Here is a 57,671-nt window from a genome sequence, read left to right on the forward strand (position 1 = left end):
TGGCGCTTGCCGGTGATCATGAAGTCGTCGTCGCGGTCGGCGCGTAGTTTGACCGGACGTTGCAGCAACTTTGCGGCGAGCGCCGCGACGCAGGCGAATAATGCCGATTGCGACTCCTTCCCGCCGAAGCCACCACCCATACGCCGGCATTCGCAGACGACGCTATGCGCCGGCCAGTCGAGCATATGCGCGACCACCTGTTGCATTTCGCTCGGATGCTGTGTCGAACTGTAGACCAGCATGCTGTCCATCTCTTTGGGGACGGCATACGCGACCTGGCCTTCGAGATAAAACTGCTCCTGCCCACCAACTTCGAAACTGCCCAGGATCTGGTGCGGTGCGGCGGCGATTTTCGCCGCGGGCTCGCCGCGCGTCAGATGCAAGGGCGGCAGGACGAACTGCTTTTTCGCTTTGGCTTCGGCAGGGGTGAGCACGACGTCCAACGCTTCATAGCGGACCACGTCATCGCTTTTCGCCAGCGTCGCGGCGCGTCGGGCGAGTTCGTGGCTTTCGGCAATGACTGCGAATACCGGTTGACCGAGATACAGCGCCTCGCCGTCGGCTAGGATCGGATCGTCGTGCAGCACCGGGCCGCAGTTGTTCTCACCGGGAATGTCGGCGGCGCTCAACACCGCGATTACGCCCGGGGCGCTGCGCACGGCGCTCAGATCGAGCGAGGCGATCCGCGCGTGCGCATGGCGTGACAGTCCGAGCGCTGCGTGCAACGTGCCTTGGAGTTCGGGGATGTCGTCCGTATAGGTGGCTTCGCCGCTGACATGCAACGCGGCGGACTCGTGCGGCAAGGATGTGCCGATCGAAGCCGTCTCGGTTTCGGCCCGGTCCGCGGCATGGTGGATGAATGCGTCGGTCTGCTTGTTCATCACAGCGGCTCCTGCGCGGGCGCCACTTCCGCAGCGCCCGTTTCGAATGCGAAGGCATTGACGTCGAACAGGGCGAGCGGTGCGTGATCGCGCGTTTCCAGTTGGAAGCGCAGCAGCAGGTTGCGCGCCACCTTCAACCGATAGGCGCTCGACGCACGCATGTCGGAGAGCGGCTCATAGTCGGCGGCGAGCGCATCCATGGCGCGTTGGGTTGCCGTGTCGTCCCAGGCCGCGCCGGTCAGCGCGGCTTCAGCGTGGGCGGCGCGCTTCGGGGTCGCCGCCATGCCGCCGAAGGCGAGGCGCGCCTCGACAATGACGTCGTCCTTGATCTGCAATGCAAACGCGGCGCAGACCGCCGAGATGTCCTGGTCGTAACGCTTCGAGACCTTGTAGGTGCGAAAGCGCAGATTCCGCGCCGGTCGCGGCACGCGGATCGCGGCGACGAATTCGCCGGCGGCCAGCGCCGTCTTCTGATAGCCGAGGTAAAAAGCGTCGAGCGGGAGCGTGCGTGTTTTTGCGCCGTTGCGCAGCACGACTTCGGCGCCAAGTGCGAGAAGTGCCGGCATCGAGTCGCCGATCGGCGAGCCGTTCGCGACATTGCCGCCGAGCGTGCCCGCGTTGCGGATCGGCAGCGACGCGAAGCGGGTCCAGAGTTCTGCGAGTTCTGGGTAATCGACAGCCAGCGCGGCGTACGCGTCTTCCAGTGTTACGGCCGCGCCGATTGTCAGCGTCTGCGCGTCGCGCTCGATGGCCTTCAGTTCCGCCACATTGCCGAGATACAGGATGTCGCCGAGGTCGCGGAACTGCTTGGTGACCCATAGCCCGACATCCGTGCTGCCGGCGAGGAGACGTGCGTCCGGATGCCCGGCGCGCAAGGCAGCGAAGGCATCGAGCGTGACCGGGGCGTAGAAGAGTGGCGTACCGAAAGCGTCGCCGCGTACATCGGCGGCACGATATTCGAAAGTATCGCGGCGTTGCAGCGGCTTTAGCGCCTCGGCAACCGCCGCGCGATCGAACGGGACGCGCGGATATTGCGCATAATCGAACATCTTCTGCGTAGCGTCGACGATCGGCCGGTAGCCGGTACAGCGGCACAGATTGCCCGACAGGGCGGTATTGATCTCGTCGCGCGTCGGCAGGCCGGCGGCTGCCGGCTGGTTTTCGTATAGCGCCCACATCGACATCACGAAGCCGGGCGTGCAAAAACCGCACTGCGAGCCGTGACAATCGACCATTGCCTGCTGAACCGGATGCAGGGCCCCGTCTGCGGCGCGCAGGTCTTCGACGCTGAAGAGTGCCCGGCCATCGAGCGTGGGCAGAAACTGGATGCAGGCGTTGACCGCCTTGAGCGTGAGGTGCCGGTTGGCGTCGAGTTCGCCGACCACGACTGTGCAGGCGCCGCAGTCGCCTTCCGCGCAACCTTCCTTGGTGCCCGTGCAATGCAGGTCTTCGCGCAGGTGCTGAAGCACGGTGCGCGTCGCCGGCACGCCCTGAACCTCACGGACGGCGCCACGGTAAAAGAAGCGGATGGTTTGCGTTGTCATGGCGAATCCGAAAGACATTGCGGACCGGGCGCGCGTTACGCAGGGGGTCGCGCCGTAGCCGGCCTCGCGCACGTAGATCGCCATCCATATCCGAAGATAGCACTACCTCGTCTCGAAAATATTTCCCCACGGTGATGCGGGTTATTCGCGGACGGTCATGAGCGTGGGAGGCGGCGTGGCCCGTAATACAGCGGCCGCCGCGGCGGAATAGCCGCAAAGCCACGCGGAGCTGGGCGCAGCGGGCGGTGCGGTGAGCGCCAAAAAGGGGGAATGGGACCGGACGCGAGCAAAAAGGCGCTTTTCCGGCTTCCAGGTGTTTACGACGAGGTATGCAGTTCTTCGCGGGAGCGGAGCGTTCGGGCCCAGCAGGGGGCCGGGCCACCGCAGGGGCTAACGTCCGTCACGCCCCGTTTTCTCAGGCGATCCGGCGGCGATTTCGGATGAGGCTCAACACCAGCGGCACATACGCGACAAAAAAGGCGAGCAGCGACCACTCCGGCAGCGAAAGGCCGAGGATCGGCGGATACGCCGTCTCGCACAATCCGGCTACCTTGAACACGCCCGGCAGCCAGTGAGCCGGCGGCAGGCTGTCGACCAGCGGTTGCAGCGCGTCGAAGCCGCAGCTAAAACCCGGATTCGCCAGCACATACACATGGCGTGCCGCAGTCGCGATGCCGGCCAGCGCCGACAGCGCAGCCAGCGCTTCGAGTAACCGTACGCCGCGCCAGCTGTCGAAGCGCGCGCCGAGGAACGCAAAGATCGCGATCAGGAGAAAGAAGTAGCGCTGCAGAATGCACAGTGGGCAAGGGTCTTCGTGCAGGCCGTACTGCATGTACAGCGCGCCGCCGACCAGGGCAACGCAGATCAGGCCAAGCAGAACCAGCAGGGAGCGCTCGCGGCGCAGCATTGCATTGTCGTTATTCATGGATCGTGTGGCTGTCGAAAGTCGAAAACTCAAAAGAGCGGGTGCCCGCGATTCTAGCGCGAACACCGCCCTTCGGTTTCCGGCTACCGGATCGTATTGAGCACGGCTTCGGCGGCGCGGCCAATGGCAAGCAGCGCGTCGTCGCCGTGCGGGGCGCCCGCCAGCATGAGGCCGACCGGCGCGTCGCCGCGCGGATGGCAGGGCAGCGAGAGAGCGCAGGTGTCGAGGAAATTAAATGCGCTCGGATTGCGCAGGATCAAGGCGTTGGTGCGGGCAAAGGCATCGTCGTCATGCACGAGGTCGGCCACGCGCGGCGGCACGACTGGCACCGTGGGCGCGACGATCGCGTCGAAGCGTTGCCACAGCGTGCTGCGGGCGGCTTCCAGCAGCGCGCTGCGCTCGGCCACCAGATCGAGATAGTCGGCTGCGCTGGCCGGCTGGCCTTTCATGATACGGGTCAGCACGCGCGGGTCATATTGCTGGCGGTGCTTTTCCAGCAGCGGCCGGTGCCACGCGTACGCTTCGATCGACGGAAAGCCGAAGCGGTTGATCTCCGGCAAACGGTCGAGCGGCGCAAAACGCACTTCGCTGACAATCGCGCCGGCGGCTTCCAGATGTTTGAGCGCTGTGTCGATGGCAGCGGCCACGGCCGGCTCGACGCCGTCCGTCACATAGTTGGTGAGCACGCCGAGTCGCACGCCTTCGAGCGGGCGAGCCGCCGGAATGCGCGGCTCGAGCCCCGCCAGCATGCGATCCACCAGTGCGCAGCAGGCAACCGAGACGCCGATCGGCCCGAATGAATCGAGCGTCGGCGAAAGCGGTACGCCGCCTTGCTTGGGAATGCGGTCGGCGGTGGGCTTGAAGCCGGTCAGCCCGCACAGCGCGGCGGGGATGCGGATCGACCCGCCGGTGTCGGTGCCGAGTGCAATAGCGGCCATGCCGTCCGCCACCGACGCTGCGGCGCCGGAGGACGAGCCTCCCGAAACCCGCTCGTCGCCTTTCACATCACGCTGATACGGGGACAGCGGATGCCCGTAGTGCGGATTCAGCCCGAGCCCGGAGAACGCGAACTCGCTCATGTTCGTGCGTCCGACAATCACAGCGCCCGCCCGCTTCAGGCGAGCAACCGCGACCGCATCGGCGGTCGCGGGCGGCGCATCGGCGAGTGCGCTCGAACCGGCGCGGGTCACCTGGCCTTCGATGTCGAACAGGTCCTTGATCGACACCGGAATCCCCGCGAGCGGCGACATCACCGAGCCTGCGGCGCGCAGACGGTCGTGTCCGTCGGCGGCGGCGCGGGCGCGGTCGGCATCGACATGCATGAAAACGGCCGAACCCTGGCCGGCTGGGTCGGCGATGCGTTCGAGCGCGGTTTCGACGAGTTTGCGGCTGGTGGTGCGGCCCGCGGCGAGATCGGCGGCGAGCTGGGCGAGCGGCGGGAAGGGCGTGAATTCAGTGGGCATGGTCGTTCCGGTCCAGTGAGATGCAATCAGATGCGGTTGACGGTTAAATCCGGTTGAAGAGGGTCGCGCGAAATGCTTCGATGTGGCGCTGCACCGACTGGCGCGCGCCGTCGGCATCACGCTCGCGCAGCAAGCGAAACAGTTCGAGATGTTCCTCGTGGACATCCTCGAGATGGTGCGGTTCGGACAGCGAGATAAACCAGAAACGCAGCGATCGCTCATGCAGCCCACGCAGGATATCGGCGAGCACCGGATTACGCGACGCCGCCGAAATCGCCAGATGGAATTCGCGGTCGATATCCATCATGCCTTCTACGTCATGCGCAGCGACGCACACCTTGGAGCGTTCGAGTAACGCTTCCATCACTTCGTAATCGTGCGCCTGAGCGTGGCGCGCCGCCAGTTCAACACAATGGCCTTCGTTGATCAGGCGCACATCGATGATCGCGAGCACGTCGTCGAGCGAGACCGGACGCACCATGATGCCCTTGCGCGGCATGATCGTCAGCATGCCCTCGTGCACGAGCCGGTGCAGCGCCTGGTGAACGGGTGTGCGGCCAATGCCGGTCAGCGTCATCAGCTCGGCCTCGTTGAGCACTTCGCTTGGGCGCAAACGCATGGTGATGATTTCGCGCTTGACGAATTCATAGGCCTGTTCGGCGAGGCTCGCACCGTTTTGGCGGGCGGTCACGGGAGCGCGGGAAGTCTGCAAAAGCGTCATGAATAAAGGGTGCAGGCGAGGTCAGGTGCAAGGGTGAAGCTCATTCGCCCGCATTGTAGTCGAGCCTTCACGCGAGCTCCGCCACGCCGTGCGGCACCTTGACCCGCGGCATCAGCAACGTGACGAGTCCGCCGACGATCAGCGCTCCCGCGATCAGCACGAGTCCGAAGGTCACGCTATGCGTCGCATCCTTGACGACGCCGAGCACATACGGGCTGACGTAGCCGGCCAGATTGGCGATCGAGTTGATCACGGCGATGCCGGCCACAGCGGCGCTGCCTTGCAGGAACGTGGTCGACATCGACCAGAAAATGCCGAAGCCTGCGAGGATGCCGATATAGGCGATCGACAGGCCGGTCACCGCCAGCGGAATCGAGTTCGTCACCGACGCGCTGCCGAGCAGCCCGGCCGCGCCGATGAAGCAGCACACGGCATAGTGCCAGCGCCGCTCGCCGGTGACGTCCGACGACCGGCCGATCAGGATCATGCCGATCCCTGCCGCCAGATAAGGGATGGCGGTGACGAACCCGTTGCTCACCAGGTTGGTGACGCCGAGATCCTTGACGATCTGCGGCAACCAGAACGAGAAGCCGGCGTTGCCCGTGACCAGACAGAAGTAGATCAGTGTCAGCAGCCAGAAGCGCCCGGAGCACAGCGCGGCGCGCAGGTTGTGTTCGGCGCCGGCGGACGCCGCTGCGCTGTTTTCGCGTGCTAGCCGGGCGAGGACGACGCGTTTTTCCTCGTCATCGAGCCAGGCTGCTTCAGCGGGCGTATTGCGCAGCACGGCCAGCGCCCAGAAGCCGGCGAGGATCGAGGGAATGCCTTCGATCAGGAACATCCACTGCCAGCCGCGTAGCCCGTGGGCTTCGTGCAGCGCCGACATCAGGAAGCCCGAAAGCGGCGCACCGATGATCCCCGCCACCGGAATCGCCGCCATGAACACGGCCACCATCCGGGCGCGCCGGTCCGATGGAAACCAGAACGTCAGGTACAGCACGACGCCCGGGACGAGCCCGGCTTCCGCCACGCCGAGCAGGAAGCGCAACACGTAGAACATTGTCTCCGAGCGTACGAACATCATCACGCACGATAGCGCGCCCCACAGCATCGTGATGCGGGCGATCGTCGCGCGGGCGCCGAATTTCTTCAGCAGGAGGTTGCTCGGCACTTCGAAGACGAAATAGCCGAAGAAGAAGATCCCTGCGCCGAGTCCGTAAGCGGTGTTCGACAAGCCGAGGTCGCCTGTGAACTGCAGTTTCGCGTAGCCGATGTTGACACGATCGAGATACGACAGCACGTAGACCAGAAACAGGAACGGCATGATGCGCCAGGTGATTTTTCGCAGCGCGCTGGCTTCGATGGCAGCGTCCTGGGAAGACCCGGTGTGGGCGGTCACACGCAACTCGGCTGACGGCGGGGCGGGGTTCATGGGCGCCTCATTCGACGATAGGTAACGCATGCACGCGGTAAGCGTGGCGCAGCGTGCGGTTCAGCACTGGGTCGTGTAGTTCGAGTTCGAGCGCGTCGCCGTTGACCATGCCGACGATGCCGCCTTCGACCGCAAGCGTGCCGCAGAACATGGCGGCACCCGCTGCGAGCGGGGCACGCTCGAGCAGGTCCGATGCCGCCAGCAACGAGGCGACGCTGCCTTGCTGATAGACCCTGCGCACACCGTTGGCAACCGCAAAGGCGCGCAATTGCAACTGGTCCCAATGGCCGGCGACGTCGTCGAAGCGCCACGCGTCGCGGGCGAGCGGCTTCGGACACACCTGCTTCGACACCGTCACGCCGTAGGCCTCGACCTCACGGTCGGTGTGATCCGAGCCGACGGTGACAAGGAGGCCGGCCGTCGACTGCACCAGCACGCACTCGGCCTCGCCGCTTGAACGGCTGCCAACCACGTCGATCTGTTCGGCTTGCGTCAGCAATTCCGCGCCGAGGCGGTAGAAGCAGGGCGTGGTCGAGGGCCGCTTAACGCCCAGTTCGGCGAGTTCGGCGATGTGATGTTCGATGGCCGCTCGGTCGCGTCCCGCCCACCCGGCGATGGTCAAACGGTTCACCTCGATCATCAGCGGCGCGCTGGTTTCCGCGCGGCCACCTATGTTGAATACGTTGAACGATAACTGCGTCATTACTGCGCTCCGTCGTCTGAATATTCGACAAATATTATTGTGATATTTCACAGGCGTCCAGCGTGTCAAAAACAATCCACAGGGTTTTCGGGCAGCGCACAACACGTGCGCTGTCGCCAAGCTGCGTTACTATCAGATTTTTCGACAGCTATTTGTAAGGAAATCTGTTCATGCACCACGGAATTGGCTTCATTCAGGACCTGGCGGTGATCATGGCGCTCGCGGGCGTCGTCACCGTGCTGTTCCATCGCCTGAAACAGCCGGTGGTGCTTGGGTATATCGCCGCGGGAGTGATCATCGGACCGTACACCCCGCCGTTCCAGTTGATCCACGACGAGCAGACCATCCAGACGCTCGGCGAACTCGGCGTCGTATTCCTGATGTTTTCGCTGGGGCTGGAATTCAGCCTGCGCAAGCTGTTTCAGGTCGGCGCCACGGCGATTGTCGCGGCGCTCTCCGAGATCGTGCTGATGCTGTGGCTCGGTTACGAGATCGGCAGCGCGTTCGGCTGGAGTTCGATGGATTCGCTGTTTCTCGGCGCGATCCTCGCTATCTCGTCGACGACGATCATCGTCAAGGCGCTATCGGAACTCGGCCTCAAGCGTGAGCGCTTTGCGCAACTCGTGTTCGGGATTCTGATCGTCGAGGACATCCTCGCCATCGCGATGCTCGTGTTGCTGTCGGGCATAGCGCAGACGGGCCAGTTGAGCGCGGGTATCGCACTCGTCACGCTAGGCAAACTGCTGCTGTTCATGACGGTATCGCTGGTGGTGGGGGTACTCGTCGTGCCGCGTGCGCTCAATTACGTGGCGCGCTCGGGGAGCGACGAGATGCTGCTTGTGTCCGTGCTCGGCTTCTGCTTTGGCTTTTGCCTTTTGGTCGTCAAGCTCGATTACAGCATCGCGCTCGGCGCGTTTCTGATCGGTGCAATCATGGCCGAGTCGCGCCATCTGCGTCGTATCGAGCATCTGATTGCACCGCTGCGCGATGCGTTTTCGGCCATCTTCTTCGTCACCATCGGGCTGATGCTCAACCCACATGTGCTGGTCGACTACGCGTGGCCGATTGCGGTCATCACGGTCGCGGTGATCGTCGGCAAGATCGTCTCCTGCGGCCTCGGCACGTTCCTCGCCGGCAAGGACGGACGCACCGCGATGCGGGTCGGCATGACGGTGTCGCAGATTGGCGAGTTCTCCTTCATCATTGCCTCGCTCGGTCTCACGCTGAAGGTGACGAGCGCGTTTCTCTATCCGATTGCGGTTGCCGTGTCGGCGCTGACCACCTTGTTCACACCGTACCTGATCCGCGCCGCCGATCCGCTGACGCAGCGCCTCGGACGTGCGATGCCACGTCCCGTCGCCAACGTGTTCGGCATGTACTCGCAATGGCTCGAGAGCCTGCGGCCGGCCGGCGGCGGGCCGACACCGTTCAGCATCACACGTCGGATCGTTCTGCAGATTGCAGTGAACCTCGCGCTGGTGGTGGCGATCTTTCTCGCGGTGACGTACGGCGCGTCCTACGCGAACCCGTTACTCGACCGTTGGCTACCCTCTGAGCCACTGCAACGCGTGGTGCTTTGGAGCGCGGCGTTGCTTCTGTCGCTGCCGTTTCTGGTCGCCGTGTATCGCAAGACCAAATCGCTCGCGTTGCTGCTTGCCGAACTCAGCGTCCAGCCGGCGAAAGCCGGGCGCTTCACGCGTGCGATCCGCTCGGCGATTTCCGATCTTGTGCCGATCGTCTCGATGGTCGGCGTGTTCCTGCTGCTGGTGGCACTTTCAGGCGGCATCCTGCCGCCCACCGGGTTGCTGGTGGTGGTGCTGGTATGTGCAGCGCTTCTGGTTACGCTGCTCTGGCGCTGGTGCGTGAAGATCCACGCGGCCCTGCAGATCGCATTGCGCGAAACTTTCGACGAACAACCTGATCCATAAATAAGTGACGTTATCGGGCGCGACGATCTGTGTTGCGTAACAATGTGAGCAATTGTGTGCAGGTTTGCCGCACATCGCCCGGTAGCGGATAATCAGGTCATACACATTCGTTCGCGTGGAAGGCGCCCGTCCGACAGTCATGAGCGAAAACAAGCCAGAGAATGCCGGCACGCCCGGCACCCCGTCCCCGTCCGGCACGCCGGCTGAGGTTTCGAAGCCCGGCGTTGCAAAGCCCGACGTGTCAACGGCCGAGACCGCGCCCGCATCCCCGAAGGTCAGCTTGCCCCCCTCACACGAGGATGCGATCCAGTCGCCGCTCAAAGATTTGCCTGCTGATTCGACGGCTGGTGTGCCACCGGGACTACCTCCGTCGGGGTCACCGCCGAACATCTCTGCTGCGTCAGCCGAACCCTCCCTTGCGGCCGAAGAGGCCGCGGAGCGTTCTTCGACCGACGATCCGATCAGCGCGTCGTCCGTGACCCCTGCCGACCCTGTCACTGCCCAGCAACAAGATGCCGCCGAAGCTCGCGCATCCGCTGCCGAGTCGACTGCGCAGCAGGAGGCCCAGGTGAAGCAGAAGCGCGATGCTGCCCAGGCCAAACACGGCACGCCGTCCAGTTCGCGTGCCCCGCAGCCTGCGGCGTCCACGGAGACTGCCTCAGCGGATGCTGCGGATAGCGGGTCGTCAACGGCATCCGCTCCTCGCGGCGCAACCAGCTCCGTGCCGCCCGGTTTTGGCGCTGCCCCGGACTTCACCGCAACGAATCCTCCTCCGCCGAATGCATTGCCACCGGCACCGCCGCGCTATCTGAAGCAGACTGATTCGGCGTGGTCGGTTTTTGGCCGCATCATCGCGGCGCGGGCTCGCCAGATCTTCGACAGGGCGGGTCAACGGATCACGCAACGGACGTTGCGCATTGGCGTGTCGGCCCGCATCTTCCATCCGGAGCCGGGCGCCAAAGGCCTGCGCGGGAAGACGCTGCAATACCTCGAAGAATCCATTGCGCACTGGGTGATGTCGCGCGACGTGCTGGTGTTCATGATTCCAACCGTCGGCCATCAGGGCATGCTGCATCCGAGCAATATCCGTCTGCGCGATTACGCCAAGCACCTCGATGGCCTGTTGTTGCAAGGTGGCGCGGATGTCTCGCCGCAGTCCTATGCCGAACAGGCGACGAGCCCCGAGTGGCCCGGCGACCGCGTGCGCGATATGTATGAGCTGGAGCTGTTGCACGAATTCATCGAGTCCGGCAAGCCGGTGCTGGGCGTATGCCGCGGCTGTCAGCTGATCAATGTGGCGTTTGGCGGGACTCTTTATCAAGATATCGCCACAGATGTGCCGACCGCGGGCGTGCACGTCAACGAACACTACGACCAGCATCGCCATGGCATCCATTTTCCGGACGGCTCGACGCTCGCCAACATGTTTCCGGGCCGGCGCGACGCAATCGTCAATTCGATTCACCACCAGGCCGTGAAGACGATTGGGCGCGATCTCAATATCGAGGCGGTATCGGCCTCGGACGGCATCATCGAAGCGATTCGCTATCGACGCGCGCCGTTCGTGATGGGCGTGCAGTGGCATCCGGAGTTTCATCGCGCGGGTGGACCGGAGTTACTGGATTGCACGCCGCTGCTGGATACCTTTCTGCGCGTGGCCCGCGAAACGCGCTTCTAGGCGTGCGTTTTCTGTAAAGAATTGTTGGGCTCCGTGCGTGGGCCGAAGACGTGAAAAGCGGTTCCGTTTTCCAACGGAGCCGCTTTTTTTCGTCCGTCAAACAGGATGCTTTTTCGCGATGCGCGAGACAATTCGATGGAATCTTAAGATTACTATCTATCTCGATTTAAAGTGCCGTCGCGGCACATACGAACGCTTCGCTTGGGCACAAATACGCGCGATAATCCAAAGCTATTTTGAATCCGCATGGAGCATGCACGTATGAAGTACCTCTTGACTGTACGGCGCGCAATGCTGCTCGCGACCACGTGTGCGTTGCTGCAGCATGGTGGTTTCGCGCTGGCAGAAGAGGGCGCCGGTTCAATGGATTCGGTGCCGGTTGTCGGAACGCGTCCGGCGATGAATTCGTTGACGCCTCAACCCGTTTCCGCCGCGTTGCAGGCGGCCGTCGCCACGAGCGCGGACGCACGCGCTGCAGCGGGCGGCGATGCACAAGGCAATGTTGCGGAACTGATGCAGCTGATCCACGACTCCCAACTGACCGAGTTGCGCACCACCTACAACGGCAGCTACGGTGCGAGTCTGTTTTTCTATCCGCAAGAAATGACGTACTACGTAGCGTTATTTCAAGACAAGCATTTCTGGCGGGTCATCAAATCGCAAGACGACACGCGCGCCGAGGCCGTCTACGCCGGCTTTGTGCAGCAGACCGCGCAACTGGCCGACGTGGAAATTCGCCGCACGCAATTGCAGGCGCAGAAGGCATTCATTGAAGATGTGATTGCGCAGTCGGAAGATCGCGCGAAGCGCTTGCAGGCCGATCTGGATGTGGCCCGCACCCAGCAGGCCAGGGTCAACGACTATCAACGCCAGACGCAGACGGAAGCAGCCGCACTGCGCGCCCAGAAGGAACAGGCGCAGGCCGAGTTGCGCCAGGTGCAGAACCAGGTGCTGCAGTTGCAGCGCCAGAGCGAGTCGGGACTGCCAGAGTCCAGATAAGCGGGCGCCGGCAGCAGTGTTCAATCCAGCTGGTACACGTAGCGCAACGCGGTGATGTCCACGCCGCCCATGTGATCGGGCTCCGCGCCCGCGAACTTCCAGCCTTGCCGCTCGTAAAAGCCGATGGCCGGCGTATTGCCCTCGAGCACATAGAGATACAGCCGGCTTTCGCCTTGAGCGCGTGTCCAGTCGACGGCGGCTTGCATCAGCAGTTTGCCGACACCGATTCCCTGATGGCCAGGCAGCGCATGCAGGTTATCGAGCAGCACGCCCCACGCCGAGTCGGGTTGGCGCTCGACGCACGCAAAACCGATCGGCTCGCCCGCGCGTTCTGCAATCACCACGTTGCGCCGTTCGGCGCCCGGCGCGTTCAGGCGCGCCTGCCAGTACGCCGCGCGTTCGCGCGTCACCTCGCCATCGAGAAACGCATCGGGCAGCAGACCCCGGTAGGTGGCTTGCCAGCTGGCGGCATGAATCGACGCGATCAGATCGGCGTCGAGTGTGGTCGCGGGGCGCAAAGAAAGAGCGCTGGCGTTGGACATCAATGGGACGGTCATGTAAGGGCTGGAAAGCTCAAAGTGTACTGCGAGCAAGGCTAAGGGCGCGATCATTGCCCATCTTGACTGCAAGTTCGAGCGAGGAACGGTAACATTCGAATCAGCTTGCAGTGCGCCGGCAACCTAAGGTTTACCCTTATACCGTCGCAATGTATGCGGCATCAAAATGCAGCGCCCCTGGCGCGTTCGTTTATTCCAGAAAAGTCTCCCTCGCCAGTGGCATCTGCTCGCCGACGCGGTGAAGTGTTTGCAACTGCCCAATCATGCCGGATCGGCTCCGGCGCCGGGCTATTTTGAGAGTGTCATGTCAACTGCGTCTCATGCAACTTCCAGTGAATCGAAAGTCCGGACAGTTTTCCGCGTCGTCAGCGGCAACTTCCTGGAGATGTACGATTTCATGGTCTACGGCTATTACGCTTCGGCGATTGCCAAGACCTATTTCCCGGGTGGCAGCGACTTCGCATCGCTGATGCTGTCGCTGTCGGTATTCGGCGCGGGCTTCCTGATGCGGCCGCTCGGCGCCATCGTGCTCGGTGCCTACATCGACCACCACGGCCGCCGCAAGGGTCTGATGTTGACGCTTGGCCTGATGGCGCTCGGCACACTGACGGTTGCGGCCATTCCGGGCTATGCGACGATCGGCATCCTCGCGCCAGTGCTCGTCCTGCTAGGACGCCTGTTGCAAGGCTTCTCCGCCGGCGTGGAACTGGGCGGCGTGTCGGTCTACCTCTCGGAAATCGCTACCAAGGGCAACAAGGGCTTCTACTGTTCGTGGCAGTCGGGTAGCCAGCAGGTCGCTGTCGTGTTTGCGGCGCTGATCGGCGTGGTCCTGCACCAGATCCTGCCGGTCGAGCAGATGAGCGCATGGGGCTGGCGTGTGCCGTTCCTGATCGGCTGTCTGATCGTGCCGTTCCTGTTCCTGATCCGCCGTTCGCTGCAGGAAACCGAGGAATTTGCCGCGCGCAAGCATCGCCCGGGCATGGGCGAGATCATGAAGTCGATGCTCGAAAACTGGGGCGTCGTGCTCGCCGGCATGGGCATGGTGATCATGACGACGGTGTCGTTCTACATGATCACCGCTTATACGCCGACGTTCGGCAAGGAAGTGCTCAAGCTGTCGGCGATCGACGCACTGGTTGTCACGGTCTGTATCGGCCTGTCGAATCTCGTCTGGCTGCCGCTGGCGGGCGCGATATCGGACCGCATCGGGCGTCGTCCGGTGCTGCTGGTGTTCACGATTCTGACCATCCTCACAGCGTATCCGGCGGTGCAATGGCTGGTGGCGGATCCTTCGTTCGCGCGCCTGCTGGCTGTCGAACTGTGGCTCTCGTTCCTGTACGGCAGCTACAACGGCGCGATGGTGGTGGCGTTGACCGAAGTGATGCCGGTCGAAGTGCGTACGGCAGGTTTCTCGCTGGCGTACAGCCTTGCCACGACCATCGGTGGTTTCACGCCGGCGATCTCGACGTTGCTGATTCATTCGACGGGCAACAAGGCTGCGCCTGGCCTGTGGCTCGGTCTCGCTGCAATCTGCGGTTTGATCGCGACGCTGGTTCTGTATCGCACGCCTGAGTCGCGCAATCAGTACCGCGCGGCCTAGAGCGGCAGGGTTCTGAAAAGGAAAAACCCCACGCTTGCAAAAGCGTGGGGTTTTTCTTTGTAGACCCTTTGTCGACCTTGTTGAATCGTTACGCGTCGCGAAGCTCGCGTGCGACCTTCTCGACCACTTCCGCCCACGCGCCCGGTTGCGGCTGACGGACCAGATGGAAGCCCGGGTACCAGGGGCTGCGCGGTTCGTCGACGAACCAGCGCCAGTCGGCGGCAAACGGCAGCATCAGCCACAGCGGTTTGCGCAAGGCGCCGCTCAGGTGGGCGATCGACGTGTCGATCGAGACGACGGCGTCGAGCCGTTCGATGATCGCAGCCGTGTCGGCGAAATCGCCGATGCGCTGGTCGAAGCGATGAATGTTGCCGGCACGCGCATGGCTCTCCAGCGTAGCGCATTCCGCTGCGCTGAGATCGGGCTGCAAGATGATCCAGTCGATTCCTTCGAGCGCGAACAGCGGTTCGAGCGCAGCGAGCGGCATCGTGCGGTTTTCATGTTGCTGGATGCGGCCTGACCACGCGAGGCCGATTTTGCGTTTAGCGTGACCGCCGAGCGAACCGCGCCACTTGCGCCGGTACGAGGGGGGCACGCTGAGGTAGGGCGTGCGCGCTGGAATCGTCTCACGGCTAATGCCGAGCGCGAGGGGCAGACTCAACAGCGGACATTGCAGATCGGCAGGCGGGCGTGGTGTCCCTTGGGCGATCAGTTTCACACGCCATTCGAGCGCGGCCGGCGCGAGGATCGGCACGAGTTGGGGCTGAACTTCGAGCACGACGCGCGCCGCGCGCTGCGCAGCAATCGGCACGAAGCGCGCGAATTGCAGCGTGTCGCCGAAACCTTGTTCGGCGTGCACGAACAGCGTGCGCTCTTCGATCGGCTCGCCTTGCCAGCGGGGCAATGTCTGCGGCTCACGTTGTGCCATGGCCTTGAGGCGCCATTCGTATTCGGGCAGCCCGCGTTCGAAATCGCCGAGCGTGAGCCAGGCGACCGCGCGGTTCATATGAGCCGACGCCAGATCGGGCCGTAGCCGCAACGCCTGGTCGAAGGCGCGTACAGCCGCCGCATGACCCCCAAGCGCGTGATGCGTGGTGCCGAGGCTTAGCCAGGCGAGGGCAAACTTCGGATCGAGGCCCACGACCCGCTCGAAGCGCAACAGTGCCTCCGTGTGACGCCCTAATGCTGCGAGCGTATTGCCCAGGCCAAACAGCGCCGGCGGCAGTTGTGGCTCCAGTGCGAGCACGGCCTCGAACGCAACGAGCGCCTGTTCGTGCTGGCCCGTGGCGTCGAGCGTGTTGGCGAGATTGAAGTGCGCCGCGACGAAGCGTGGTTGCGCCGAGATTGCCTCACGAAATTGAAGCACGGCCTCGTTGGACTTTCCGAGTGCATTGAGCGCCATGCCCAGATTGTTGTGCGCTCCCGCGTGACCTGGGTGTAGTTCGAGCGCCCGCTGGAACGAAGCGATCGCTTCTTCGTGGTGTCCGAGCGCGTGCAGCGCGTTGCCCAGATTGTTGTGCGTCGACGCGTTGTCCGGCTGCAGGCGCAGCGACTTCTGGAACGCATCCGCCGCGTCCGCGTGACGCCCCGCCGCGGCATAGGCGTTGCCGAGGTTGTAGTGCGCCAGTGGAAAAGCGGGTGCGAGCGTGAGCGCGTTGCGAAAGCGCTCGATTGCCCCATCGATTTGCCCCAGTGCCTTCAGCGCGTTGCCGAGATTCAGCTGCAAGGCAGCATCTTGCGGACGCAGATGTGCCGCGCGGCCGACCAGGTCGGCCGCTTCGGCGTGCTGACCAAGCTGATGCCGTAGCACGCCGAGCAGGTGGAGTGCATCGACGTTCGCAGGATCGCTATCCAGCGCGGCGCGATAGCCGCGCTCGGCGTCATCGAGGCGGCCGTCACGATGCGCCGCGTAGGCGCTTTCAAACAGGGGTTCCATGACGGGGGAAGGGCAGATCTTGTAAGGCAAATGTCGCATTTTCCCACACTCGTGACCCCGCACCCACGGTTTGACCTTTAAGAGATAAATCTATAACATATGAATGCTTGTTCATATGTATGCGGACCATGTTGCCCCTATCCACTGACGACCGCGACGACCCTGTAGCGCCGCTTGCCGACCTGTTCCGTTTGCTCGGAGATCCAACGCGTTTGCGTATCGTGCTGGCGTGTGTCGACGAGCAGCGCGCGGTGGGGGCGATTGCGGAATCGCTGGGGCTGTCGCAATCGCTGGTAAGCCATCACCTGCGCCTGTTGCGCGCGGCGCGCATTGTGCGCGCGGAGCGCCAGGGCAAGCAGGTGTTCTACCTCGCGGCGGACCGTCACATTAGCGGCATGCTCGCGGGCATGCTCGAGCACGTGGCCGAACCGCTGAGCGAATTTTCCCTGGATCAGTCATGACGAAACCACCCGTCCCTGACAGGCCCGCAGAGGAGCGCGAGGACGATCACGCGCCTATGTGGCTTTATGGGTTAGATGCAGACGATGCGGACGCCAGGGAGCCGGCGCGTAAAGCCGCGCGTGGAGAACAAGACGGACACGATCACGCAGGGCATGGCGATGTTGGTCACGACCACGCGCATGACCACGGCACAGACGACGATCGTTCGAACGCCAAGGGCCACTCTCACGCCCACAATCACAGCCACGGCGGCCACCACCATCACCACGCGCCGGCCGCGGGCAACGGGCGCGCCTTCGCCATCGCGGTCGCCCTGAACGTCCTGATCGTCCTTGTGCAGGCCATTTACGGCGTGATCGCTCACTCGACTGCGCTGCTCGCCGACGCCGGCCACAACCTGTCGGACGTGCTCGGCCTGCTGCTGGCCTGGGGCGCTATGTGGCTCACCACGCGACGGCCCTCGGCGCGCTACACCTTCGGCTATGGCAGCACGTCGATTCTCGCCTCGCTGGTGAATGCGGGCTTGCTGCTATTCGCGTGCGGCGTGATCGTCGCGGAAGCGGTCAACCGCCTGCTGAACCCGGCGCCGGTCGCGGGGCTGACGGTGTTTGTCGTCGCCACCGTCGGCATGCTCGTCAACGGTTTCTCGGCGTGGCTTTTCATGCGCGGCCAGAAGGAAGACCTCAATATCCGCGGTGCTTTCCTGCACATGGCGAGCGACGCATTGATCTCGGCTGCCGTCGCGGTGAGCGGCCTCATCATTATCGCCACCCGCTGGAGCTGGCTCGATCCGTTGATGAGCCTCGTCGTCGTCGCCGTAGTCGTGTACGGCACGTGGGGACTGCTGCGCGATTCCGTGCGGCTTGCGCTCGATGCCGTTCCGCCCGGCGTCGACCTGCCGGGCATCCGCGAGTACCTGGCAGGTCAACCGGGCGTCACGGATGTGCACGATCTGCACGTATGGGCCCTGTCCACCACCGGCAACGCGCTCAGTGCGCATCTGGTTATTCCAGCTGGCCACCCGGGCGACGCGGTCGTCGATGCCATCGTGATCACGCTGCGCGAAAAATTCGCGATGCAGCACGCCACGTTGCAAGTCGATCTCGGCACCAGCCATCACCATTGCGCCCTCGAACACCCGCACGCGCACTGACACGCGATTGACGCGCTGCACCGTCAGGCCGCGGGGCAGCGGCGTACACTAGGCGGCATGTTGGTCTCCGGAGATCCGCATGGCCGCCGCTTCATACGATGCGTCGCCAGTGCTGGTCGTTGGGGCGGGCCCAACCGGGCTCGCTGCAGCGATGAGCCTCGCGCGCGCACACGTTCCCGTGCGTCTGATCGACAAGGCGTCGCAGCCCAATCCGCACTCGCGCGCGATTGGCATCCAGGCGCGCACGCTCGAACTGCTTGAACAGCATCGTCTCGTCGAGCCGTTTCTCGCGTTGGGTCATCGGGCGCGCGCAGCGAATCTTTATTCCAATGGACAGCGCCTTGCACGCCTCGATTTCGATCCGTTGCAGACGCGTTATCCGTATGTGCTGTTCCTCGATCAGTCCATTACTGAACGCTTGCTGACCGCGCATCTCGTGACGCTCGGCGTGCTCGTCGAACGCGGCGTCGAGCTGACGGAGTTGGCGCAAGGTCCGGATGGGCTCAGCGCGACCTTGCAACGCTCGGATGGTGGCAGCGAAACCATGCATCCTTCGTATCTGATCGCTGCGGATGGCGCGCATAGCGCGATTCGTCGCCGGCTCGGGATGAGCTTCGCCGGCAAGACTTTCGAGCAGACCTTTTTGCTGGCCGATCTGCATGCCGACACGGACTGGTCCGATGACGAGTTTCATATCTTCGCGTCGGGCGAAGGGCTCGCGGGATTGTTCCCGATGGGCGGGCAGCGTTACCGGCTGATTGCCGATCATCCCGCGATGCCTGTCTCGCCGGAGTCTGGCGCGGCGCCGGTGCAGCCGGATTCGTCAGGCGGTCGAGACTCGGCGGGCGCGGCCAATGGCGACGCATCCGCGTCTTCTACCGGCTCTGCGGCAGCATCGGTTGCTTCCCCGGATCAGGCGCAGGGAGCCTTCGCCGCACCCGGATTCGCGTCCTCGCCCTCGCTCGAAGAATGCCGCCTGCTTGCGGCCCGGCGTATTCATCACCCGGTGAGATTCGAAGACCTGAAGTGGTCGGCACGTTTCCATCTGAACCGGCGCATGGTCGAACAATTGCGGGTCGACCGCGTGTTCCTCGCGGGCGACTCGGCGCATGTCCATAGTCCGGCGGGCGCGCAGGGGATGAACACGGGGATCCAGGAAGCATTCAACCTGGGCTGGAAACTGGCCCGCGTGATTCGCGGCGGTGCGCCGGACCGCCTGCTCGACTCTTATCATCTGGAGCGGCATCCGATCGAACGCGATGTGTTGCGGCAGACCAGCTTCGTCACGCAACTGGCAGAGGCTGATCACGGGCCGCTCAAACTGTTGCGCGAACGTGTGATGCCCGCACTTGCCGCGCTGGGTCCGCTGCGCGATGCCGCGCGCCTCACGATCAGCGAACTGGCGATCCAGTACCGGCGCAGCCCCCTCACGCTCGAGCGGGTGCTCGACGGCGGTCCGCGCGCGGGCGAGCGTGCGCCGGACGCGCTCGTGCATGTGGTCGACGGACCGCTTGGGCGGGCGCCTGGTATCGGCTGCATTTTCGATCTGCACGATCCGGCGTTTTTCTCGCTGTTTCTGCTGCTGGAGCCAGAGAGTCCCGATGAAGCGCCGCTCGATCCACCCGCGAGCCGACACGCGACGCGCGATGCGGATCTTGACCGGCTGAGCGCGGACATCGAGCGGTTGTTGCCTGGCGCCGTGCGTATCTGGCGGGTCAGCGATATGGAAGGCGAGGGTGCGCCGTCACTCTCGGAGTCCTACGGACGCACACGGCCGGCGTTCTATCTGGTGCGCCCGGATGGCTACATCTGCGCGCGCGGGCGGCCAGCGTCAGATGTGAACGGCCTGCTGCGCCACTGTGAAGCGTGGTTTGCAAAGAGCACGACGCAACATGACGCAGCAGCAGGCGACTAGCTGAGGCTGCGACAGCGCACGGCGTGGAGATAGAAGCCGGAAAGCGTCTTCTTCCAGCACCTAAGCGGCCGAGGCCGCCGCTGGCGTCAACTGAACGCGATTCGCGAGCAAAGCCTCTTTGACGATCGGCGATATCGCCAATCCACCCGCATCCGGCCGGTCAACCGCCGCCAGCAGCGCGCGCCGCATCCGCGGTTCCCAGAAACGGCGAATGTGATCGGCGATGCCGGCGAGTGCCTCTTCACGGTCCGGCATCGAATCGAAAAAATCGCCGATCCGGTTGGCCATCTCGATCAGGTTCTGTTCATCCATGGCGCGCCCTCATTTGCCCGAGGTGACATTGGCCAGTTCGCGCTGGCGCAGCAAATCGAGCTGCTCCGTGTTGAAACGCGAATAGTCCTGCTGCCATTGCGACGGCTGTTCCACTGGCATGACCTGCACGGCGGTCACCTTGTATTCGGGGCAATTGGTGGCCCAGTCGGAGCTCTCGGTGGTGATTACGTTGGCGCCCGATTCGGGGAAGTGGAACGTCGTATAAACGACGCCAGGCTGCATCCGCTCGGTGACTTTCGCACGCAACACCGTCTGTCCCGCGCGCGATTCGATGCCGACCCAGTCGTCCATCTTGATGCCGCGCTCTTCTGCATCGTGCGGATGGATTTCCAGGCGGTCCTCGTCGTGCCAGCGCGAGTTCTCGGTACGACGTGTCTGCGCACCCACGTTGTATTGCGACAGGATGCGTCCGGTAGTGAGAATCAACGGGAATTTGCGCGTGACCTTTTCCGGCGAGGCAATGAACTTCGTGATGACGAATTTGCCCTTGCCGCGCACGAAGGTGTCGATGTGCATTGTCGGTGTGCCGTCCGGGGCGTTGTCGTTGCATGGCCACTGGATGCTGCCGAGCTGGTCGAGCTTCGCATACGAGACGCCATGGAAGGTCGGCGTGAGACGCGCAATTTCGTCCATGATCTCGGACGGATGCGCGTAATCCATTTCATAGCCGAGCGCGCGGGCCAGCATCACGGTGACTTCCCAGTCCGCGTAGCCGGGAATCGGCGGCATCACCTTGCGCACGCGCGAAATACGGCGCTCGGCGTTCGTGAAGGTGCCGTCCTTTTCGAGGAATGACGAGCCAGGCAGCAACACATGGGCGTATTTCGCGGTTTCGTTCAGGAAGATGTCCTGCACGACGATGCATTCCATCGACGACAGCGCTGCCGACACATGATGCGTGTTCGGATCGGACTGCACGATGTCTTCGCCCTGGCAATAGAGTCCCTTGAAGCTGCCGTCGAGCGCGGCGTCGAACATGTTGGGAATGCGCAGGCCCGGTTCCGGTTGCAGTGTGACGTTCCAGGCCTCTTCGAAGAGGCTGCGCGTGGTGGTGTCGCTAATGTGGCGGTAGCCGGGCAGTTCGTGCGGGAACGAGCCCATGTCGCAGGAACCCTGCACGTTGTTCTGGCCACGCAGCGGATTCACACCAACGCCTTCGCGGCCGATGTTGCCGGTGGCCATCGCGAGGTTGGCGATTCCCATCACCATGGTCGAGCCCTGCGCGTGCTCGGTGACGCCCAGGCCGTAGTAGATTGCGGCGTTGCCGCCGTTTGCGTAGATGCGGGCGGCTTCGCGCACGTTCTCGGCGGGCACGCCGGTAATCTCAGCGGTGGCCTCCGGCGCGTTTTCCGGCAGTGCGACAAACGCACGCCATTGATCGAACGCGCGCGTGTCGCAGCGCTCGGCGATAAACGCTTCGTTGAGCAAACCTTCCGTGACGATCACATGGGCGAGCGCGTTCACGACGGCGACGTTCGTGCCCGGCCGCAATTGCAGATGGTGCGACGCCTTGACGTGCGGCGTATCGACGATATCGATGCGGCGCGGATCGACCACGATCAGCTTCGCGCCTTCACGCACGCGGCGCTTCAGACGCGAGCCGAACACCGGGTGACCGTCGGTCGGATTCGCGCCGATCACCATGATGACGTCGGCCTTGTCGACGGACGCGAAGGTCTGCGTGCCCGCGGATTCGCCAAGCGTGGTCTTCAGGCCGTAACCTGTTGGCGAATGGCAGACGCGCGCGCACGTATCGACATTGTTATTGCCGAACGCAGCACGTACGAGTTTTTGCACCAGGTACGTTTCTTCATTCGTGCAGCGCGACGAGGTGATGCCGCCGATCGAATCACGTCCGTGCTTCGCCTGGATGCGGCGAAACTCCGAGGCCGCATAGCCGAGCGCTTCTTCCCAACTCACTTCGCGCCACGGATCGGTGATCTTTGCGCGGATCATCGGTTTCGTAATGCGGTCCTTGTGGGTGGCATAGCCCCACGCAAAACGGCCCTTCACGCAGGCGTGACCTTCGTTGGCCTGGCCGTTTTTGTTCGGCACCATGCGCACGACCTGGCTGCCCTTCATTTCCGCCTTGAACGAGCAGCCGACACCGCAATACGCACACGTAGTCACGACCGAGTGTTCGGCCTGGCCCAGCATCACGACGCTCTTTTCCTGCAGTGTCGCGGTCGGGCAGGCGGCCACGCAGGCGCCGCACGAGACGCATTCCGATTCCATGAACGGCGTGTTTTCGCTCGCGGCGACGCGCGATTCGAAACCGCGGCCGGCGATCGTCAGCGCGAATGTGCCTTGCGTTTCTTCGCAGGCACGCACGCAGCGATTGCAGACGATGCACTTCGACGGATCGTAGGTGAAGTACGGATTCGATTCGTCCTTCTTGTCTTTCAGATGGTTCGCGCCGTCAAAGCCGTAACGCACTTCGCGCAAGCCCGTCACGCCCGCCATGTCCTGCAGTTCGCAATCGCCGTTGGCGGGACAGGTCAGACAGTCGAGCGGGTGATCGGAGATGTACAGCTCCATCACATTGCGGCGCAGCGACTGCAGGCGGTCCGTCTGCGTGCGAACTTTCATGCCTGCTTCGACAGGTGTCGTGCACGAGGCCGGATAGCCGCGTTTGCCTTCGATCTCGACGAGGCACAGGCGGCACGAGCCAAATGGTTCGAGTGAATCGGTGGCGCATAGCTTTGGCACGTTAACGCCAGCTTCGATCGCGGCCCGCATGACGGAGGTGCCGGCCGGCACGGTGACAGCCTGGCCGTCGATTTCCAGCGTCACGTCTATATCGGCGTGGCGCAGCGGCGTGCCGTAATCGGTGTCGTCGAAGGGCGAGCGGGGTTGCGTGCTTCGTTGCACCTGCGCTTGAGTCTTGCATGCGCAGTTGCCGGAGCCGCAACCGCCGGCAGTGGATTTGAGCGCGTCGGACATGGTGGGCTCCATGATCAGGCCGCCGCCGCGTTGGGCTGGACGGCGTCGAGACCGAAGTCTTCGGGGAAATGGTCGAGTGCGGACAGCACCGGGTAGGGCGTCATACCGCCCATCGCGCAGAGCGAGCCCGACACCATCGTGTCGCAGAGGTCACGCAGCAATTGCACCTGGCGCGTCGACGTATCGCCGTTGCGAATCCGCGCGATTACTTCGACGCCGCGCGTCGAGCCGATCCGGCATGGTGTGCATTTGCCGCACGATTCGAGCGCGCAGAAGTGCATGGCATATTGCGCCAGTTCCGCGAGATTCGAGGTATCGTCGTGCACCACGATGCCGCCGTGACCGACGACCGCGCCGACCGCGGCGTACGCTTCGTAATCGAGCGGAATGCCCCACTGGCTCTCAGGCAGATAAGTGCCGAGCGGGCCGCCTACTTGCACGGCGCGGGCGGGCCGACCGCTTGCGGTACCGCCGCCGTAGTCGTAGATCAATTCGCGCAGCGTCACGCCGAACGCGAGTTCCACGAGGCCGCCCTGTCTGATGTTGCCAGCGAGCTGGAACGGCAGCGTGCCACGCGAGCGGCCCATGCCGAAGTTTTTATAGAACGCCGCGCCGCGGGCGAAGATAATCGGTACGGTGGCGAGCGTGATGACGTTGTTGATGACCGTTGGCTGTCCGAACAGACCCACCAGGGCCGGCACGGGCGGCTTGGCCCTTACGATGCCGCGCTTGCCTTCGAGCGATTCGAGCAGCGCAGTTTCCTCGCCGCAGACGTAAGCGCCGGCGCCTTTGGCGACCTGGAGTTCGAAGCGGTGAGCGGAGCCGAGCACACTGTCGCCGAGCCAGCCGGCGTCGCTTGCGCGTTCGATAGCGGCTTCGAGCGTCGCGATCGCATGCGGATACTCGCTGCGTACGTAGATGTAGCCTAGCGTCGCACCCGTCACGATCCCCGCGATGATCATGCCTTCGATCAATACATACGGATCGCTTTCCATGATGAGGCGGTCGGAGAACGTGCCGGAATCGCCTTCGTCTGCGTTGCAGACGATGTACTTCTGGGCTGCTTTTGCACCGCGCACCGTGCGCCATTTGATGCCGGCGGGAAACGCCGCGCCGCCGCGGCCGCGCAGACCTGATTCGATCAGCGCTTCGCAGGCGGCGTCGCCATCGGCGGCGAGGGCCTGCTTCAAACCTTCGAGGCCGCCATGCGCGAGGTAGTCGTCGGTCGACAATGGATCGGTGATGCCGATGCGCGCGAAGGTCAAACGCTGCTGCTTCTGCAGATACGGAATCTCCTCGACGATGCCCACATGGCGCGGATGAGCGCTGCCGTCGAAGCTCGCGTCAACGAATCCCGCGTCGAACAACGATGCGACCTCAGCTGCGTCGACGTTGGCATAGCCGACCCGTCCGCGCGGTGTGGCGACTTCGACAAGTGGCTCGAGCCACAGCAAGCCGCGCGAGCCGTTGCGGATCAGTTCGATGGCGATACCGCGCTGGGCTGCTTCACGTGCAATCGCATCGGCGAGCGCATCGGCGCCGAGTGCAAGCGCGGCTGAATCGCGAGGAACGTAGATGCGCGTCATGCCGTTTCCTCCACGCGTTTCACCTCAGCGGCAAGCAGTGCGTCGAACTTCGACGATGTGAGCTTTGCGTGCAACGTGCCGTTGATCGTCAACGCCGGCGACAGCGCGCATTGACCGAGGCAATACACCGATTCGAGTTCGACGACCGCAGGCTCGCCATGCCGCGGTTCGACGTCGAAGCGGCACCCGGTGTGCGCTTCGATGTGCTGCGCCAGCGCCTCGGTGCCCATGCTGCGGCAAGCCTCGGCGCGGCACAGTTGTACGGTGACCGGCGCGGCCGCGCGAGTACGGAAGTGGTGGTAGTAGGTGAGCACGCCATGCACTTCCGCCCGCGACAGGTTCATCGCCCGCGCGAGCGGCGCGACGGTAGCGGGAGGCACAAAGCCAAGCTCGTCCTGGATGGCGTGCAGCACGGCCAGCAGAGAGCGGCCGGGGAGTGCGTGACGCTGCACCAGTTGCTCAGGTGCGATTGCGTTGGAATCGTCCAAAGTGGGGGGCTCCTCCGAAGTCTAATATGCACTTGTATTTCATAAAGTGTGCACGTATGCTTCATTCGTTTCGTGTGTATACGTCGAACGATAGGCGGGTGAAGGGCCTTTCGCAATAGGAAGCAGAACGACATATATGATCAGGATTGAATGTCATGCACAGCTGGTCGTCCGCGACCCGGACGGCCGCGAAGCCAGCCTGACGGATGTCGTGCAGTTATTGGCGCTCGTCGACGAAGCAGGCAGCATTGCCCAGGCTGCGACGCTTAAGGGTTTGTCCTACCGTCACGCCTGGGGTTTGCTGCGCAGTATCGAAGAACGCCTGGGCGGTCCGCTGATCGCCAAGGAGCGCGGGCGCGGCTCAGTGCTATCGGAACTCGGCCAGGCCGTGTTGCGGGCGCAGCGTCTCTGTAGCGAACGGCTCGACGGCAATATGCGCGCGCTGGCAAGCGAGGTGGCGAGCGATCTGAACCGTTGGCTCGCACCCCCCGCCGACGATGTGCGGATACATGCTTCGCACGGCTACGCGGTGGCGGCGCTTGTCACTGCGCTTGTCGCCGACGAAGTGCCAGTCGAAATCAAGTATCGCGACAGTGCCGACGCAGTCACCGCGCTGGCGCGAGGCGAGTGCGATCTGGCTGGCTTTCACCTTCCGCGCGGCGAATTCCGTGCGGTGTGCGCGAATACCTACCGGCGCTGGCTTGATCCCGAGCGCCACGTGCTGGTTCATCTGACGCAGCGGAAACAGGGGCTGTTTCTGTCGAAGGGCAACCCGAAACGGATCAGCGGATTACGCGATCTTGCGCGTGACGACATCCGCTTCGTGAACCGGCAGCCGGGCTCCGGCACACGCATGCTGCTCGATCTGGCGTTGCGTCGCGTGGGCGTGGACCCCGATCGGGTCAACGGCTATGCATCGACCGAGCTGACGCATTCCGCGATCGCCGCCTTCGTGGCCAGCGGTATGGCCGATGTGGGCTTCGGCGTCGAGCCGGCGGCCCATCACTTCGGGCTGGAATTCGTGCCGATCGTCGACGAGGACTATTACTTCGCGTGCAACCGGGCGCAACTGGAACGTGCGCCGCTTGCGACCGTGATTGAAATGCTGCGCAGCGTTGCCTTCAAAAGCGGTGTGGCCCGGCTGGAAGGATACGATCCGCAGGACTGTGGTGTGCTGCTGAATCTCGATGACGGACTCGGTTCGGTGCCAGCGTAAGCGGCAGTAACAAGGTGAAACCGGGGCACCGCTGCGCGGCCGTGGCGTATGCGATACTCTTGAGCCTTACGGTTTAGCCTCAACTGCGCGGCCCGCCGCGCTGGATCGATATGAACGTTCTACTCAAAGTTTGTGCTGTGGCGGCTACGGTCGGCGCGCTGTTTGCCACTGTCTCGATCTCTTTTGCACAGAATTCGCCGGGCGTGCCGGGTGGCATTCTGAGCGATGAATTCCATCTGCAGGAGCATCCGCAGATGCCGTTTGCCGCTTCGGCGCCGACCAAGAAATTTCAGTCTGACAAGAAATCGGAGATGCGTAAAAAGGGCGACCTGGGTGATCCGGACGGCTGCAATCTGCAGTGCCCGGACGACTGATAGCTTAGGCTGTCGTGGCCTCGACGCTAGTGTGCGGCGAGCGGATCGAGGCCGGTGCTGGCGACGTCGGGCGCAGCCTCGGGCGAGGCGAGAAAATCGAGAAACTGTCTGGCTTCGCGTGGATGGGTTGCACCCACCGGGATACCGGCTGCGGAACGCGTGACCGACTGCAGCGACTCCGGAATCTTGCCGACGAACTCGGTACCGGGCACCGGCAGTAACTCGCTCACCTGCTGAAAGCCGAGTTGATAGTCGCCCTTGGCGACGACCGAGCCTACCGGGATCTTGGGGATCATCGTGGCCTTCGGTTCCATCTGGGCCTCGATGCCCATCTACTCGAAGAGCTCATTCCTGATATAGACGCCGCTCGCGCTATCCGAATACGCCACTGACTTTGCATCCAGCAAGGTCTCTTTGAACGCTTCCACGCTGCCGATATCCGGCTTGGGTTCTCCGGCGCGAACTACCATGCCGATGCGCGAATCGGCTAGTTCGACCCGCGAACCGGGCATCACTTTGCCCTCGGCGATCAGCTTGTCGAGCGCGTAACCCACCATGATGACGACATCCGCTGGCTCCTTGCGAGCGAGGCGGTTGGGGATCGCTTCGGGCGCATTTGCCATGGATGGGCCGTAAGCCAACGTAGCAACCAGCGGGGAAACGGATCTGGTGTCTGTGTTTGACTTCGCCAGGAATGCATTTCTAATAGCGGGCTTTTTCCCGGCAATTGTCAGAAATGCAGTCCACTTTATAGGATTATTTATTTGGAGGTCGTTGAATTTTCCATTTTTGGAGATGGAAAATTCTGAAACCAACGTCAAATACTTTGATGGGGTCGCCCGGGCTTTCTGTGTGCGTTTCAATCGATTAATTTGTAAGTAATTGATTTTTATAAGTGTATCTAATTTATTAGAAAGTCTTTTTTAAGAAAAGTCACGACTGGTTAATATTGATGCCAGTTTGTTAAAATGTATTTGTATCGATCAATACCCCCGAACTTTTATGCTAGGATTCGCCTCGCTCAAAAAATGAGTAGTAATCGTCTTGGGCAATTTTAATAACTTTATTTATAGAGGTTTTCCATGCAAAAAATCGATCGTTCCGCGCTCGCCAAGTCCGCTGTTGCTGGTGGTTGCTGCAAGTGCTGCTGCCAGTCCTCGTCGTCCAAGCCGGCAGCCCCGGTTAGCAATGGCCGCGGCGTGTAATTGATGGTGTGGCGGGAGGTCGTCCTGATCGGGCGATCTCCCGCCTTTCGCATGAACATCGATTTCGCAAGACTTTCAAGATGGTCGGCGTTGCTGGGAAATTTCGCCTCGCGCCAGTTCTTTCGGGTGAAGGGTGCGTTGATTGCCCAACTCCCCCTGGTTGCTATTGCGCCTGTGACTGCAACGGCCTGGCGTGTCCAGGCACTCTTTGATTCGGGTGCTCGCTGGCGCGGTGCAGAGCGTTGTGAGTTTGCCCGCGGCGTTGCCGGCAGCGCGCCCCTTGATACGGGTAGCGTCGCCACGACAGGTGTGCGCGAGCGGCTGATCGACCAACGGATTTACTTCGGCAGGCTTCTGCGAGGCACCGAAGCCTGGCCGGACCTCCAGGCTGTCGCAAACGAACTGGCGAACCAGATCCGGCGATTACAGGCCGCCAGCCCGGGGAAGCCGATCTTTGTGTCCCCGTTTCATTACGTATCGCAGTACGCCAACATTTACGTGATCGACGAAATGCGGGAGCTTCTCGGGTTAGCGTCGATCGCCGTGGTGTCGGGCGTGCCGCGCAATATCTACGGCGAAGACCACGCGCAGATACCTGGCGTCCAGGTGCTCTACACGTACGGCGAAGACAACCGGAACGGGCTCGGCTTACGCCTCGCGCGGGCACTCAAACGCAGCGGTGTGGCAGTGTTGTTTGCCGATGTGCCGCCATATGCGCTTCATCGCTTTCCGATGGAGACCGTCGGCGTATCGATGTTCGGACGCGCTGCCCGGATTCACAACGGTGTGTTTCGTCTCGGCACGCAATTCGAAGCGCTATTGCTCCCGTTCTATCTTCGGTTTGAACGTGGACGCTTCAGGGGCGAACTACTGCCGCCGGTATCGTTGACTCATCCGGATGCGCCGCAACAGTTGGCCGGATACATCGAAAAAGCGTTGACAGATAACTGCGAGCATTCGCTCGTGGTAGGGCACCCGTCAATGTATGGGTTCGCGGCGAGCAAGTAACACGCATCTTCGGCTGTGCGCACATTCTGCGGCGCGCGGCATGCGGATGACATCGAGACACGTAGAGTTGGCTCGGGTCGACAAGAACAGTTTATGGAACCTATCAATCTACCGCAATTCAGGGACATTTCGTCCCGCTGGATTGGCTATACAACGTCGGCGATTCTCATTGCGGCGATTGCTTTCTCCTTTGTGTACGAAGTGGAACTCAAGCAGGACGCGCGCGCCGAAATCGTCTCGCCTTCTGACGTCAAGGTTCAGGGAATGAGTGGGCTCGTTGCGGACGTTTATGTGCATAACAACGATCGTGTGGTTCCGGGTACGCCGTTGTTCCGGCTCGAGCGCGATCTCACACTGGCGAGCGACGGTCAGCGGCGCCCGCTATTCGATGCCGCCATGCGCGACGAGCAGACTCATGCAGTTGAAGCGCAATATAGCCAACGCAGGGCTGCACTCACGGTGCAACTCGACAATGCACGGCTAACGGAGCAAAGCCGTAGCGCCGAACTGGGTGCAATCGACGAGCAGATCGCGCAGAACCGGGAACTGGTGGAAGAGTCCGGGCGCAAGCTGACGCGACTCGAATCGGTATCGGACTACGTCACCGCAGACCGGATCGAGCAGGCGCGGGCAGACACGCATCAGGCACGCGTGGTGGTTGCACAGGGCGCCGCCCGGCGTCAGCAGTTGCTTGCGGAGCGGGCCACCGCGAAAACCTCGCAAACAGAACTCGAGGCGCAGTTGAACGAACTGGACGCGCGGCAGGCTCGCGACATTCAGGACATCCGCATTCGCTTCGAGGAGAACCGCCAGAACACTACGATTTCTGCGCCCGAAGCGGGTGTCGTCACGTATTCCGATCTCGTGCCCGGTCGTACGCTGACTCCGTCGGACGTCGCGCTCGTGATCACGACACGCAAAGGCGGCGGCCTGCGTGCCGCGCTACGTATTCCATCACGGCGTCGCGGCTTTGTACGCGAGGGCCAGATAGTCCGCCTCAAGCTCGATGCATTTCCGTATGCCCGCTTCGGCAGTTACGAGGCTCGCATCGATTCAATCTCCCGCACGACGGTGCATTCAACCATGTCGCCGACCGGTGCATCTGAAGCGAGTGCGCCGGACGGCGACTACATGGCGTGGGCCACCCTCGCCGGCAACCAGTTCGAATTCGGCCGGCAACGTTTCGACATTCTTCCGGGCATGACTGGCACAGCAAGCATCGTCGTCGAACGCCGGACGATCGCCGAGTGGGTACTCGAGCCGCTTTTCCGCATTCTGCGAGGCTAAGGTGCGCGCAATCTATCAAAACGAAGTGGCCGAATGCGGCTACGCCTGTCTCGCGATGGTGTTATCGCATTTTGGTCGCGCAACCGAAGTTCGCGAGTTGCAAGCGCATAGGCCCATCTCCGCCAACGGGCTGACGTTGATGGACCTATACGATGTGGCGACCGAGTTCGGTCTGGCGGTGCAGCCGTACCAGTTCGACGCCTCCCACCTGACAGAGATCAAGCGGGGGGCAATCCTTCACTTTGGCGGGGCCCACTTTGTCGTCTTCGAAAAGCTGGGACGTGGTTATGTGCAGGTGATCGATCCGGCGAGCGGCCGGCGTCGCGTGTCGATGCAAACCTTCGTCAACAACGTTTCCGGCTACATGCTGGAATGCTCGCCGACGCCGGCCCTGCCGCGGCTGCGCGAACGGTCGCGCGTTCCGGCAGCGCTCGAGCGGGTGCGCTTGCTGAATCCGCAATTGCGGGCGCAGATCCTGAAGGTGATGTTCATCGCGCTCGGCAGCCAGAGCGCGATCCTCGCCATGCCCTATCTGGGCAACCTCGTGCTCGACAACGTCGTCGCCGCGGATAACCTGAATCTGCTGAATGTGCTCATCGTCACGTTCAGCGTGATTTTTATGGTGGGCGCCTTGAGTCAGTACACCCAGGGTTACCTGGTTGAACTGGCGCACGGACTTGTGCAGATGAACATGGCCGAAGGTCTGATGGCGCATCTTTTGCGTAATCCGCTTTCTTACTTTGAAAAGCGGCACGTTGGGGATCTTTTCGCGCGCATCAAGGCACAGGACGAAATCAGCGCTTTCTGTACGCGAACATTCATCTCGCTGGGCATCGATATATCCGTTGGCATGCTCGCGCTTGCATTGATGCTGATACAAAGCCGGCTGCTGACCGCGATCGCCGTCGGGCTTTTCCTGCTTTACGCCGCGATTTCTCTCTTGCTCTTTTCCCGCATGCGCGACACGCATGCGCTCGTGCTCGAAGAAACGGCGCGCTGCGATGACACGATCTTTGAGACCATACGGGCCGCCTCGCTCATCAAGCTATCGCAAGGCGAAGTGCGACGCACGGCCATGTTCATGGCGAAGTACCGCGCGTTTATTGCAGCAACGGTCCACAGCAGCCGGCTCTCCAGCGTACGCGATGCGATCCTGAAGCTCGTCAGCTATGTGGAAACGCTGGCCATTACGTGGTTTGCCGCACGGCTCATGCTGGGTGGTGTCATATCGGTAGGTGTTTTTTATTCTTTCCTGATTTACAAGTCGTTGCTCTCGGAGCGATTTGCACGCTCGATCAATGCGGCGTTTGAATACTTCATGCTCAGCGTGCCAGTGTCGCGGGTTGGCGATATCGTCGACTGCGAACCGGAGCGCTATACGCCCGCGAGCGATACTCTTAAAACGGTAGAGGTTCAGACCTTCCAGCAGATCGACGTGCGAGACGTCACGTTCCGCTATGGCATATCGGATCAGCCGGTGCTGATGCGTGCGAACATCACGATTCGCAAGGGCGACAAGATCGTCATTACCGGGCCGTCGGGCAGCGGCAAGTCCACGCTGTTCAAGTTGCTTGCCGCCGCTGAGCCGATTCAGGAGGGCGAAATCACGCTGAACGGCATTGCGTGGCCAAATCTCACGGTCGACGAGATTCGCCGGCATGCGGTGCACATGCGTCAAGGCGACCTCATCCTGCACGGTTCGATTGCAGACAATATTTCACTCTTCGCTGGCAGCGCGGATGAGGCGCGCATTCACGCGCTGCTCGACGAAGTTGGGCTACTCGCCGACGTCATGCGATTGCCGATGCGCACGCGGACCATCGTCAGCGACACTATTGCAAATATCTCTGCCGGTCAGCGGCAACGTCTCTTGTTGGCACGCGCGCTATATCAACAGCGCGAACTGTTACTGCTTGACGAACCGACCTCAAATCTCGACCCGGCGTCTGTACAGCGGGTTGTCGCGCTTTTGCAGCGGCTCAACCGGACCGTGGTCGTTATCACCCATGACATGTCGTTGGCAGCGGCCTTCGACACGTGCTACCGGCTGGTCGATGGCGAACTGCTGCGCGAAGTGCGCCAGCCGGAGACGTACCGAGGCGTGCTGAACGATCACGTGGTAGACCATGAATAGGCGGACGTTGTTGGCGGCGTCGATTGCCGCCATGGCAGCACTGTTGGGGCATGTTAACCCCGCTTGCGCGGTCGACCTGTTGTCGGTCGTCGAACAGGCTAGCGACCATGACGCGGACCTTGCCGCGATGCGTGCGGCTTCAAGAGCCGCGCAGCAGGCGGTGCCCAAGGCGCGGGCCGGTTTGCTGCCGCAGGTGGGCGGCGGCTGGGGGCGTGCCTATAACAGCACCGCAATCGACGGCTTGCCTCGCACCTCTTACTGGCAGAACGGGTGGACCGTCAGCTTGACGCAGCCAATCTTCGACTGGAGCCGTTGGACCACCTACCGGCAGGCCAGTTTTGTCGAAGCGCGCGGCGTAGTCGAAGTTGCGCGTGCGCAGCAAGTGCTGATTTTGCGAGCCGCGCGCGCGTATTTCGACGAACTGGCAGCAGAAGACGAAGTTGCCAGAGCGGTTGACTATAACGCGGCGCTCGACGCACATATGCATCAGTTGCAGCGCAGGCAGTCAGCGGGGGAGGCGACGGTGATCGACTTGCAGGAGGCAGAGGCCGGGACGGAGCAGGCACAACTGCAACTGGCGGATGCGCGTAACGATTTGCTGTTAAAGCGTATCGCTATTGAGCAACTCACTGGCCAACCGTTTTCGGCACTATCGCGACTGTCGGACGAAGCGAGATTGCCGCGTCTGGAGCCGGACAACGGTGAAGCATGGGCCGCGCAAGCGGAAGCGCACGATTACGCAGTGCAACTCAAGCAGATTGATCGGCGGATTGCCGAACTCGATGTAGAGAAGGCGCGTGCCGCCTATTATCCGACGGTTAATCTCACTGCTACGCATTCTCCAGCCGGGGCCGCGGCCGGCTACAGCGGACCAACCACGACTTCCACGGCGATGCTCTCGATCTCCATTCCGATCTTCGAAGGCGGCGAGACGGAAGCGAAGCTCGATGAATCGGCAGCGCTTGAGGATAAGGCACAAAACGAACTACTGTCGGCGACCCGTCAGGCGGGCGGGACCGCGCGCGAGAACTGCGCGCGATTTCTCGCGGGCGCGGCACGGATCGAATCGCTGTCGCGGCTCTTGCAGACATCTCGCGCCGCTGTTGCTGCTACGCAAATGGGTTATAGGGTTGGGAGCCGGACGAGTTCCGATGTGCTGCGGACCGTTGACGTTTTCTATGCGACCCGCCGCGATCTGATTCATGCGCGCTACGACATCCTGCTGGCGCTGTTGCAGTTGAAGGGCGTGACCGCTTCGCTGACAACAGACGAAGTGGCGCAGGTGAACTCGCTCTTATTGCCGGCTGACGTGCCGCAAGCTTCGCCGAGCGTACGTTGATTGTGCGCAAAACGAAAAAACCCGCGAAAGCCAAGGCTGTTCGCGGGTTGTTCGTACGGCTTGATGCTTGATACAGGTGTTCTGGTGGAGGCGGCGGGAATCGAACCCGCGTCCAGAAGCACTCTACGACCAGTTCTACATACTTAGTTCTGTCATTTGATTTAACCGCAGCGACGCGGACGAACACGCTGCACTACGGCGATTCACTAGATTTTCGACCCGGACGTCGTGACACCGCCAAGGCTTAACTGACGTATATGACCTCTGTCGGTATTGCTACCGGTCTTGCGACTCTAGCCCGTCAGTGAACTAGGCAGAGGACGGCGGCCCTTAGGCTGCCAGTGCGAACGTATCGTCGTTTGCAGTTACGTTTTTCCCATTGATTAACGAGGTGACGGGTCCTCGGTATGCCCTAGCCGCTTCGCAACCCCTGTCGAAACCAGGTCGCCCCCGCGGTTTGTTGCCCCAAAATTGCTGGGCCAAAGTAGATTTTACAATAGAATGACAGCCCTGTCCCGACTGTCTTTGGATCGGACAATGTTCCGGCGCCTTGGTCAGCTGATCTCTCGCAGCAGTTTTTGCAGTTCTGCCGTCGACCGGACCACGTGTTGGGCATGCCATTGGGTCGGAGGAATGTCGTTACCGCAGTAGCCGTATGCAGCCGCCACGGTCACCATACCTGCTGCGAAGCCCGCCTGGACGTCACGCAAGTCGTCGCCCACGTAGACGATCCGCTCCGGCGCGAGATCCAGTTCGCGCGCCGCGTGCAGCAACGGCGCTGGATGCGGTTTCGAGTGCGGCGTCGTATCGCCGCTCACCACGCATCCCGCACGCAGATCGAGTCCCAGCAACGCCACCAGCGGCTCCGTCAGGCGCGCAACCTTATTCGTCACGATGCCCCAGCGCACGCCGCGTGCATCCAGTTCGTCGAGTACGGCGTCGATGCCCTGGAAGAGGGTCGTTTCGATGCAAAGGTCAGCCTCGTAGTTGGCGAGAAATTCGTCGCGCATTGCCGCGTAATCGGGATGCTCCGGCCCTATGCCAAAAGCGCCGCCAATTAGCCCGCGGGCACCGGCCGATGCCAGCGGGCGCAGGTCGTCGAGCGGCACCATCTCGAGGCCGCGTTCGTGGCGCATCTTGTTGACGGCGGCGGCCAGATCGGGCGCTGTGTCGGCGAGTGTGCCGTCGAGGTCGAACAGGACCGCCTGGCAAAGGCCGATGGAGGCGTCTTCGTCTTCGCGTTGCGGCAGAGGAGTGGGGTCGCTCATGGATGCGTTCGTTGGAGTCGTTGCGCGTCAGGCGTCGCGGCGGCAGGCGAGCATATAGTTGATGCTCGTGTCGTCCGACAGCGCGAAATGCTTGCTGAGCGGGTTATATACGATGCCTTTGATGTCCGCGGTGTGCAGGTGCGCGGCGCGGACAAAGCCCGCCAGTTCCGACGGACGGATGAAGCGCGCGTAGTCGTGAGTGCCCTTGGGTAGCATCCGCGCAATGTATTCCGCGCCGATCACCGCAAACAGGTAGGACTTCACGTTCCGGTTGAGCGTCGAGAAGAACACCCAGCCGCCCGGTTTCACGAGCGTCTTGCAGGCAGCGACGATGGCCGCTGGTTCGGGTACGTGCTCGAGCATTTCCATGCAGGTCACGACGTCGTAGGTGCCGGGCTCGCGGGCCGCCAGGGCCTCGGCGGCGATTTCTTCGTAATCGACGGTTACACCGCTTTCAAGGCTGTGAAGATCTGCGACCCCGAGCGCCTGACTCGCGAGGTCGATTCCCTTCACGTGGGCACCCAATCCAGCCATCGATTCCGACAGAATGCCGCCGCCGCAACCGATGTCGAGTACCCGCTTGCCGGCAAGGCTTACATGGGTGTTGATCCAGCTCAGCCGGACCGGATTCAATTCGTGCAGCGGTTTGAATTCGGCGTTCGGGTCCCACCAGCGATGTGCGAGATCGCTGAATTTCTGAAGTTCGTGGGGATCGGCATTGGTCATGGCGGATACGGGCCTTGATGAGAGCGGGTGGGCGGGTGTCGAGGATAAAGCCTGAGTATATAGGCCGAGGCACAGGGCGGCAAAATGCCCGGGCAGGTCGGCCGCTCGACGCTGACCTGAGACCGAATCTGCCGTGGCCTGCGCAGATTCGACGCCTCAGACGCGTTTAGACATAAAAAAAGCCCCGCCGAGGCGGGGCTTTGATACTGCGGTAATTTGGAGCTTACTGCTTCGAAGTACCCACAACTTCGACTTCCACGCGACGATCCGGTGCGAGGCAGGCGATGAGAGCCTTGCGGTTCTTCTGGTTGCAGCCGGTCGTAACCGGGTTGCGCTTGCCCTTGCCTTCCGTATAGATACGGTTGGCTTCGATGCCCTTGCTGACCAGGTATGCCTTGACAGCTTGAGCACGACGCAGCGACAGGCGGTCGTTGTACTTGTCCGAACCGATACGGTCCGTGTAACCCGTTGCAACCACGACTTCGAGGTTCAGGCCACCGATCTTCGATGCGAGATCATCCAGCTTTTCCTTGCCGCCCGGCTTCAGGATAGCCTTGTCAAAGTCGAACAAAGCGTCAGCTTGGTACGTAATCTTCTGGCTCGAGATAACCGGAGCCGGTGCCGGCGGTGCCGGCGGGGTCGGTGCCTGAGCAACCAGCGCGCCATCGCACTTTGCGTTAGCGGTTGCCGGCGTCCAGAATGCATCGCGCCAGCAGAGTTCGTTCGTGCCGTTCATCCACACGTACTCGCCCGTGCCGTTCACCCAGTTGTCGTTCGTAGCTTGTCGCGACGCCGGCACCGACTGTGCCATTGCGGATGCAGCCACAACTGCGGTAGCTGCAATGAACGCGAGCTTTGAAAGTTTATTCATATTTCTCCTCTCGAAATTGAGATTACCGCAGGTTTACTGCGAGCTTGTTGACGATGACAAGTCATACATTGCTCGAAGTATAACATTGGTGCGGAACAAAAAACGCGCTGTGTAGACTTCGAGCAGTGTCTAACTCTTTGTGCGTTGGCATTTTGCCATATCGTTCCCTTCCCACGTAAAAAAATCTGCCCCCTTTCCATACCCCTGTCCGATTGTGGTGCGTCCGCAACAGGAGCTTTGGTGGAGAGCAGTCTGCCCCGCCAGTCATGCCTGCGAGCTGAATAGGGGCCAGCATAAATCGGACCTGCTCCTGCTTCGCGCCAGAAAGTTCCCTGATTTGTTAACGGATTTGCGCCCCGAGTTGTTCCCGCCTCTGCCGGGCTTTTCTTTGGAGCCTCTCTGGCGCCCCTGGCGCACTCCCCACTAATAGGTATACGTGCCCCGGTCGGGGATGGATGCCTCGCGTGTTAGAATCGCGTGATGCGTTGCGTCTGCAGCGCCTACGCGAAGGCATGGTCCCGCCATCGTCTTCGCACGTAAAAGATACGGATAATGGATCAATTCGCCAAAGAGACTCTGCCAATCTCCCTAGAGGAGGAAATGCGCCGTTCGTATCTCGATTACGCGATGAGCGTGATTGTAGGGCGTGCGCTTCCCGATGTTCGCGATGGCCTGAAGCCGGTACACCGGCGAGTGCTGTACGCGATGCACGAGCTGAACAACGACTGGAACCGAGCTTACAAGAAGTCGGCGCGTATTGTCGGCGACGTGATCGGTAAATATCACCCGCACGGCGACACGGCTGTCTACGACACGATTGTCCGGATGGCGCAGGACTTCTCCCTGCGCTATATGCTGGTGGACGGTCAGGGCAATTTCGGTTCGGTCGACGGCGACAACGCCGCGGCTATGCGTTACACCGAAATCCGCATGTCCAAGATCGGCCATGAGCTGCTCGCCGACATCGACAAGGAAACGGTCGATTTCACGCCGAACTACGACGGCAGCGAAAACGAGCCGGCCATCCTCCCGGCGCGCATCCCCAATCTGCTGATCAATGGCTCGTCCGGGATCGCGGTGGGGATGGCAACCAACATCCCGCCGCACAATCTGAACGAGATTGTCGACGCCTGTCAGCATCTGCTGAAGAATCCGGAAGCGAGCATCGACGAACTGATCGAGATCGTCCCGGCGCCCGACTTCCCGACGGCCGGCATTATCTACGGCGTCGCCGGCGTGCGCGACGGCTATCACACCGGTCGTGGCCGCGTCGTGATGCGCGCGCTCACGCATTTCGAGGAAATCGACCGCGGCCAGCGTATGTCGATCATCGTCGACGAGTTGCCGTACCAGGTGAACAAGCGCTCGCTGCTGGAGCGGATCGCCGAACTCGTCAACGAGAAGAAGCTGGAAGGCATCTCGGATATCCGCGACGAGTCGGACAAGAGCGGCATGCGGGTCGTGATCGAGCTGAAGCGCGGCGAAGTGCCTGAGGTCATCCTTAACAATCTGTATAAGGCGACCCAGCTTCAGGATACGTTCGGTATGAACATGGTCGCGCTGGTCGACGGCCAGCCGAAGCTGCTGAACCTGAAGGAAATGTTGAGCTGCTTCCTGTCGCACCGGCGGGAAGTGCTGACGCGCCGCACAGTATACGAACTGCGCAAGGCGCGCGAACGCGGTCACGTGCTGGAAGGCCTGGCGGTGGCGCTCGCCAACATCGACGATTTCATCGCGATCATCAAGGCCGCGCCGACTCCGCCGATCGCGAAGCAGGAATTGATGAACCGTCCGTGGGACTCATCTCTGGTTCGCGAAATGTTGGCGCGCGCCGAGACGGAAAACGCTTCGGCTGGTGGTCGGGAAGCGTATCGTCCTGAAGGACTGAACCCGGCGTTCGGCATGCAAGCAGACGGTCTCTACCGTCTGTCCGACACCCAGGCGCAGGAAATCTTGCAGATGCGTCTGCAACGCCTGACGGGTCTCGAGCAGGACAAGATCATCGGCGAGTACCGCGAAGTGATGGCCCAGATTGCCGACCTGCTCGACATCCTGGCGCGTCCGGAGCGCATTACGGCGATCATCGTCGACGAACTCACCTCGATCAAGGCCGAATTTGGCGATGCCCGCCGTTCGAAGATCGAACTGAACGCCACCGAGCTGAATACCGAAGACCTGATCACGCCGCAGGACATGGTCGTGACCATGTCGCATGCCGGTTATGTGAAATCGCAGCCGTTGTCGGAATATCGCGCCCAGAAGCGCGGAGGTCGCGGCAAACAGGCGACTTCCATGAAGGAAGACGACTGGATCGACACGCTCTTCATTGCCAACACGCACGACCACATCCTGTGCTTCTCGAACCGCGGCCGCGTCTACTGGGTCAAGGTCTACGAGGTGCCGCAGGGCTCGCGCAACTCGCGCGGCCGGCCGATCGTCAACATGTTCCCGCTGCAGGACGGCGAGAAGATCACGGTGGTGCTGCCGGTCAAGGAATTCTCGGCCGACAAATATGTGTTCATGGCCACCGCGTTAGGAACGGTAAAAAAGACGCCGCTAGAAGCCTTTAGTCGGCCGCTGCGCAAGGGTATTATTGCGGTCGGTCTCGACGATGGTGATTATCTGATCGGCGCCGCTATCACCGACGGTCAGCATGACGTCATGCTGTTCTCGGATTCGGGCAAGGCAGTGCGCTTCGACGAGAACGACGTGCGCCCGATGGGACGGGAAGCGCGTGGCGTTCGCGGCATGCAGCTTGACGATGGGCAGCAGGTGATTGCGCTGCTGGTCGCGGGCGACGAGCAGCAGTCAGTGCTCACTGCCACGGAAAACGGCTTCGGCAAACGTACACCGATCTCCGAGTACACCCGCCACGGGCGTGGTACGAAGGGGATGATCGCGATCCAGACGTCGGAACGCAATGGCAAGGTGGTGGCGGCGACGCTGGTGGATTCCGAAGCCCAGATCATGCTGATTACCAATACGGGCGTGCTGATCCGCACGCGCGTGTCGGAAATCCGTGAAATGGGCCGCGCAACCCAAGGTGTTACACTCATCAGTCTTGATGAAGGAACGAAGCTTTCCGGTTTGCAGCAGGTTGCTGAGGCCGAAGCTGATGTGGAAGGTGACGCCGAAGGTCCCGCTGACGGTGACGAAGGCGGTGAAGAGGGCGGAGCAGCCTGATTCGCACCGGCAATCATGTACAGGGTGAACGCTGCGGGGACGCAGACTGGCGCATCGGGCCGATGCGCAGTCCACGCAGCATGCAGTTCGACTAATTTCTCTTAGGGAGTAATGATGCAAATAGGATTCAAACAGTTGATGTTGCTGGCTGCTTTCGTGCCGACCTTTGCAATGGCGCAGGCGCTTCAAAGTCAAACGCCGGCTCCGGCAGACAACAGCACCGCTGCTGCAGCTCCGGTTGATCCGGCCAAGCAGGCTGCCATCAAGGATCTGCTGGACGCGATCGACGCGCAAAAGCTCGTCGGCGCAATCGGTAACAGCGCGCAAATGCAAGCGAAGCAACTGGTTCCCGCTATCCTGTCGGACGCTTTGAGCGAAAACAAGACGATGTCGGACAAGCAGAAGCAGGCTTCCGTCCCGACGCTGCAGAAGAATGCTGTGCCGAAGCTGGTTGACTCGGCAGGGCAGGTCTTCGCAACGGATTCGTTCCGTCAGGACGCAATGCAAGCTCAGTACGACGCTTACGCGAAGTACTACACGACGTCGGAAATCAAAGATCTGACGGCGTTCTACAAGAGCCCGACGGGCCGCAAGTTCATCCAGGTTCAAGACCAGGTTGGCCGCGACGTCGTGAACGGTCTGATGCAGAAGTACATGCCGCAATCGATCAAGGCAACGCGCGCTCAAGCCGATTCGGAAGTTGCTTCGGTCAAGCCGCCGGTTACCAAGTAAGCAGGTCGCTCGGGCTTAGCGGGTTTGTTGATACCGCTGGCGCTCGCGTCGCTATCCGAAGAGTAACCGGCTTGCCACAGGGCGCCTCACGGCGCCGGGTTTTGGCGGCTGGGTTTGGCGGGGTAGCGGCGTCAATGCGATAATGGCCGTTTGCGCACACGCGCAGACGGCCATTTTCTTTTCAGGCGCGAATTTTCACGGTTTGCTCACCGCGCGCCTGCTTCAGGGATTTCACGATGCGCGTCTTTAATTTCTCGGCCGGACCTGCGGCCATGCCCGAAGAAGTGCTGCGTCACGCAGCCGACGAGATGCTCGACTGGCATGGCAGCGGCATGAGCGTGATGGAAATGAGCCATCGCGGCAAAGAGTTCATGTCGATCCACGAGGAAGCGCTAACCGACCTGCGCGAGTTGCTGGACGTGCCGGCGAGCCATCGTATCCTGTTCCTGCAGGGCGGCGGGCTGGGCGAAAACGCCATCGTGCCGATGAACCTGTTCGGCTCGAAGCCGCGCGCGGATTTCGTGGTGACGGGCTCGTGGTCGCAGAAGTCGCTGAAGGAAGCGCAGAAGTACGGCACCGTGCATGTCGCCGCGAGCGGCGAGACGGCTGACGGCTTTACCCGTGCTCCGGCGTACGCCGAATGGCAATTGTCTGACGATCCGGCCTACGTCCATCTGTGCACGAACGAGACGATTCACGGCGTCGAACGGTTTGAGATTCCCGACCTGGGCGATATCCCGCTGGTCGCCGACGCGTCGTCGCATATCCTGTCGCGTCCCATGGACATCGCCAAATATGGCGTATTGTTTGGCGGGGCGCAGAAGAATATCGGCATGGCTGGCGTCACCGTGGTGATCGTGCGCGAAGACATGCTTGACCGGGCAATGAGCATTTGCCCGTCGGCGTTCGAGTGGAAAACCGTCGCCGCCAACAATTCCATGTACAACACGCCGCCCACCTATGCGATCTACGTCGCCGGGCTGGTGTTCAAGTGGTTGAAAAAGCAGGGCGGCCTCGCCGCCATGGAAGCGCGCAATATCGAGAAGTCGAAGCTCCTCTACGACACCATCGATGCCAGCTCCTTCTATCTGAACAAGGTTGAACGCGCTTCGCGCTCGCGGATGAACGTACCGTTCTTTCTCGCGGACGAAACGCGTAACGAAGATTTCCTGGCCGGCGCGAAAGCGCGCGGGCTAGTGCAGCTGAAGGGCCACAAGTCCGTCGGCGGCATGCGGGCGTCGATTTACAACGCGGTGCCGCTCGAAGGCGTCAAAGCGCTAGTCGAGTACATGAAGGAATTCGAACAGCGTAGCGCTTGAGCCGAAGCTCAGGTGCGCGCATCCCTTCACGCAGTTTTCCGGCAGAGCCGTTTTACGCATGGACGACGAACTTAATACACGACTCAAACCGCTGCGCGAGCGCATCGATGCGCTCGACGCGCAACTGATCGCCCTGCTCAACCAGCGGGCGGCGGTGGCGCTCGAAGTCGGCGAGGTCAAGAAGCATTTCAATGCACCGGTGTTCCGGCCGGAGCGCGAGCAGCAGGTCATCGCGCGTCTGCAGGACATGAGCGACGGGCCGCTTGCCAGCGAGCACATCAGCGCCATCTGGCGCGAGATCATGGCGGCGAGCCGCGATCTCGAGAAAACCATCAAGGCCGCTTATCTCGGGCCGGTGGGCACCTATAGCGAACAGGCTATGCACGAGTACTTCGGTCAGTCGATCGAGGGGGTGCCGTGTCCATCGATTGACGAAGTGTTTCGCTCGGTCGAGGCAGGTGCCGCCGAATTCGGCGTCGTGCCGATCGAGAATTCGACCGAAGGCGCGGTGTCGCGCACGCTCGACCTGCTGTTGCAAACGCAATTGCTGATCGGCGGCGAACTCGCTTTGCCGATCCATCACAATCTTCTGACGTTAAACGGTGACCTGACCGGCGTGACGCGCGTGTGCGCGCATCCGCAGGCGCTCGCGCAATGCCAGGGTTGGCTCGCGTCGAATGCGCCGCATCTGGAGCGTCAGGCGGTGTCGAGCAACGCCGAAGGAGCGCGGCTCGCTGCTGACGATCCGAGCGTTGCGGCTATCGCCGGAGATCGCGCGGCGACGCGCTACGGCCTGCAGGTCGTACACGCACTGATTCAGGACGATCCGCACAACCGCACCCGCTTCGTGATGATCGGCAAAGAGCCGACCGGCGTGAGCGGCAGCGACCGGACCTCGCTGATCGTTTCGGTCGCCAATGAGCCAGGGGCGATGTTCAAACTGCTGGAGCCGCTGGCCCGTCACGGTGTTTCGATGACGCGCTTCGAGTCGAGGCCGGCGCGTGTCGGCACGTGGGAGTACTACTTCTACATCGACGTCGAAGGTCATCGCGACGATGCTCCGGTTGCCGCAGCCCTTGCCGAGCTAGGCGAGATGGCCGAATTCCTGAAGATTCTCGGCTCGTACCCGCAAGCGCGTTGAGATCCAGGCCGCACGTCTCGCCGAACCTTATTCAATACGTCAAATAGTCGATCCGGAGATACTCATGACAACCCCTTTCGGTCCTTCCTATGTGCGCGCGATTGCGCCTTATATCGCCGGCAAGCCGATTTCGGAAGTAGCCCGCGAATTCGGTCTCGATGAGGCGAACATCGTGAAGCTCGCGTCGAACGAGAATCCGCTCGGCATGCCGGAATCCGCGCAACGTGCGATGGTGCAGGCCGCGAGTGAACTGGGCCGCTATCCGGATGCGAACGCGTTCGAGCTGAAGGCGGCATTGAGCGGCCGTTACGATGTTCCGGCTGACTGGATCACGCTCGGCAATGGCAGCAACGACATCCTCGAAATCGCGGCGCACGCGTTTGTCGAAAAGGGGCAGTCGATCGTCTACGCGCAGTACTCGTTCGCGGTCTATGCGCTGGCTACCCAGGGTCTGGGCGCGCGTGCGATCGTCGTGCCGGCGGTCAAGCACGGCCACGACCTCGACGCCATGCTGGCCGCGATCACGGATGACACCCGTCTGATCTTCGTCGCCAATCCGAACAACCCGACCGGTACCTTTATCGAAGGCGCGGCGCTCGAAGCATTCCTCGCCAAGGTGCCGCGCAATGTCGTGGTGGTGCTCGATGAGGCGTACACCGAATATCTGGCGCCGGAAAAGCGCTACGACTCGATCGCCTGGGTGCGTCGTTATCCGAACCTGCTGGTGTCGCGCACATTTTCGAAGGCCTACGGCCTGGCGGGTCTGCGCGTCGGCTTCGCGATTGCACAACCGGAACTGACCGATCTGCTTAACCGTCTGCGTCAGCCGTTCAACGTGAACACGCTGGCGCAGGCCGCGGCAATCGCAGCCTTGAACGACGCGGCGTTCCTCGAAAAGAGCGCGGCGCTCAATGCTCAGGGTTATCGTCGTCTGACGGAAGGATTCGACAAGCTCGGTCTCGAGTATGTGCCGTCGTCGGGCAATTTCGTGCTGGTGCGTGTCGGCAATGACGACGACGCCGGCAACCGCGTCAACCTCGCGCTGCTGAAGCAGGGTGTGATCGTGCGTCCGGTTGGCAACTACGGTTTGCCGCAATGGCTGCGCATCACGATCGGCCTGCCGGAAGAAAACGAAGCGTTTCTCAAGGCGCTCGAAAAGACGCTTGCGCCCGCGTGAGTGGTGGCGCAAGGCGTTAAAACCGAGCGTCAGATTTTGACCCGCGCGCCGGCGTTTCACGCTATGGCGCGCTTTTCTGTGTGATCGACGTGGCTGGGTTTTCTTTTAACAAGCTGGTGATTTTTGGTGTCGGCCTGATCGGCGGCTCGCTTGCGCGCGCGCTACGCGAGCGCGGCGATGCGGCAGGCTCGCGTACCGTGATTGGCGTGGGCCGCTCGTCCGCATCGACTGCGCGGGCGCTCGAACTCGGTGTGATCGACGCTACGGCCTCGCTCGCGGATGACGCAGCGCTGCGTGCCGCGCTGTCCGGCGCGGATTTTGTGCTACTGGCGGCGCCCGTGGCACAGACCCAGCCGCTGCTCGAACGGATCGCGCCGTTTCTCGACCCGGTTACCATCGTCACCGACGCAGGCAGCACCAAGTCCGATGTCGTTGCCTCGGCGCGCGCCGCGCTGGGCGAACGGATTAGCCAGTTCGTGCCGGGCCATCCGATTGCCGGACGCGAGTCGAGCGGAGTGGACGCCGCTTTGCCTGATCTGTACGTCGGCCGTAACGTGGTTCTGTGCGCGTTGCCGGAGAATCCGCCTGAGGCGGTGGAGCGCGTCGCCGCCATGTGGCGCACGACCGGCGCAGCGGTGCATGCGATGACGCCGGCGCAGCATGACCGTGTCTTCGCTTCGGTGAGCCACTTGCCGCATCTGTTGTCGTTTGCGCTGGTCGAGCAGATTCTCAATTCTCCCGACGCTGCGCTGAAGTTTTCTTTCGCTGCAGGCGGCTTCCGCGATTTCACGCGGATTGCCGCATCGAGCCCGGAAATGTGGCGCGACATCTGCGTAGCGAACCGTATAGCGCTGCTCGACGAACTGGACGGCTACACGGCGGTGCTTGCGCAGTTGCGTGCGGCCGTCGAGGCCGCGGACGGCGCCGCGCTCGAGGCCGTATTCGCCCGCTCGCGCGAGGCGCGCACCGAATGGCAGGAACAGCGCGCGGCGCTAGCCGCTGCCCCCGACGCCGCGAAATAACCGGAACTGGACTCAATCATGGAATACCTCGATCTCGGACCGTTTTCCCGTGCGTCCGGCACGATTCGCCTGCCAGGTTCGAAGAGCATTTCGAACCGCGTGTTGTTGCTCTCGGCGCTTGCTGAAGGCGAAACGACGATCACCAACCTGCTCGATTCCGACGACACGCGAGTGATGCTCGACGCGCTCGAGAAGCTCGGCGTCAAGCTCAAGCGCGAAGGCGACGAGTGCGTCGTGACGGGCACGCGCGGCGCGTTTACCGCGAAGACCGCCGACCTGTTTCTCGGCAACGCCGGCACGGCGGTGCGCTCGCTGACGGCGGCGCTGGCGGTCAACGGCGGCAGCTATCGCATCCACGGCGTGCCGCGGATGCACGAGCGGCCGATCGGCGACCTCGTCGACGGCCTGCGGCAGATCGGAGCCCGGATCGATTACGAGGGCGACGAAGGCTTTCCGCCGCTGCGGATTCGCGAAGGCCAGATCGCCGTCGATGCACCGATCCGCGTGCGCGGCGACGTATCGAGCCAGTTCCTGACCGGGCTGCTGATGACCTTGCCGCTGCTGCGCACGGAAAGCGGCGTGACGGTGATTCAGGTGGACGGCGAACTGATCTCCAAGCCCTATGTCGAGATCACTCTCAAGCTGATGGAGCGCTTCGGCATCAAGGTCGAGCGTCACGGCTGGCATCAGTTCACGGTGCCGGCGGGGCAGCGCTATCAGTCGCCGGGCAAGATCATGGTGGAGGGCGATGCGTCGTCCGCCTCGTATTTTCTCGCGGCGGGCGCGCTCGGCGGCGGTCCGCTGCGCGTGGAAGGTGTTGGGCGGGCCAGCATCCAGGGCGATGTGGGCTTCGCCGACGCGCTGATCCGCATGGGCGCGAACATGTCGATGGGTGACGACTGGATCGAGGTGCGCGGCGTCGGTCATGACCACGGCAAGCTGGAACCGATCGACATGGATTGCAACCTGATCCCGGACGCAGCCATGACCATTGCCGTCGCGGCGCTGTTCGCCGACGGCACGACCACGTTGCGCAACATTGCGAGCTGGCGCGTCAAGGAAACCGACCGGCTGGCCGCCATGGCGACCGAACTGCGCAAGGTCGGCGCCAAGGTCGTCGAGGGCGAAGACTACATCGCCGTCACGCCGCCGGAGCAACTGACGCCGAACGCCGCCATCGACACCTACGACGACCACCGCATGGCGATGTGCTTCTCGCTGGTGAGCCTCGGCGGCGTGCCGGTGCGTATCAACGATCCGAAGTGCGTCGCCAAGACTGTCCCGGACTATTTCGAGCGCTTCACGGCGTTGGCCCAACCTTGATTCACCCGAATCGACCTGACGCGCGACTTTTTCGATGAAACCGACCCGTCCCTTTCACCAGACGCCCGTCATTACGATCGACGGCCCGACCGCCTCCGGCAAAGGCACCGTGGCCGCGCTGGTCGCCGCCAATCTCGGCTTCCATCTGCTGGATAGCGGCGCCCTGTACCGGCTCGCCGCGCTGGCCAGCCAGCGCTACAACATCGCGGTGGACGATCCCGACGCCCTTGCCAAACTGATCGACGACCTCCATATCACGTTCCGCGAGGGGCTCGCGCAACTCGACGGCGTCGACGTTTCAAGCGAGATTCGCGCTGAAGAAGTCGGCAAACGGGCCTCGGCGATTGCCGTCCACGCACCCGTGAGAGCCGCTCTGGTGGCCCGTCAGCGGGCTTTTCGCAAGGAGCCGGGGCTGGTTGCGGACGGCCGCGATATGGGCACTGTTATCTTCCAGGATGCTGCGCTCAAAGTGTTTCTGACCGCCAGCGCCGAGGCCCGCGCCGCTCGCCGGCATAAGCAATTGATCCAAAAAGGTTTTTCTGCTAATATAGATGACTTGCTCCGGGATTTGCGTGAACGCGACGCGCGCGATAGTCAGCGTGTAGCCGCGCCACTCAAGCCTGCAGCGGATGCAAAGCTGCTCGACACTTCCACGTTGTCGGTCGACCAGGCGGTCGATCAGGTGGTGCAGTGGTATCGGGCGCTTTTGCCCATCGCTTGAAAATGCAGTCAGGAATTTCGTTGTAAAGCAGTAGATGCAAGAAGCAGTCCGTTGTCGTGTAGGTGCTCTGCGCATGGGCGTGGAGCGTGTTTTAACCCCTTAACCCCGCGTGGCATTCGCACTCTAGCCGTCATTGCTTGACCATCCGGTCAGCCGGGCACCGCGAAAACCATGCAAATTTCGATTTTTATGTCCGACCTGCAAACCTCTACCCCGAATACCGAATCTTTTGCGGCTCTGTTCGAAGAGTCGCTGACCAAGCAAGACATGCGCGCTGGCGAAGTGATCTCCGCCGAAGTCGTGCGCGTTGACCACAACTTCGTGGTCGTCAACGCTGGTCTCAAGTCCGAAGCCTACATCCCGCTCGAAGAGTTCCTGAACGACGCGGGCGAGGTAGAAGTGCAGGCGGGCGACTTCGTTTCCGTCGCGATCGACGCGCTGGAAAACGGCTATGGCGACACCATCCTGTCGCGCGACAAGGCGAAGCGTCTGGCTTCGTGGCTGTCGCTGGAAAAGGCCCTCGACAACAACGAACTCGTGACCGGCACGATCACGGGCAAGGTCAAGGGCGGCATGACCGTCATGGTCAACGGCATCCGCGCGTTCCTGCCGGGTTCGCTGGTTGATACGCGTCCGGTCAAGGACACGACCCCGTACGAAGGCAAGACGCTGGAATTCCGCGTCATCAAGCTCGACCGCAAGCGTAACAACGTCGTGCTGTCGCGCCGTGCTGTGATCGAAGCCACCCAGGGCGAAGAGCGCGCAAAGCTGCTCGAAACGCTGAAGGAAGGCGCGATTGTGGAAGGCGTAGTGAAGAACATCACGGACTACGGCGCATTCGTGGACCTCGGCGGTATCGACGGCCTGCTGCACATCACCGACATCGCATGGCGTCGTGTGCGTCACCCGAGCGAAGTGCTGTCGGTTGGCCAGGAAGTCACCGCGAAGATCCTCAAGTTCGATCAGGAAAAGAACCGCGTTTCGCTGGGCATCAAGCAACTCGGCGACGACCCGTGGGAAGGCATTTCCCGCCGTTACCCGTCGGGCACGCGCCTGTTCGGTAAGGTCACCAACATCACCGACTACGGCGCATTCGTCGAAGTGGAATCGGGCATCGAAGGCCTCGTCCACGTGTCGGAAATGGACTGGACGAACAAGAACGTTGCACCGTCGAAGGTTGTTCAGCTGGGCGACGAAGTCGAAGTCATGGTTCTGGAAATCGACGAAGACCGCCGCCGTATCAGCCTCGGCATGAAGCAATGCAAGCCGAATCCGTGGGATGACTTCAGCCGCAACTTCAAGAAGGGCGACAAGCTGCAAGGCGCAATCAAGTCGATCACCGACTTCGGCGTCTTCATCGGTCTGCCTGGCGGCATCGACGGTCTGGTTCACCTGTCGGACCTGTCGTGGAGCGAAACGGGCGAAGAAGCAGTTCGCAAGTACAAGAAGGGCGACGAAGTGGAAGCGATCGTTCTCGGCATCGACGTCGAGAAGGAACGTATTTCGCTGGGTATCAAGCAACTCGAAGGCGACCCGTTCAGCAACTTCGTTGCAATGAACGACAAGGGTTCGATCGTCGACGGCGTGGTCAAGACGGTAGATGCGAAGGGTGCAGTGGTCCAGCTGTCGGCGGAAGTCGAAGGCTACCTGCGTGCTTCGGAAATCGCCCAGGACCGCGTGGAAGATGCTCGCAACGTGCTGAAGGAAGGCGACAAGGTCAATGCGATGATCATCAACATCGATCGCAAGTCGCGTGGTATCAACCTGTCGATCAAGGCCAAGGACTCGGCTGAGCAACAGGAAGCGATCCGCGGCCTGGCTTCGTCGGATTCGAGCGCGGCTGCAACCGGCACGACGAACCTCGGCGCGCTGTTGAAGGCCAAGCTCGACGGCCAGAACCAGTAAGCCTTGAGTTTTCTTGAGAGGTCTGCTGCAGTATGACCAAATCGGAATTGGTCGCCCAGCTGGCTACGCGATTTCCGCAGCTTGTACTTAAAGATGCGGATTTCGCGGTGAAGACGATGCTTGATGCGATGTCGGAGGCGCTTGCCAACGGCCATCGCATTGAAATTCGCGGCTTCGGCAGCTTCGGCCTCAACCGCCGTCCCTCCCGTGTGGGGCGCAATCCGAAATCGGGCGAAAAGGTGCTGGTACCTGAGAAGTTCGTGCCGCATTTCAAGCCTGGCAAGGAACTGCGCGAGCGGGTAGACCGCCGCGCGGGCGAGCCATTGAAGGACGAAGAGCCGGACGACGATCTGTAAGCGGCTGCGCGCGGTAAGCGGCGCGTAGTGCTAATAGCGTCAGCGGCCAACGCCAGACGGAAAAAGACCAAAAAAAGCGCCTTCGGGCGCTTTTTTTTTGTCTGCGCCCGGGTTGCGCAAGGTCCGCGTGCGGTACGGGGCCAGTGCAGGGCACGCTTCGTCCCTTCGATTCAAGAGGTAAACCACAAGTAAGCGCGTGCAAACTGCTTGTTACTGCCCACTCGCAGGGCCTTCAATTACAATACGGGTCACTTCGGCGCGGGCAAGACCGTGGCGCGACGCGCGTCATCAAGCCGGCGTTCGACCCGCAACTGCCGTCAAGAGACCTTATTCATGAAATTTATCGTCTGGCTGATCCGCGTTCTGGTGTTCGTGCTCCTGCTGGTGCTCGCACTCTCCAACACGCAAACCGCTACGCTGAATTTCCTGGCCGGTTACGCGTGGTCCGCTCCGCTGATCCTGATCGGCCTCGCGTTCTTTGTGGTCGGCCTTCTGGCGGGGCTCGTGTCGGCGGTACCGGCGCTGGTCCGGTTGCGGCTCGAGAACGGCCGTCTCAAGCGCGAGTTGCGCGTGGCACGCGAGGCGCCTGTGGTGGTCGAAACGCCGCCGCTGCCGCCGCTGATCTAGGCTTTCCCATGCCGTGCGCCCGTGGCGCGCGGCTTTTGTTTCTGTACTCCCGACCAATCGCATGGATCTAGACTTCTGGTGGCTGCTCGTCATACCTGTCGCTTTCGCGTTCGGCTGGATGGCCGCGCGTTACGACCTCAAGACGCTGTTGTCCGAGAGCGCCAACCTGCCGCGTTCATACTTCCGTGGCCTCAATTTTCTCCTTAACGAACAGCCGGACCAGGCCATCGATGCGTTCATCGAGGTCGTCAAGCTCGATCCAGAAACCATCGAACTGCATTTCGCGCTTGGTAACCTGTTCCGTCGTCGCGGCGAGACTGATCGCGCGATTCGCGTGCATCAAAATCTGCTGAGCCGCGCCGACCTGCCCGTCACCGAGCGCGATCACGCGCTCTACGAGTTGGGCCAGGATTTTCTGAAGGCGGGTCTGCTCGACCGGGCGGAAGAGACGTTCCGCTCGCTCGAGACCGGCGATTACGCGCTGGGTGCGCAGCGTGCGCTGCTCACCATCTACGAAATCGAGAAGGACTGGAACAAGTCGATCGACACCGCGCGCCACCTCGAAACGATGGGCGCCGAATCGCTGGACAAGGAAATCGGCCAATTCCACTGCGAGCTGGCGCAGGAAGCGTTGCAGCAAAAGAATCCCGCAGAGTCCCGCCGCCAGTTGCATCTGGCGTTGAAGGCGAACCCGCACAGCGTGCGCGCCACCATTCTGTTTGGCGACGTGGATATGGCAGGCGGCGCGCAGGAAGCGGCGATCGCGCAGTGGCGCAAGGTCGAGGAGCAGAATTCTTCATATCTGCCGCTCGTCGCGGAGAAGCTGATGAAGGCCTACGAGGCGCTCGGACGTCCGGAGGACGGGGCGGATCTGCTGACGACGTGGGTCGACCGCTATCCCACGAACGATCTGCTCGATGTCGCCTACCAGTACGTCGCGGCCCTGCGCGGGCAGGACGCGGCGCACACGCTCGCGCGCTCGCAGATGCAGAAGTCGCCCAATCTGGCGGGCATGACGCGCCTGCTCGAAGCGCAGCAGGCCACGGCGGAAGAACCGCGGCGCAGCGAACTCGAACTGATGCGCACGCTGATCAGGCAGCGCACCAAAAATCTGCCACGGTATACGTGCCAGAATTGCGGTTTCCGGGCACGCCTTTTCTACTGGCAGTGTCCGGGTTGCAGCGGGTGGGAAACCTATGCGCCGCGCCGGGTCGAACCGATCACGGCGTCGAGCTGACCCGGAAACCATCACCGGTAACATAACCGGAACCCATAACCGGAACGCGTATGAAAATCACCATCATCGGCACGGGCTATGTCGGGCTTGTCACTGGCGCGTGTCTTGCCGAAATCGGTCACGACGTTTTCTGCCTGGATGTCGATCCGCGCAAGATCGAAATCCTCAACAACGGTGGCGTCCCCATCCACGAACCGGGCCTGCAGGAAATCATCGCCCGTACGCGGGCTGCACGGCGCATCACGTTTTCGACGGACGTCGAAGCGAGCGTGGCGCACGGTGAAGTGCAGTTCATCGCGGTCGGCACGCCGCCCGATGAAGACGGCTCGGCTGACCTGCAGTACGTCCTTGAAGCGGCGCGCAATATCGGCCGCACCATGAACGGCTTCAAGGTGATTGTCGACAAGTCGACGGTCCCGGTCGGCACCGCGCAACGCGTGCGCGCGGTCGTGCAGGAGGAACTGGCGAAGCGCGGTTTGGCCGGCAGCGACCAGCATCGCTTCTCGGTGGTCTCGAATCCGGAATTCCTCAAGGAGGGGGCTGCAGTCGATGACTTCATGCGCCCCGACCGTATCGTGCTAGGCCACGACGAAGACGAAGCCGGCCAACGTGCCCGCGAACTCATGAAGCGCCTGTATGCGCCGTTCAACCGCAATCACGAACGCACGCTCTACATGGATGTGCGCTCGGCGGAATTCACGAAGTACGCCGCTAATGCGATGCTTGCCACGCGCATTTCGTTCATGAACGAGATGGCGAACCTCGCTGACCGCGTTGGCGCCGATATCGAAGCGGTCCGTCGCGGCATCGGTTCGGACCCGCGCATCGGCTATCACTTCCTGTATGCCGGATGCGGTTACGGCGGCTCATGCTTCCCGAAGGACGTGCAGGCGCTGGTGCGTACTGCCAGTGAAAGCGGCCACAATCTGCGCATTCTCGAAGCCGTCGAAGCAGTGAACAACGAGCAGAAAGAAGTGCTCGTGCGCAAGATCACCAGCACGCTCGGCGAAGACCTGAGCGGCCGCACGTTTGCCGTGTGGGGTCTCGCGTTCAAGCCGAACACCGACGATATGCGTGAAGCGCCGAGCCGGCGCATCATCGCCGAACTTCTGGCTCGCGGCGCCAAGGTGCGCGCGTACGATCCTGTTGCGCTCAACGAAGCGCGCCGGGTGTTCGCGATCGACCTGCACGACGCGCCCGAGCAACTGGCCCGTCTGCATTTCGCGAGCACGCAGGACGAAACGCTCACAGGCGCGGACGCGCTGGTGATCGTCACCGAATGGAAGGAGTTCAAGAGCCCCGACTTCCTGCACCTGAAATCGGTGCTGAAGACGCCGCTCATTTTCGACGGCCGTAACCTTTACGAACCGGAAGCGATGACCGAACTGGGCATCGATTACCACTCGATTGGACGTCCTTATGCCCAACCCTCCGAACTCCCAGCCGATGTCTGAGTCCGTCAACGAAACCACCGTGTCCACTTCTGCACCCATCTCGGTACCGCGCGAGAGGCTCGGCGGTGCACGTGTGCTGGTGGTCGGCGACGTCATGCTCGACCGTTACTGGTTTGGCGACGTCAACCGTATTTCACCTGAGGCACCGGTGCCTGTCGTGCATGTGCAGAAGCAGGAAGATCGCCTCGGCGGCGCGGCCAACGTGGCGCGCAACGCCGTCGCCCTCGGCGCGCAGGCGGGATTGTTGTGCGTGGTCGGTCATGACGAGCCGGGTGAGCGAATCATCCAGTTGCTCGGTGACAGCGGCGTGGTACCGCATCTGGAACGCGATCCTGCTCTGCTGACCACCATCAAGCTGCGTGTCCTGTCACGCCAGCAGCAGTTGCTGCGGGTCGACTTCGAGAATACGCCCGCGCATGAAGTACTGCTCGCGAGCCTGGCGCGCTTTGACGAACTGCTGTCCTCCCATGACGTGATCCTGATGTCGGACTACGCCAAGGGCGGCCTGACACACGTCACGAAGATGATTGCGAAGGCGCACGCGGCCGGCAAGCCAGTGCTCGTCGACCCGAAGGGTGACGATTGGGAACGCTATCGCGGCGCCACGCTGATCACGCCGAATCGCGCCGAGTTGCGCGAGGTGGTCGGGCAATGGAAATCCGAAGACGATCTGATCGCGCGCGTGACGAAGCTGCGCGCGGAGCTCGAGTTCAAGGCGCTGCTGCTGACGCGCTCGGAAGAGGGCATGACGCTCTTCTCCGACGACGGCATTCTGCACGCCTCGGCCGTTGCGCGTGAAGTGTATGATGTCTCGGGTGCGGGCGACACCGTGATCGCCACGCTGGCCGTGATGCTCGGCGCGGGCCTGTCGCTCGTCGACGCTGTTGCGCTTGCGAACCGCGCGGCCGGCATCGTGGTCGGCAAGCTGGGCACCGCTACCGTCGACTACGACGAACTCTTTCTCTAATACCGCACGCCGCCTCGCGCCCGCTTGCGGCGCGAGCGCCGGGTGTCATTGAAACTGTCGGTTGGAGTTGGCGCTTCAGCGCTCGCTCCAACCCTATGTAAAGCTCAATTCCGCAGGACGACCATGACCCTTATCGTCACCGGCGCGGCCGGCTTTATCGGCAGCAATATCGTAAAAGCGCTCAACGAGCGCGGCGAACAACGCATCATCGCCGTCGACAATCTCACGCGCGCCGACAAGTTCAAGAACCTGGTCGATTGCGAGATCGACGACTATCTCGACAAGACCGAATTCGTCGAACGCTTTGCGCGCGGCGATTTCGGCAAGGTCCGCGCGATCTTCCACGAAGGCGCCTGTTCGGACACGATGGAAACCGACGGCCGCTACATGATGGACAACAACTTCCGCTACAGCCGCGCGGTACTCGACGCGTGCCTCGCGCAGGGCGTGCAGTTTCTGTACGCATCGTCCGCGGCGACGTATGGCGGCTCGAGCCGCTTCGTGGAAGAGCGCGAAGTGGAGCAACCGCTCAACGTCTACGGCTATTCGAAGTTCCTGTTCGATCAGGTGATTCGCCGCGTGCTGCCCACCGCGAAAAGCCAGATTGCCGGCTTTCGTTACTTCAACGTCTACGGCCAGCGCGAAACGCACAAGGCGCGGATGGCGTCGGTTGCGTTCCACAACTTCAACCAGTTCCGCGCCGAGGGCAAGGTCAAGCTGTTCGGCGAATACAACGGCTATGCTGCCGGCGAGCAGACGCGCGATTTCGTTTCGGTGGAAGACGTGACGAAGGTCAATCTGCACTTCTTCGATCACCCGGAGAGGTCGGGCATCTTCAATCTCGGCAGCGGCCGTGCACAGCCGTTCAACGACATTGCGACGACCGTCGTCAACACGTTGCGCGCGCTCAACAACGAGCCGCCGCTCTCGCTTGCCGAGCAGGTGCAGCGCGGCTTGATCGAGTACATTCCGTTTCCCGATGCGCTGCGCGGCAAGTACCAGTGCTTCACGCAGGCCGATCTCACGAAGCTGCGCGCAGCTGGTTACGATGAGCCGTTCCTGAGCGTGCAGGAAGGCGTCGATCGTTACGTACGTTGGCTATTCGGCCAGCTATAAATCATTCGCAGACCTCTCTAAACTTGGAATCTCCTGGACGGTGATCGTCACCGGTCAGGTTGTAAGAGGGAGATTCCATATGTTGCGAAAAATCATGGTTACGGCGGCAATGCTCGCCGCATTCGGCCACGCCTACGCGTCGGTCGACATCAATACGGCCAACGAGGCTGGGCTGCGTGGCATCAAGGGCATTGGCCCCGCCAAGGCGAAAGCCATTCTCGAAGAGCGCGACGCGCACGGTCCGTTCAAGGATCCCACGGATCTCAGCAAGCGTGTCAAAGGCATGGGCGGGCATACCGTCGAGCGCCTGCAGGCGGAAGGTCTCGCTGTCGGTCCGGCTGGTGCTGCTGCTGGGGTACAGGCTGCGGCGCCTGCGCAGGGCAACGCCGCGACCGCTGCGACCGCAGTGTCTCAGCCGGCTACGGCAACGGGTGCGCAAAAGGGTAGCGCGGCAGTGGTGGTGAAGAAATAGACGCATGCGGCGGCGCGTGGTTATGCGCGCGCCGCCGTATCGTTTAGCGTTCCTTCAGGTTGGAGTGAAGTCGGCATACAACACTCCTTCAGCTGTCACTCAGATGACTGGCTCCCGCGGTACTCGGCCGCGGGCTTTTTGCGTTGCACGCCGTTTATACCTATACGTTATATCGGCATACCTTTGCGACGATGCATCCATGCCGTTACAAGGGCCGCACGGCAGGGCGACGCACGGTGGTTTAGAATCGTTGGATTCAATACTCCGCGCAGCGACAGCACCCCATATGGCTTACAAAACGATTGAAGACACGATCGGCAATACGCCGCTCGTCCAGCTTGTCCGCTTGCCTGACGATGAGATCCGCAGCCGCAACAACGTGATCCTCGGCAAGCTCGAGGGTAACAATCCGGCGGGCTCGGTGAAGGACCGCCCGGCATTGTCGATGATCAAGAAGGCCGAAGCGCGCGGGCGCATCAAGCCGGGCGACACGCTGATCGAAGCCACTAGCGGCAACACCGGTATCGCGCTGGCGATGGCGGCTGCTGTTCGTGGCTACAAGATGGTGCTGATCATGCCGGAAGACCTGTCCGTCGAGCGTCGTCAGAGCATGGCTGCGTACGGCGCGCAGATCGTGCTTACGCCGGTGACGGGTGGCATGGAATACGCACGCGATCTCGCCGAGCAGATGCAGCGCGAAGGCAAGGGCATCATCCTCGACCAGTTTGCGAATCCGGATAATCCGATCGCTCACTACGAATCGACCGGTCCGGAAATCTGGCAGGAAACCGAAGGGCGTATCACGCACTTCGTTTCGGCCATGGGCACTACCGGCACGATCATGGGCGTGTCGCAGTATCTGAAAGAACAGAATCAGGCCATCGAGATTATTGGTGCGCAGCCGGAAGAGGGTTCGCGCATTCCGGGTATCCGCAAATGGCCGGAAGCGTATCTGCCGAAGATTTTCGACCGCAGCCGTGTGGATCGCGTCGAGAACGTGAGTCAGGCGGCGTCGGAAGCGATGGCGCGCAAGATGGCGGCAGTGGAAGGGATTTTTTGCGGTATTTCCTCGGCGGGTGCTTGCGAGGTGGCGTTGCGCATTGCGCGGCAGGTCGAGAACGCGACCATTGTGTTCGTGGTATGCGATCGCGGCGATCGGTATCTTTCGACGGGCGTGTTCCCGGCGTGATGGAGCTTGAGTAAACGCGGCGGATGCGCTTGATGGGTCATTCGCCAAACAAAAAAGCGCCGGCTATGACCGGCGCTTTTTTGTTCAGGCCGTGCTTCGAACACGGTAAGCCGGTTGCGCGCGCTTATTGCGAGTCTGACGAGTCCGGCGCAGGCGCAGGCATACCCATCGGCGGAGGCATCGGGCTGGCCGAAGGAGGCACGGCCATCGTCGCGGGCGCGGAAGAGGGCGGCAACGAACCCGCTGGCATCGAAGACGGCGGCATTGAATTCCGAGTGACGGAGTTTGGCGGCATCGCACCCTGCGGCAGCGCCCCTGGCGCCATCGAACCAGGCGGCACCGCACCCTGTGGCACCAACCCCGGCGGCGTGGACCCAGGTGCGCCGTGGTTGTCCAGATCGCCGGACGCCTCCAGTTGGGCCTTGATTCTCTCGCCGAGCTGATACACCGACAGCGCATAGAAGAAGCTACGGTTATAGCGCGTCAGCACGTAGAAATTCTTCAACCCCAGCTTGTATTCGGTAGGCATCCCGGGCGTGGGCAAGTCGATGATCGTCACCGGCGTGGCGGCCTCGGCGTTCATATCGAGGCCCGGCTGATCGAGCAGCATGCCGGCGTGCAGCAATTGCTCGAGCGGCCAGTGCGGTTCGGGTTGACCATCCGCGCCAGCTTGCGCGATACCCTGGCTGCCGGCATCCGAGCCGATGTTCCACACCACCGGTCGACCGTTTTCCCAGCCGTTCTGTTTCAGATAATTTGCCACACTGCCGATTGCGTCAGCCTGACTGTTGCGCAAATCGATCTGCTTGTTGCCGTCATACGAGATCGCATACTGCACGATGCTGCTCGGCAGAAATTGCGGAATACCGATGGCCCCGGTGTACGAGCCGAGCACCGAGGTCGGATCGATTTGCGAGTCGCGGGTCCAGACCAGATAGTCCTCGAGATTCTTGCGGAAGGTCTGCTCGCGATCGGCGCGGTTCGGGGTGTTCGGGTAATCGAAAGCGAGGGTCGTCAGCGCGTCGAGCACGCGGAAGTTGCCCATGAAGCGCCCGTAG

At 62.1% G+C, this 57,671-nt stretch carries 46 protein-coding genes, 1 other RNA gene and 2 pseudogenes (2 of these 49 running past the window's edge); 30 read left to right on the forward strand and 19 right to left on the reverse strand.

Annotation, left to right across the window (positions count from 1 at the left end):
* From xdhB to P3T20_RS11795, 7 genes are all read right to left on the reverse strand, one after another.
* Positions 1-881: the 5' end (the start) of a xanthine dehydrogenase molybdopterin binding subunit gene (xdhB, locus tag P3T20_RS11765; protein WP_429286949.1), read on the reverse strand. It extends 1,606 nt beyond the left edge of the window; 881 of the gene's 2,487 nt are visible here — the first part of the coding sequence; its start codon is at positions 879-881; its stop codon lies off the left edge, out of view.
* Positions 881-2,425, reverse strand: coding sequence for a xanthine dehydrogenase small subunit (gene xdhA, locus P3T20_RS11770; protein WP_429286950.1), 1,545 nt, complete (start codon positions 2,423-2,425; stop codon positions 881-883). The genes xdhB and xdhA overlap by 1 nt, the downstream gene beginning before the upstream one ends.
* Before the next feature lie 415 nt (positions 2,426-2,840).
* A complete protein-coding gene (locus P3T20_RS11775) occupies positions 2,841-3,350 on the reverse strand; it encodes a disulfide bond formation protein B (protein ID WP_074263690.1) in 510 nt (169 codons plus the stop codon).
* 83 nt (positions 3,351-3,433) lie between these two features.
* Positions 3,434-4,813: an amidase gene (locus P3T20_RS11780; RefSeq protein WP_429286951.1), complete on the reverse strand. Its 1,380-nt coding sequence runs from the start codon at positions 4,811-4,813 to the stop codon at positions 3,434-3,436.
* A gap of 43 nt (positions 4,814-4,856) precedes the next feature.
* The gene (locus P3T20_RS11785) at positions 4,857-5,534 is read right to left on the reverse strand and encodes a GntR family transcriptional regulator (protein ID WP_429286952.1); all 678 of its coding nucleotides are present in this window, start codon (positions 5,532-5,534) and stop codon (positions 4,857-4,859) included.
* A 67-nt stretch (positions 5,535-5,601) separates the two neighbouring features.
* The gene (locus P3T20_RS11790) at positions 5,602-6,963 is read right to left on the reverse strand and encodes an MFS transporter (protein WP_074263693.1); all 1,362 of its coding nucleotides are present in this window, start codon (positions 6,961-6,963) and stop codon (positions 5,602-5,604) included.
* 7 nt (positions 6,964-6,970) lie between these two features.
* Complete coding sequence (locus tag P3T20_RS11795) at positions 6,971-7,666, reverse strand: DUF2848 domain-containing protein (protein ID WP_429286953.1); 696 nt, start codon at positions 7,664-7,666, stop codon at positions 6,971-6,973.
* Positions 7,667-7,836: 170 nt separating this feature from the next.
* Here P3T20_RS11795 and P3T20_RS11800 point away from each other — a divergent pair, with 170 nt between their 5' ends.
* The 3 genes from P3T20_RS11800 (at position 7,837) to P3T20_RS11810 (ending at position 12,271) form a co-directional block, all read left to right on the forward strand.
* Complete coding sequence (locus P3T20_RS11800; protein WP_074263695.1) at positions 7,837-9,594, forward strand: cation:proton antiporter; 1,758 nt, start codon at positions 7,837-7,839, stop codon at positions 9,592-9,594.
* 139 nt (positions 9,595-9,733) lie between these two features.
* Entirely contained in the window at positions 9,734-11,272 is a 1,539-nt protein-coding gene (locus tag P3T20_RS11805; RefSeq protein WP_429286954.1) for a gamma-glutamyl-gamma-aminobutyrate hydrolase family protein, read from the forward strand.
* A gap of 261 nt (positions 11,273-11,533) precedes the next feature.
* On the forward strand, positions 11,534-12,271 hold the full coding sequence (locus P3T20_RS11810) for a DUF2968 domain-containing protein (RefSeq protein ID WP_429286955.1): 738 nt from the start codon (positions 11,534-11,536) through the stop codon (positions 12,269-12,271).
* Positions 12,272-12,291: 20 nt separating this feature from the next.
* Here the strand turns inward: P3T20_RS11810 and P3T20_RS11815 are convergent, their stop codons facing one another.
* Positions 12,292-12,813, reverse strand: a complete 522-nt coding sequence (locus P3T20_RS11815; RefSeq protein WP_074263698.1) for a GNAT family N-acetyltransferase — start codon at positions 12,811-12,813, stop codon at positions 12,292-12,294.
* Between the two features lie 319 nt (positions 12,814-13,132).
* Here P3T20_RS11815 and P3T20_RS11820 point away from each other — a divergent pair, with 319 nt between their 5' ends.
* Entirely contained in the window at positions 13,133-14,428 is a 1,296-nt protein-coding gene (locus tag P3T20_RS11820; protein WP_074265956.1) for an MFS transporter, read from the forward strand.
* An 88-nt stretch (positions 14,429-14,516) separates the two neighbouring features.
* Here P3T20_RS11820 and P3T20_RS11825 read toward each other — a convergent pair whose 3' ends face one another.
* The gene (locus tag P3T20_RS11825) at positions 14,517-16,364 is read right to left on the reverse strand and encodes a tetratricopeptide repeat protein (RefSeq protein ID WP_429286986.1); all 1,848 of its coding nucleotides are present in this window, start codon (positions 16,362-16,364) and stop codon (positions 14,517-14,519) included.
* A gap of 119 nt (positions 16,365-16,483) precedes the next feature.
* On the opposite strand from P3T20_RS11825, the gene P3T20_RS11830 reads away from it, so the two are divergent.
* The 3 genes from P3T20_RS11830 to P3T20_RS11840 all read left to right on the forward strand — a co-directional run bounded on the left by P3T20_RS11830 (position 16,484) and on the right by P3T20_RS11840 (position 19,894).
* The gene (locus P3T20_RS11830; protein ID WP_429286956.1) at positions 16,484-16,825 is read left to right on the forward strand and encodes an ArsR/SmtB family transcription factor; all 342 of its coding nucleotides are present in this window, start codon (positions 16,484-16,486) and stop codon (positions 16,823-16,825) included.
* Positions 16,822-17,979, forward strand: a complete 1,158-nt coding sequence (locus P3T20_RS11835) for a cation diffusion facilitator family transporter (protein ID WP_429286957.1) — start codon at positions 16,822-16,824, stop codon at positions 17,977-17,979. Before P3T20_RS11830 ends, P3T20_RS11835 begins: the two co-directional genes overlap by 4 nt.
* Before the next feature lie 79 nt (positions 17,980-18,058).
* Positions 18,059-19,894: an FAD-dependent monooxygenase gene (locus P3T20_RS11840; protein WP_429286958.1), complete on the forward strand. Its 1,836-nt coding sequence runs from the start codon at positions 18,059-18,061 to the stop codon at positions 19,892-19,894.
* Positions 19,895-19,954: 60 nt separating this feature from the next.
* On the opposite strand, the gene P3T20_RS11845 is transcribed toward P3T20_RS11840, so the two are convergent.
* The 4 genes from P3T20_RS11845 to P3T20_RS11860 are packed head-to-tail and all read right to left on the reverse strand — an operon-like array spanning position 19,955 to position 25,244.
* Positions 19,955-20,206 carry a formate dehydrogenase subunit delta gene (locus tag P3T20_RS11845; RefSeq protein ID WP_429286959.1) on the reverse strand — a complete coding sequence of 84 codons (252 nt, stop codon included), beginning with the start codon at positions 20,204-20,206 and terminating at the stop codon, positions 19,955-19,957.
* Between the two features lie 9 nt (positions 20,207-20,215).
* Positions 20,216-23,170, reverse strand: coding sequence for a formate dehydrogenase subunit alpha (gene fdhF / locus P3T20_RS11850; protein WP_429286960.1), 2,955 nt, complete (start codon positions 23,168-23,170; stop codon positions 20,216-20,218).
* 14 nt (positions 23,171-23,184) lie between these two features.
* Entirely contained in the window at positions 23,185-24,756 is a 1,572-nt protein-coding gene (locus P3T20_RS11855) for a formate dehydrogenase beta subunit (protein WP_429286961.1), read from the reverse strand.
* Positions 24,753-25,244, reverse strand: a complete 492-nt coding sequence (locus tag P3T20_RS11860) for an NAD(P)H-dependent oxidoreductase subunit E (RefSeq protein ID WP_429286962.1) — start codon at positions 25,242-25,244, stop codon at positions 24,753-24,755. The genes P3T20_RS11855 and P3T20_RS11860 overlap by 4 nt, the downstream gene beginning before the upstream one ends.
* A 136-nt stretch (positions 25,245-25,380) precedes the next feature.
* On the opposite strand from P3T20_RS11860, the gene P3T20_RS11865 reads away from it, so the two are divergent.
* Positions 25,381-26,460 (forward strand): substrate-binding domain-containing protein, encoded by a 1,080-nt coding sequence (locus P3T20_RS11865; RefSeq protein WP_429286963.1) that lies wholly within the window; start codon positions 25,381-25,383, stop codon positions 26,458-26,460.
* A gap of 110 nt (positions 26,461-26,570) precedes the next feature.
* A complete protein-coding gene (locus P3T20_RS11870) occupies positions 26,571-26,834 on the forward strand; it encodes a hypothetical protein (RefSeq protein ID WP_074263708.1) in 264 nt (87 codons plus the stop codon).
* A 26-nt stretch (positions 26,835-26,860) separates the two neighbouring features.
* Here the strand turns inward: P3T20_RS11870 and P3T20_RS11875 are convergent.
* A pseudogene (locus tag P3T20_RS11875) lies at positions 26,861-27,475 on the reverse strand (substrate-binding domain-containing protein); the annotation flags it as partial.
* A gap of 615 nt (positions 27,476-28,090) precedes the next feature.
* Here P3T20_RS11875 and P3T20_RS11880 point away from each other — a divergent pair.
* The 4 genes from P3T20_RS11880 (at position 28,091) to P3T20_RS11895 (ending at position 33,807) form a co-directional block, all read left to right on the forward strand.
* A complete protein-coding gene (locus P3T20_RS11880) occupies positions 28,091-29,047 on the forward strand; it encodes a hypothetical protein (RefSeq protein WP_429286964.1) in 957 nt (318 codons plus the stop codon).
* A gap of 93 nt (positions 29,048-29,140) precedes the next feature.
* The gene (locus P3T20_RS11885) at positions 29,141-30,334 is read left to right on the forward strand and encodes an HlyD family secretion protein (RefSeq protein WP_074263711.1); all 1,194 of its coding nucleotides are present in this window, start codon (positions 29,141-29,143) and stop codon (positions 30,332-30,334) included.
* 1 nt (position 30,335) lies between these two features.
* A complete protein-coding gene (locus P3T20_RS11890; protein ID WP_429286965.1) occupies positions 30,336-32,468 on the forward strand; it encodes a peptidase domain-containing ABC transporter in 2,133 nt (710 codons plus the stop codon).
* Positions 32,461-33,807, forward strand: coding sequence for a TolC family outer membrane protein (locus P3T20_RS11895; protein WP_429286966.1), 1,347 nt, complete (start codon positions 32,461-32,463; stop codon positions 33,805-33,807). The genes P3T20_RS11890 and P3T20_RS11895 overlap by 8 nt, the downstream gene beginning before the upstream one ends.
* 82 nt (positions 33,808-33,889) lie before the next feature.
* Here the strand turns inward: P3T20_RS11895 and ssrA are convergent.
* The 4 genes from ssrA to ompA form a co-directional block, all read right to left on the reverse strand.
* Positions 33,890-34,259: a transfer-messenger RNA gene (gene ssrA / locus P3T20_RS11900) on the reverse strand.
* 102 nt (positions 34,260-34,361) lie between these two features.
* Positions 34,362-35,075, reverse strand: coding sequence for an HAD family hydrolase (locus P3T20_RS11905; RefSeq protein ID WP_074263714.1), 714 nt, complete (start codon positions 35,073-35,075; stop codon positions 34,362-34,364).
* 27 nt (positions 35,076-35,102) lie between these two features.
* Positions 35,103-35,801 carry a bifunctional 2-polyprenyl-6-hydroxyphenol methylase/3-demethylubiquinol 3-O-methyltransferase UbiG gene (gene ubiG, locus P3T20_RS11910; protein WP_429286967.1) on the reverse strand — a complete coding sequence of 233 codons (699 nt, stop codon included), beginning with the start codon at positions 35,799-35,801 and terminating at the stop codon, positions 35,103-35,105.
* Positions 35,802-36,024: 223 nt separating this feature from the next.
* On the reverse strand, positions 36,025-36,672 hold the full coding sequence (ompA, locus tag P3T20_RS11915) for an outer membrane protein OmpA (protein WP_074263716.1): 648 nt from the start codon (positions 36,670-36,672) through the stop codon (positions 36,025-36,027).
* A 552-nt stretch (positions 36,673-37,224) separates the two neighbouring features.
* Here ompA and gyrA point away from each other — a divergent pair.
* From gyrA to cysM, 17 genes are all read left to right on the forward strand, one after another.
* Entirely contained in the window at positions 37,225-39,855 is a 2,631-nt protein-coding gene (gene gyrA, locus P3T20_RS11920) for a DNA gyrase subunit A (protein WP_429286968.1), read from the forward strand.
* 114 nt (positions 39,856-39,969) lie between these two features.
* The gene (locus P3T20_RS11925; protein ID WP_074263718.1) at positions 39,970-40,587 is read left to right on the forward strand and encodes a DUF2059 domain-containing protein; all 618 of its coding nucleotides are present in this window, start codon (positions 39,970-39,972) and stop codon (positions 40,585-40,587) included.
* A 236-nt stretch (positions 40,588-40,823) separates the two neighbouring features.
* Positions 40,824-41,906 carry a 3-phosphoserine/phosphohydroxythreonine transaminase gene (gene serC / locus P3T20_RS11930; protein ID WP_074263719.1) on the forward strand — a complete coding sequence of 361 codons (1,083 nt, stop codon included), beginning with the start codon at positions 40,824-40,826 and terminating at the stop codon, positions 41,904-41,906.
* A 58-nt stretch (positions 41,907-41,964) separates the two neighbouring features.
* A complete protein-coding gene (gene pheA / locus P3T20_RS11935; RefSeq protein WP_074263720.1) occupies positions 41,965-43,047 on the forward strand; it encodes a prephenate dehydratase in 1,083 nt (360 codons plus the stop codon).
* A gap of 64 nt (positions 43,048-43,111) precedes the next feature.
* On the forward strand, positions 43,112-44,224 hold the full coding sequence (gene hisC / locus P3T20_RS11940) for a histidinol-phosphate transaminase (protein WP_074263721.1): 1,113 nt from the start codon (positions 43,112-43,114) through the stop codon (positions 44,222-44,224).
* 80 nt (positions 44,225-44,304) lie between these two features.
* Positions 44,305-45,246, forward strand: coding sequence for a prephenate dehydrogenase (locus tag P3T20_RS11945; RefSeq protein WP_074263722.1), 942 nt, complete (start codon positions 44,305-44,307; stop codon positions 45,244-45,246).
* An 18-nt stretch (positions 45,247-45,264) separates the two neighbouring features.
* Entirely contained in the window at positions 45,265-46,569 is a 1,305-nt protein-coding gene (aroA, locus tag P3T20_RS11950) for a 3-phosphoshikimate 1-carboxyvinyltransferase (RefSeq protein ID WP_074263723.1), read from the forward strand.
* Positions 46,570-46,603: 34 nt separating this feature from the next.
* On the forward strand, positions 46,604-47,290 hold the full coding sequence (cmk, locus tag P3T20_RS11955; RefSeq protein WP_074263724.1) for a (d)CMP kinase: 687 nt from the start codon (positions 46,604-46,606) through the stop codon (positions 47,288-47,290).
* A 171-nt stretch (positions 47,291-47,461) separates the two neighbouring features.
* Positions 47,462-49,195: a 30S ribosomal protein S1 gene (gene rpsA / locus P3T20_RS11960; RefSeq protein WP_020068971.1), complete on the forward strand. Its 1,734-nt coding sequence runs from the start codon at positions 47,462-47,464 to the stop codon at positions 49,193-49,195.
* Between the two features lie 32 nt (positions 49,196-49,227).
* Positions 49,228-49,551 (forward strand): integration host factor subunit beta, encoded by a 324-nt coding sequence (locus P3T20_RS11965; RefSeq protein WP_074263725.1) that lies wholly within the window; start codon positions 49,228-49,230, stop codon positions 49,549-49,551.
* A gap of 333 nt (positions 49,552-49,884) precedes the next feature.
* Positions 49,885-50,178, forward strand: a complete 294-nt coding sequence (locus tag P3T20_RS11970; protein WP_074263726.1) for a lipopolysaccharide assembly protein LapA domain-containing protein — start codon at positions 49,885-49,887, stop codon at positions 50,176-50,178.
* 61 nt (positions 50,179-50,239) lie between these two features.
* Positions 50,240-51,415 (forward strand): lipopolysaccharide assembly protein LapB, encoded by a 1,176-nt coding sequence (gene lapB, locus P3T20_RS11975; protein WP_074263727.1) that lies wholly within the window; start codon positions 50,240-50,242, stop codon positions 51,413-51,415.
* Positions 51,416-51,465: 50 nt separating this feature from the next.
* Complete coding sequence (locus tag P3T20_RS11980) at positions 51,466-52,869, forward strand: UDP-glucose dehydrogenase family protein (RefSeq protein WP_074263728.1); 1,404 nt, start codon at positions 51,466-51,468, stop codon at positions 52,867-52,869.
* Positions 52,835-53,836, forward strand: coding sequence for a D-glycero-beta-D-manno-heptose-7-phosphate kinase (gene rfaE1, locus P3T20_RS11985; protein WP_074263729.1), 1,002 nt, complete (start codon positions 52,835-52,837; stop codon positions 53,834-53,836). The genes P3T20_RS11980 and rfaE1 overlap by 35 nt, the downstream gene beginning before the upstream one ends.
* A 123-nt stretch (positions 53,837-53,959) precedes the next feature.
* Positions 53,960-54,952 carry an ADP-glyceromanno-heptose 6-epimerase gene (rfaD, locus tag P3T20_RS11990; protein ID WP_074263730.1) on the forward strand — a complete coding sequence of 331 codons (993 nt, stop codon included), beginning with the start codon at positions 53,960-53,962 and terminating at the stop codon, positions 54,950-54,952.
* Between the two features lie 79 nt (positions 54,953-55,031).
* A complete protein-coding gene (locus tag P3T20_RS11995; protein ID WP_074263731.1) occupies positions 55,032-55,424 on the forward strand; it encodes a ComEA family DNA-binding protein in 393 nt (130 codons plus the stop codon).
* A 286-nt stretch (positions 55,425-55,710) separates the two neighbouring features.
* Positions 55,711-56,613, forward strand: coding sequence for a cysteine synthase CysM (cysM, locus tag P3T20_RS12000; RefSeq protein WP_074263732.1), 903 nt, complete (start codon positions 55,711-55,713; stop codon positions 56,611-56,613).
* Between the two features lie 361 nt (positions 56,614-56,974).
* On the opposite strand, the pseudogene mltB reads toward cysM, so the two are convergent.
* Positions 56,975-57,671 (reverse strand): annotated as a pseudogene (mltB, locus tag P3T20_RS12005) (lytic murein transglycosylase B) (its annotated part continues 527 nt past the right edge of the window); the annotation flags it as partial.

This window comes from Paraburkholderia sp. GAS206C (genome assembly GCF_050435645.1).
Lineage (GTDB): Bacteria > Pseudomonadota > Gammaproteobacteria > Burkholderiales > Burkholderiaceae > Paraburkholderia > Paraburkholderia phenazinium_B.

What these genes read in the sequence shown, in the direction of transcription:
- lapB (WP_074263727.1), top strand. Translation starts at nt 50,240, where the DNA reads ATGGATCTAGACTTCTGGTGGCTGCTCGTCATACCTGTCGCTTTCGCG.
- fdhF (WP_429286960.1), bottom strand. Translation starts at nt 23,170, where the DNA reads ATGTCCGACGCGCTCAAATCCACTGCCGGCGGTTGCGGCTCCGGCAAC.
- P3T20_RS11965 (WP_074263725.1), top strand. Translation starts at nt 49,228, where the DNA reads ATGACCAAATCGGAATTGGTCGCCCAGCTGGCTACGCGATTTCCGCAG.
- P3T20_RS11925 (WP_074263718.1), top strand. Translation starts at nt 39,970, where the DNA reads ATGCAAATAGGATTCAAACAGTTGATGTTGCTGGCTGCTTTCGTGCCG.
- P3T20_RS11800 (WP_074263695.1), top strand. Translation starts at nt 7,837, where the DNA reads ATGCACCACGGAATTGGCTTCATTCAGGACCTGGCGGTGATCATGGCG.
- P3T20_RS11780 (WP_429286951.1), bottom strand. Translation starts at nt 4,813, where the DNA reads ATGCCCACTGAATTCACGCCCTTCCCGCCGCTCGCCCAGCTCGCCGCC.
- P3T20_RS11810 (WP_429286955.1), top strand. Translation starts at nt 11,534, where the DNA reads ATGAAGTACCTCTTGACTGTACGGCGCGCAATGCTGCTCGCGACCACG.
- P3T20_RS11815 (WP_074263698.1), bottom strand. Translation starts at nt 12,813, where the DNA reads ATGTCCAACGCCAGCGCTCTTTCTTTGCGCCCCGCGACCACACTCGAC.
- P3T20_RS11870 (WP_074263708.1), top strand. Translation starts at nt 26,571, where the DNA reads ATGAACGTTCTACTCAAAGTTTGTGCTGTGGCGGCTACGGTCGGCGCG.
- P3T20_RS11840 (WP_429286958.1), top strand. Translation starts at nt 18,059, where the DNA reads ATGGCCGCCGCTTCATACGATGCGTCGCCAGTGCTGGTCGTTGGGGCG.
- P3T20_RS11795 (WP_429286953.1), bottom strand. Translation starts at nt 7,666, where the DNA reads ATGACGCAGTTATCGTTCAACGTATTCAACATAGGTGGCCGCGCGGAA.
- P3T20_RS11775 (WP_074263690.1), bottom strand. Translation starts at nt 3,350, where the DNA reads ATGAATAACGACAATGCAATGCTGCGCCGCGAGCGCTCCCTGCTGGTT.
- cysM (WP_074263732.1), top strand. Translation starts at nt 55,711, where the DNA reads ATGGCTTACAAAACGATTGAAGACACGATCGGCAATACGCCGCTCGTC.
- xdhA (WP_429286950.1), bottom strand. Translation starts at nt 2,425, where the DNA reads ATGACAACGCAAACCATCCGCTTCTTTTACCGTGGCGCCGTCCGTGAG.
- rpsA (WP_020068971.1), top strand. Translation starts at nt 47,462, where the DNA reads ATGCAAATTTCGATTTTTATGTCCGACCTGCAAACCTCTACCCCGAAT.
- aroA (WP_074263723.1), top strand. Translation starts at nt 45,265, where the DNA reads ATGGAATACCTCGATCTCGGACCGTTTTCCCGTGCGTCCGGCACGATT.
- cmk (WP_074263724.1), top strand. Translation starts at nt 46,604, where the DNA reads ATGAAACCGACCCGTCCCTTTCACCAGACGCCCGTCATTACGATCGAC.
- P3T20_RS11820 (WP_074265956.1), top strand. Translation starts at nt 13,133, where the DNA reads ATGTCAACTGCGTCTCATGCAACTTCCAGTGAATCGAAAGTCCGGACA.
- P3T20_RS11825 (WP_429286986.1), bottom strand. Translation starts at nt 16,364, where the DNA reads ATGGAACCCCTGTTTGAAAGCGCCTACGCGGCGCATCGTGACGGCCGC.
- P3T20_RS11980 (WP_074263728.1), top strand. Translation starts at nt 51,466, where the DNA reads ATGAAAATCACCATCATCGGCACGGGCTATGTCGGGCTTGTCACTGGC.
- P3T20_RS11885 (WP_074263711.1), top strand. Translation starts at nt 29,141, where the DNA reads ATGGAACCTATCAATCTACCGCAATTCAGGGACATTTCGTCCCGCTGG.
- rfaE1 (WP_074263729.1), top strand. Translation starts at nt 52,835, where the DNA reads ATGCCCAACCCTCCGAACTCCCAGCCGATGTCTGAGTCCGTCAACGAA.
- P3T20_RS11865 (WP_429286963.1), top strand. Translation starts at nt 25,381, where the DNA reads ATGATCAGGATTGAATGTCATGCACAGCTGGTCGTCCGCGACCCGGAC.
- hisC (WP_074263721.1), top strand. Translation starts at nt 43,112, where the DNA reads ATGACAACCCCTTTCGGTCCTTCCTATGTGCGCGCGATTGCGCCTTAT.
- P3T20_RS11880 (WP_429286964.1), top strand. Translation starts at nt 28,091, where the DNA reads ATGAACATCGATTTCGCAAGACTTTCAAGATGGTCGGCGTTGCTGGGA.
- serC (WP_074263719.1), top strand. Translation starts at nt 40,824, where the DNA reads ATGCGCGTCTTTAATTTCTCGGCCGGACCTGCGGCCATGCCCGAAGAA.
- pheA (WP_074263720.1), top strand. Translation starts at nt 41,965, where the DNA reads ATGGACGACGAACTTAATACACGACTCAAACCGCTGCGCGAGCGCATC.
- P3T20_RS11995 (WP_074263731.1), top strand. Translation starts at nt 55,032, where the DNA reads ATGTTGCGAAAAATCATGGTTACGGCGGCAATGCTCGCCGCATTCGGC.
- P3T20_RS11805 (WP_429286954.1), top strand. Translation starts at nt 9,734, where the DNA reads ATGAGCGAAAACAAGCCAGAGAATGCCGGCACGCCCGGCACCCCGTCC.
- P3T20_RS11970 (WP_074263726.1), top strand. Translation starts at nt 49,885, where the DNA reads ATGAAATTTATCGTCTGGCTGATCCGCGTTCTGGTGTTCGTGCTCCTG.
- P3T20_RS11845 (WP_429286959.1), bottom strand. Translation starts at nt 20,206, where the DNA reads ATGGATGAACAGAACCTGATCGAGATGGCCAACCGGATCGGCGATTTT.
- rfaD (WP_074263730.1), top strand. Translation starts at nt 53,960, where the DNA reads ATGACCCTTATCGTCACCGGCGCGGCCGGCTTTATCGGCAGCAATATC.
- P3T20_RS11905 (WP_074263714.1), bottom strand. Translation starts at nt 35,075, where the DNA reads ATGAGCGACCCCACTCCTCTGCCGCAACGCGAAGACGAAGACGCCTCC.
- ubiG (WP_429286967.1), bottom strand. Translation starts at nt 35,801, where the DNA reads ATGACCAATGCCGATCCCCACGAACTTCAGAAATTCAGCGATCTCGCA.
- P3T20_RS11790 (WP_074263693.1), bottom strand. Translation starts at nt 6,963, where the DNA reads ATGAACCCCGCCCCGCCGTCAGCCGAGTTGCGTGTGACCGCCCACACC.
- P3T20_RS11785 (WP_429286952.1), bottom strand. Translation starts at nt 5,534, where the DNA reads ATGACGCTTTTGCAGACTTCCCGCGCTCCCGTGACCGCCCGCCAAAAC.
- P3T20_RS11835 (WP_429286957.1), top strand. Translation starts at nt 16,822, where the DNA reads ATGACGAAACCACCCGTCCCTGACAGGCCCGCAGAGGAGCGCGAGGAC.
- gyrA (WP_429286968.1), top strand. Translation starts at nt 37,225, where the DNA reads ATGGATCAATTCGCCAAAGAGACTCTGCCAATCTCCCTAGAGGAGGAA.
- P3T20_RS11855 (WP_429286961.1), bottom strand. Translation starts at nt 24,756, where the DNA reads ATGACGCGCATCTACGTTCCTCGCGATTCAGCCGCGCTTGCACTCGGC.
- P3T20_RS11895 (WP_429286966.1), top strand. Translation starts at nt 32,461, where the DNA reads ATGAATAGGCGGACGTTGTTGGCGGCGTCGATTGCCGCCATGGCAGCA.
- ompA (WP_074263716.1), bottom strand. Translation starts at nt 36,672, where the DNA reads ATGAATAAACTTTCAAAGCTCGCGTTCATTGCAGCTACCGCAGTTGTG.
- P3T20_RS11830 (WP_429286956.1), top strand. Translation starts at nt 16,484, where the DNA reads ATGCGGACCATGTTGCCCCTATCCACTGACGACCGCGACGACCCTGTA.